The sequence below is a fragment of the Alistipes sp. D31t1_170403_E11 genome, assembly GCF_015553985.1.
GTDB classification, from domain to species: domain Bacteria; phylum Bacteroidota; class Bacteroidia; order Bacteroidales; family Rikenellaceae; genus Alistipes; species Alistipes montrealensis.
Genome location: NZ_JADNHQ010000001.1, coordinates 230,685 through 288,355 on the forward strand (window position 1 = coordinate 230,685; position 57,671 = coordinate 288,355).

Annotated in this window: 48 protein-coding genes and 1 tRNA gene (2 of these 49 cut by a window edge); 33 read left to right on the plus strand and 16 right to left on the minus strand. The window is 49.9% G+C overall.

Annotated elements, in window-relative coordinates:
* On the minus strand, positions 1 to 433 hold the 5' portion of the coding sequence (locus I2E69_RS00905) for a porin family protein (RefSeq protein WP_195458270.1). Its footprint begins 161 nt before the window's first position; only the first 433 of its 594 coding nucleotides appear in the window; its start codon is at positions 431 to 433; its stop codon lies off the left edge, out of view.
* Between the two features lie 11 nt (positions 434 to 444).
* Positions 445 to 1,596: an MFS transporter gene (locus tag I2E69_RS00910; RefSeq protein WP_195458271.1), complete on the minus strand. Its 1,152-nt coding sequence runs from the start codon at positions 1,594 to 1,596 to the stop codon at positions 445 to 447.
* 285 nt (positions 1,597 to 1,881) lie between these two features.
* On the opposite strand from I2E69_RS00910, the gene I2E69_RS00915 reads away from it, so the two are divergent.
* Positions 1,882 to 3,975, plus strand: a complete 2,094-nt coding sequence (locus I2E69_RS00915; protein WP_195458272.1) for a cation:proton antiporter — start codon at positions 1,882 to 1,884, stop codon at positions 3,973 to 3,975.
* 222 nt (positions 3,976 to 4,197) lie between these two features.
* Entirely contained in the window at positions 4,198 to 5,502 is a 1,305-nt protein-coding gene (der, locus tag I2E69_RS00920; RefSeq protein ID WP_195458273.1) for a ribosome biogenesis GTPase Der, read from the plus strand.
* Positions 5,503 to 5,840: 338 nt separating this feature from the next.
* Here the strand turns inward: der and I2E69_RS00925 are convergent, their stop codons facing one another.
* Entirely contained in the window at positions 5,841 to 6,434 is a 594-nt protein-coding gene (locus I2E69_RS00925; protein ID WP_410489079.1) for a DUF417 family protein, read from the minus strand.
* An 88-nt stretch (positions 6,435 to 6,522) separates the two neighbouring features.
* Complete coding sequence (locus I2E69_RS00930) at positions 6,523 to 7,356, minus strand: AraC family transcriptional regulator (RefSeq protein WP_195458274.1); 834 nt, start codon at positions 7,354 to 7,356, stop codon at positions 6,523 to 6,525.
* 199 nt (positions 7,357 to 7,555) lie between these two features.
* Here I2E69_RS00930 and I2E69_RS00935 point away from each other — a divergent pair, with 199 nt between their 5' ends.
* Positions 7,556 to 9,055 carry a catalase gene (locus I2E69_RS00935; protein ID WP_195458275.1) on the plus strand — a complete coding sequence of 500 codons (1,500 nt, stop codon included), beginning with the start codon at positions 7,556 to 7,558 and terminating at the stop codon, positions 9,053 to 9,055.
* Between the two features lie 99 nt (positions 9,056 to 9,154).
* On the opposite strand, the gene I2E69_RS00940 is transcribed toward I2E69_RS00935, so the two are convergent.
* From I2E69_RS00940 to I2E69_RS00955, 4 genes are all read right to left on the minus strand, one after another.
* Positions 9,155 to 9,808 carry a DedA family protein gene (locus I2E69_RS00940; protein ID WP_195458276.1) on the minus strand — a complete coding sequence of 218 codons (654 nt, stop codon included), beginning with the start codon at positions 9,806 to 9,808 and terminating at the stop codon, positions 9,155 to 9,157.
* Positions 9,809 to 9,892: 84 nt separating this feature from the next.
* Positions 9,893 to 11,359 carry a DEAD/DEAH box helicase gene (locus tag I2E69_RS00945; RefSeq protein WP_195458277.1) on the minus strand — a complete coding sequence of 489 codons (1,467 nt, stop codon included), beginning with the start codon at positions 11,357 to 11,359 and terminating at the stop codon, positions 9,893 to 9,895.
* 21 nt (positions 11,360 to 11,380) lie between these two features.
* Positions 11,381 to 12,733, minus strand: a complete 1,353-nt coding sequence (gene miaB / locus I2E69_RS00950; RefSeq protein ID WP_195458278.1) for a tRNA (N6-isopentenyl adenosine(37)-C2)-methylthiotransferase MiaB — start codon at positions 12,731 to 12,733, stop codon at positions 11,381 to 11,383.
* Complete coding sequence (locus I2E69_RS00955; protein ID WP_195458279.1) at positions 12,734 to 13,723, minus strand: YitT family protein; 990 nt, start codon at positions 13,721 to 13,723, stop codon at positions 12,734 to 12,736.
* Positions 13,724 to 13,939: 216 nt separating this feature from the next.
* Here I2E69_RS00955 and plsY point away from each other — a divergent pair, with 216 nt between their 5' ends.
* The 4 genes from plsY (at position 13,940) to I2E69_RS00975 (ending at position 18,549) form a co-directional block, all read left to right on the plus strand.
* Positions 13,940 to 14,641: a glycerol-3-phosphate 1-O-acyltransferase PlsY gene (plsY, locus tag I2E69_RS00960; protein ID WP_195458280.1), complete on the plus strand. Its 702-nt coding sequence runs from the start codon at positions 13,940 to 13,942 to the stop codon at positions 14,639 to 14,641.
* A gap of 120 nt (positions 14,642 to 14,761) precedes the next feature.
* Positions 14,762 to 16,462: an AMP-binding protein gene (locus I2E69_RS00965; RefSeq protein ID WP_195458281.1), complete on the plus strand. Its 1,701-nt coding sequence runs from the start codon at positions 14,762 to 14,764 to the stop codon at positions 16,460 to 16,462.
* Positions 16,463 to 16,745: 283 nt separating this feature from the next.
* Positions 16,746 to 17,816, plus strand: coding sequence for a sensor histidine kinase (locus I2E69_RS00970; RefSeq protein WP_195458282.1), 1,071 nt, complete (start codon positions 16,746 to 16,748; stop codon positions 17,814 to 17,816).
* On the plus strand, positions 17,809 to 18,549 hold the full coding sequence (locus I2E69_RS00975) for a LytR/AlgR family response regulator transcription factor (RefSeq protein WP_195458283.1): 741 nt from the start codon (positions 17,809 to 17,811) through the stop codon (positions 18,547 to 18,549). Before I2E69_RS00970 ends, I2E69_RS00975 begins: the two co-directional genes overlap by 8 nt.
* 26 nt (positions 18,550 to 18,575) lie before the next feature.
* On the opposite strand, the gene I2E69_RS00980 is transcribed toward I2E69_RS00975, so the two are convergent.
* Positions 18,576 to 19,028, minus strand: a complete 453-nt coding sequence (locus I2E69_RS00980) for a type I restriction enzyme HsdR N-terminal domain-containing protein (protein ID WP_195458284.1) — start codon at positions 19,026 to 19,028, stop codon at positions 18,576 to 18,578.
* Between the two features lie 51 nt (positions 19,029 to 19,079).
* Between I2E69_RS00980 and I2E69_RS00985 the strand changes: the two genes are divergently transcribed.
* The 12 genes from I2E69_RS00985 to I2E69_RS15420 all read left to right on the plus strand — a co-directional run bounded on the left by I2E69_RS00985 (position 19,080) and on the right by I2E69_RS15420 (position 36,139).
* A complete protein-coding gene (locus tag I2E69_RS00985; RefSeq protein ID WP_195458285.1) occupies positions 19,080 to 20,378 on the plus strand; it encodes a glycoside hydrolase family 2 TIM barrel-domain containing protein in 1,299 nt (432 codons plus the stop codon).
* A gap of 103 nt (positions 20,379 to 20,481) precedes the next feature.
* A tRNA-Lys gene (locus I2E69_RS00990) sits at positions 20,482 to 20,554 on the plus strand.
* A 193-nt stretch (positions 20,555 to 20,747) separates the two neighbouring features.
* On the plus strand, positions 20,748 to 21,401 hold the full coding sequence (locus I2E69_RS00995) for an IS1 family transposase (RefSeq protein WP_195458286.1): 654 nt from the start codon (positions 20,748 to 20,750) through the stop codon (positions 21,399 to 21,401).
* 104 nt (positions 21,402 to 21,505) lie between these two features.
* Positions 21,506 to 24,187 (plus strand): ATP-dependent RecD-like DNA helicase, encoded by a 2,682-nt coding sequence (locus I2E69_RS01000; RefSeq protein ID WP_229095313.1) that lies wholly within the window; start codon positions 21,506 to 21,508, stop codon positions 24,185 to 24,187.
* A gap of 298 nt (positions 24,188 to 24,485) precedes the next feature.
* A complete protein-coding gene (locus I2E69_RS01005) occupies positions 24,486 to 29,816 on the plus strand; it encodes an AAA domain-containing protein (RefSeq protein WP_195458288.1) in 5,331 nt (1,776 codons plus the stop codon).
* Complete coding sequence (locus I2E69_RS01010; RefSeq protein WP_195458289.1) at positions 29,813 to 31,036, plus strand: hypothetical protein; 1,224 nt, start codon at positions 29,813 to 29,815, stop codon at positions 31,034 to 31,036. The genes I2E69_RS01005 and I2E69_RS01010 overlap by 4 nt, the downstream gene beginning before the upstream one ends.
* 10 nt (positions 31,037 to 31,046) lie before the next feature.
* Positions 31,047 to 32,093, plus strand: coding sequence for a phospholipase D-like domain-containing protein (locus I2E69_RS01015; RefSeq protein ID WP_195458290.1), 1,047 nt, complete (start codon positions 31,047 to 31,049; stop codon positions 32,091 to 32,093).
* Positions 32,083 to 32,673, plus strand: a complete 591-nt coding sequence (locus I2E69_RS01020; RefSeq protein WP_195458291.1) for a hypothetical protein — start codon at positions 32,083 to 32,085, stop codon at positions 32,671 to 32,673. Before I2E69_RS01015 ends, I2E69_RS01020 begins: the two co-directional genes overlap by 11 nt.
* Before the next feature lie 589 nt (positions 32,674 to 33,262).
* Complete coding sequence (locus tag I2E69_RS01025) at positions 33,263 to 34,477, plus strand: site-specific integrase (RefSeq protein WP_195458292.1); 1,215 nt, start codon at positions 33,263 to 33,265, stop codon at positions 34,475 to 34,477.
* Between the two features lie 11 nt (positions 34,478 to 34,488).
* Positions 34,489 to 35,028: an ORF6N domain-containing protein gene (locus I2E69_RS01030; RefSeq protein WP_195458293.1), complete on the plus strand. Its 540-nt coding sequence runs from the start codon at positions 34,489 to 34,491 to the stop codon at positions 35,026 to 35,028.
* Positions 35,029 to 35,129: 101 nt separating this feature from the next.
* The gene (locus I2E69_RS01035; RefSeq protein ID WP_009598571.1) at positions 35,130 to 35,570 is read left to right on the plus strand and encodes a LexA family protein; all 441 of its coding nucleotides are present in this window, start codon (positions 35,130 to 35,132) and stop codon (positions 35,568 to 35,570) included.
* Positions 35,570 to 36,139, plus strand: coding sequence for a hypothetical protein (locus tag I2E69_RS15420; protein WP_410489080.1), 570 nt, complete (start codon positions 35,570 to 35,572; stop codon positions 36,137 to 36,139). The genes I2E69_RS01035 and I2E69_RS15420 overlap by 1 nt, the downstream gene beginning before the upstream one ends.
* Before the next feature lie 86 nt (positions 36,140 to 36,225).
* Here I2E69_RS15420 and I2E69_RS01045 read toward each other — a convergent pair whose 3' ends face one another.
* The gene (locus I2E69_RS01045) at positions 36,226 to 36,765 is read right to left on the minus strand and encodes an RNA polymerase sigma-70 factor (RefSeq protein ID WP_195458294.1); all 540 of its coding nucleotides are present in this window, start codon (positions 36,763 to 36,765) and stop codon (positions 36,226 to 36,228) included.
* 1,086 nt (positions 36,766 to 37,851) lie between these two features.
* On the opposite strand from I2E69_RS01045, the gene I2E69_RS01050 reads away from it, so the two are divergent.
* The 5 genes from I2E69_RS01050 to I2E69_RS01070 all read left to right on the plus strand — a co-directional run bounded on the left by I2E69_RS01050 (position 37,852) and on the right by I2E69_RS01070 (position 42,246).
* A complete protein-coding gene (locus tag I2E69_RS01050) occupies positions 37,852 to 38,712 on the plus strand; it encodes a hypothetical protein (RefSeq protein ID WP_195458295.1) in 861 nt (286 codons plus the stop codon).
* A gap of 250 nt (positions 38,713 to 38,962) precedes the next feature.
* Positions 38,963 to 39,733, plus strand: a complete 771-nt coding sequence (locus tag I2E69_RS01055; protein WP_195458296.1) for a hypothetical protein — start codon at positions 38,963 to 38,965, stop codon at positions 39,731 to 39,733.
* Positions 39,720 to 40,157 (plus strand): hypothetical protein, encoded by a 438-nt coding sequence (locus I2E69_RS01060; protein WP_195458297.1) that lies wholly within the window; start codon positions 39,720 to 39,722, stop codon positions 40,155 to 40,157. The genes I2E69_RS01055 and I2E69_RS01060 overlap by 14 nt, the downstream gene beginning before the upstream one ends.
* Positions 40,158 to 41,408: 1,251 nt before the next feature.
* Positions 41,409 to 41,930 (plus strand): hypothetical protein, encoded by a 522-nt coding sequence (locus I2E69_RS01065; protein WP_195458298.1) that lies wholly within the window; start codon positions 41,409 to 41,411, stop codon positions 41,928 to 41,930.
* A gap of 136 nt (positions 41,931 to 42,066) precedes the next feature.
* Positions 42,067 to 42,246: a hypothetical protein gene (locus I2E69_RS01070; protein WP_195458299.1), complete on the plus strand. Its 180-nt coding sequence runs from the start codon at positions 42,067 to 42,069 to the stop codon at positions 42,244 to 42,246.
* Positions 42,247 to 42,670: 424 nt separating this feature from the next.
* Here I2E69_RS01070 and I2E69_RS01075 read toward each other — a convergent pair whose 3' ends face one another.
* The 5 genes from I2E69_RS01075 to I2E69_RS01085 are packed head-to-tail and all read right to left on the minus strand — an operon-like array spanning position 42,671 to position 45,720.
* Positions 42,671 to 43,498 carry an SOS response-associated peptidase gene (locus I2E69_RS01075; RefSeq protein WP_195458300.1) on the minus strand — a complete coding sequence of 276 codons (828 nt, stop codon included), beginning with the start codon at positions 43,496 to 43,498 and terminating at the stop codon, positions 42,671 to 42,673.
* A 21-nt stretch (positions 43,499 to 43,519) separates the two neighbouring features.
* Positions 43,520 to 44,167: a DUF4113 domain-containing protein gene (locus tag I2E69_RS15165; protein ID WP_229095314.1), complete on the minus strand. Its 648-nt coding sequence runs from the start codon at positions 44,165 to 44,167 to the stop codon at positions 43,520 to 43,522.
* 12 nt (positions 44,168 to 44,179) lie between these two features.
* Positions 44,180 to 44,485 carry a hypothetical protein gene (locus I2E69_RS15170; RefSeq protein WP_229095315.1) on the minus strand — a complete coding sequence of 102 codons (306 nt, stop codon included), beginning with the start codon at positions 44,483 to 44,485 and terminating at the stop codon, positions 44,180 to 44,182.
* Between the two features lie 40 nt (positions 44,486 to 44,525).
* On the minus strand, positions 44,526 to 44,849 hold the full coding sequence (locus tag I2E69_RS15175) for a hypothetical protein (protein ID WP_317191081.1): 324 nt from the start codon (positions 44,847 to 44,849) through the stop codon (positions 44,526 to 44,528).
* Between the two features lie 10 nt (positions 44,850 to 44,859).
* The gene (locus I2E69_RS01085) at positions 44,860 to 45,720 is read right to left on the minus strand and encodes a S24 family peptidase (RefSeq protein WP_195458301.1); all 861 of its coding nucleotides are present in this window, start codon (positions 45,718 to 45,720) and stop codon (positions 44,860 to 44,862) included.
* 290 nt (positions 45,721 to 46,010) lie between these two features.
* Here I2E69_RS01085 and I2E69_RS01090 point away from each other — a divergent pair, with 290 nt between their 5' ends.
* The 9 genes from I2E69_RS01090 to I2E69_RS01130 all read left to right on the plus strand — a co-directional run bounded on the left by I2E69_RS01090 (position 46,011) and on the right by I2E69_RS01130 (position 56,491).
* Positions 46,011 to 47,747, plus strand: a complete 1,737-nt coding sequence (locus tag I2E69_RS01090; RefSeq protein WP_195458302.1) for a tetratricopeptide repeat protein — start codon at positions 46,011 to 46,013, stop codon at positions 47,745 to 47,747.
* 258 nt (positions 47,748 to 48,005) lie between these two features.
* The gene (locus I2E69_RS01095; RefSeq protein WP_195458303.1) at positions 48,006 to 48,404 is read left to right on the plus strand and encodes a DUF3244 domain-containing protein; all 399 of its coding nucleotides are present in this window, start codon (positions 48,006 to 48,008) and stop codon (positions 48,402 to 48,404) included.
* A 520-nt stretch (positions 48,405 to 48,924) separates the two neighbouring features.
* A complete protein-coding gene (locus I2E69_RS01100; RefSeq protein ID WP_195458304.1) occupies positions 48,925 to 49,974 on the plus strand; it encodes a hypothetical protein in 1,050 nt (349 codons plus the stop codon).
* A 49-nt stretch (positions 49,975 to 50,023) separates the two neighbouring features.
* Complete coding sequence (locus I2E69_RS01105) at positions 50,024 to 50,479, plus strand: hypothetical protein (RefSeq protein WP_195458305.1); 456 nt, start codon at positions 50,024 to 50,026, stop codon at positions 50,477 to 50,479.
* 32 nt (positions 50,480 to 50,511) lie between these two features.
* A complete protein-coding gene (locus I2E69_RS01110) occupies positions 50,512 to 51,354 on the plus strand; it encodes a DUF4249 domain-containing protein (RefSeq protein WP_317191082.1) in 843 nt (280 codons plus the stop codon).
* Positions 51,351 to 53,348 carry a TonB-dependent receptor plug domain-containing protein gene (locus I2E69_RS01115; RefSeq protein WP_195458307.1) on the plus strand — a complete coding sequence of 666 codons (1,998 nt, stop codon included), beginning with the start codon at positions 51,351 to 51,353 and terminating at the stop codon, positions 53,346 to 53,348. Before I2E69_RS01110 ends, I2E69_RS01115 begins: the two co-directional genes overlap by 4 nt.
* Positions 53,349 to 53,423: 75 nt before the next feature.
* Positions 53,424 to 54,095 carry a tail fiber domain-containing protein gene (locus tag I2E69_RS01120; RefSeq protein ID WP_229095317.1) on the plus strand — a complete coding sequence of 224 codons (672 nt, stop codon included), beginning with the start codon at positions 53,424 to 53,426 and terminating at the stop codon, positions 54,093 to 54,095.
* A gap of 40 nt (positions 54,096 to 54,135) precedes the next feature.
* Positions 54,136 to 55,953, plus strand: a complete 1,818-nt coding sequence (locus tag I2E69_RS01125; RefSeq protein WP_195458308.1) for a hypothetical protein — start codon at positions 54,136 to 54,138, stop codon at positions 55,951 to 55,953.
* A gap of 73 nt (positions 55,954 to 56,026) precedes the next feature.
* Complete coding sequence (locus tag I2E69_RS01130) at positions 56,027 to 56,491, plus strand: hypothetical protein (RefSeq protein ID WP_195458309.1); 465 nt, start codon at positions 56,027 to 56,029, stop codon at positions 56,489 to 56,491.
* 65 nt (positions 56,492 to 56,556) lie between these two features.
* Here the strand turns inward: I2E69_RS01130 and I2E69_RS01135 are convergent, their stop codons facing one another.
* Positions 56,557 to 57,671, minus strand: the 3' portion of a protein-coding gene (locus I2E69_RS01135; protein ID WP_229095318.1) for a relaxase/mobilization nuclease domain-containing protein. Its footprint extends 196 nt past the window's final position; only the last 1,115 of its 1,311 coding nucleotides appear in the window; its start codon lies beyond the right edge, outside the window; the stop codon is at positions 56,557 to 56,559.

A 57,671-nucleotide genomic window follows, 5' to 3' on the forward strand; every position in this document is an offset into this window, starting at 1 on the left:
AGGAAACCGACGGACGCACGCGCCCGAAATCCAGCAGGTCGCCGCCCGACTTCTGCTTGGAGTCGTTCATCACCGTGAAGACCGGACCGGCGTAGATGCGCACAGGATGAAGCAGACGGAATGACGCCAGGACGGGCACGTCGATCGAGTTCGATTTGAGGTTGATCTCCTTCTCGCCTTCGGGACGAATGCGGAGACCCTGGCGGACGTAGAGGATCTGCGGTTCGACGGCGAAGGCCCCGAAGTTGACGGCTGTGACGATACCGGCCTGCCAGCCCAGTTTGTTCTTTACGTCGGTGGCGTCCATGTTGGTCGAGTAATCGGGGATGTTGATACCGCCGATCACGCCCCACTCCACCCGGGTGCGGGGACGCTGTGCGGCGGCACTCGCCGCCACGGCAACCAAAAGCAGGGTTAATAATACTTTGCGCATTACAGCAATTTTTAATTTTTAATTCTCAATCGGAAGGAGGCCCAGAGCATGTAGCCGATGCACGCGGCGACGAACAGCATGCCCAGATGCGGGTTGCCCGAAGCGCGGATGACCGCACCGCAGACAGGCCCCGAGACGGCTCCGGCGGAGATGGCCATGATCATCAGCCCGGCCACTCCGTTGGCATTCTCCGGAACGGCTTTGGTGGCGACGGCATAGAACGTAGCGAAGACGCACGCCATGGCGAACCCCAGCAGGCCCACGGCGGCATAGATGGCCGCTTCGTTGCGCACGAACAGCAGCGCGACGCACAACGCCAGCGCCCCGGCCATGTTCCAGCTCAGGTACTTCACGTCGGAGACCTTCACCAGTACCCAGGCCCCGATAAGCGTACCGACGATGCGGCAGGCGTAGAACCCCGTGGTCGTGAGGATCGACGAAGGGTTGTCGATCAGCCGCACCGAGAGGAAACCAATACCCACATCGGCAGCGATGAACGCGGCCACGCCCAGCGTCGAGAGCAGCACGGCCCGGTTTTTCAGCAGGCGGAAGCAGTCGGCCAGCCCGGCGGCACGCTCCGGCTGCGCAGGCTCGGGAACCGTCGTCAACTGCAACCAGACGCCCCCGACGACCGTAAGGCCCGCATAGATCGGCAACAGAAGCCGCCACGACCCTGTCAAGGCCACCAGTCCCGTGACGATGGGCGCCAGCAGGAGCAGCGAAGTGTTGCGGAAAATCTGCCCCACGGTGAGGTAGCTGGTCATCCGCTCGCCGGGAACGATGGTCGCCAGCAGCGGGTTGACGGCCACCTGGATCGCCGTATTGCCGATACCCAGCAGCCCGAAGCCGGCGAAATACCAGCCCAGGGCGCAGTCCGCGCCTGCGGCATAGGGAACCATGAGGCCCGCGATCGTGAAGCCGTAGCCCAAGAGCGCCGTAGTCTTGCGCCCCCAACGGTTCATCAGCGCAGCGACCGGAGTCGAAAGCACCAGAAACCAGAGGAAAACCATCGTCGGCAGGAAGCTCACGGCAGCCTGCTGTCCGGGCGGGAACTCGGCGGCGATGCGGCCCGTGATCGGGGCCACCATGTCGCAGAATCCCATGATGAAAAAGCCCGCAAGCACGGGCCCGAGCAATCGTTTATCTACTTTGTCTACGCTCATCCGAGGCGAAATTTCCTGTTCCAAATTTTTCAAAGTTACATTTTTTTCCGCAAAAACCGAGTTTCGGGCGGCTATTATTTCACATCTCCTGCTCCGCCGAACACAACAAATGCGACTCAATGAACAAAAAGCGTGCGAGATACGCAGGCCGCCGAAATATGGCGCAGCCCTGAAAAAGCGACCTTCGCACCGGCAGGCAGGCCGCGACGGCAACAAAACCCGGCGCACCGTTTGGATATAAACGCAGATTTCATTATATTTGTCTAAATACAACCGAATAATTCGATGCTTCTATTCTCGCACATAAACCTGACGCTGCCGCTCGAGGACCCGATCCTGAAGTTCCTGCTGATTCTGGTCATCATCCTCGCGGCTCCGCTCCTGCTGAACAAACTCAAAATCCCCTATTTGCTGGGGCTCATCATCGCCGGAGCGGTGATCGGTCCCCACGGCCTCAACCTCGTGCTGCGCGACAGCAGCATCATCCTATCGGGTACGGCCGGCCTCCTGTACATCATGTTCCTCTCGGGACTGGACATGGACATGTCCGATTTCCGCCACAACAGTTGGCGAAGCCTCATCTTCGGACTCTACACCTTCGGCGTACCGCTCACCTTCGGCATCCTGGCCGGCTACTACATCCTCGGGTTCTCGATCTATTCGTCGATCCTGCTCGCAGGACTGTTCGCTTCACAGACACTCATCGCCTACCCCATCGTCAGCAAACTGGGCATCGCCCGCGACAAGGCCGTCACGATCGCCGTCGGCGGCACGGTCATCACCGACACGCTGGCCCTGCTGCTGCTCACCGTGATCGTCGGCATGGCCACGGGCAACGTCGACGACATGTTCTGGTGGCGGCTCGCGGGTTCCGTGACGCTCTGCATCGCCATCATCATCTTCCTGTTTCCGCTGCTGGCCCACTGGTTCTTCAAGCAGGTCAGCGACAACGTATCGCAGTACATTTTCGTGCTGGTGATGGTCTTCCTGGGCGCTTACCTCGCCCACCTCGCAGGGCTGGAGCCGATCATCGGCGCATTCCTCTCGGGACTGGCCCTCAACCGGCTGATCCCCCGCACATCGCCGCTGATGAACCGCATCGAGTTCGTCGGCAACGCCATCTTCATTCCCTTTTTCCTGATCGGCGTGGGCATGCTGATCGACTACCGGGCGTTCTTCCGCGACTGGGAGAGCCTCGAAGTGGCGGCGATCATGATCGTGCTGATCACAGCAGCGAAATTCATCGCCGCATGGCTCACGCAGAAGACCTTCCGCCTCTCGCCCGACCAGCGGACCGTCATCTTCGGCCTGAGTTCGGCCCACGTAGCCGCGACGCTCGCCGCCGTGATGGTCGGCTACAACATCATCCTGGGCCATACGCCCGACGGGGAGCCGATCCGCCTGCTGAACGAAAGCGTGCTCAACGGCACGATCCTGATGATCCTGGCGACCTGCACCGTGTCGACCTTCGCCACGCAGCGCGGCGCCCACAACATCGCCATCCGTAACACGCAGGACCACGAGGATAAAGCCCCCAGGCAGGAGGACCATATCCTGATCCCCGTGGCCGACGAACGTACGGCCAACGAACTGGTGTGGCTGAGTTCGATGCTCAAGCGCGCCAAGGAGCCCAACGGGCTTTACGCCCTGCACGCCATCGACAACAAGGCCGAAGACCCGAACCTCGAAAAACGCGCCCAGAAAGTCCTCGACGTAGCAGCTACGGCGGCGGCCTCGGGCGACATCTACCTGCAGGAGCTGATGCGCTACGACGTGAACATCTCCAACGCCATCGTCAGCGTCGTCCGCGAACGCAACATTACCGACATCGTGATGGGTATGCACCATGCATCACAGGCCGGGCCGACCCTAACGGGCATCCCCGGGACATCGGGCCCCGGCATCGGCAAGATGGCCGCCGACGTACTGGCGCAGAGCAACGTCACGACCTTCATGTACAACCCCATGCAGCCGCTGAACACCATCAAACGCCACCTGATCGTCGTGCCCGAGAAGGCCGAGCAAGAGGCGGGATTCCAGATGTGGCAGCGCCGCATCCGCCTCCTGGCCGAAAACTCGGGGGCCAAAATCGTCGTCTTCGCCCCGGAAGCGACGCTGGAATACCTGCGTCCCAAAGGGCGCAAACGCCCGGCGAACATCGACTTCGTACCCTTCGCGCAGTGGGACGACCTGCCGTCGCTCGAACACGACATGCGTGCCGACGACTGCCTGTGGTTCGTGATGAGCCGCCGCGACCGGGTTTCGTACAACCCCGTGATGAGCCGCATCCCAGCCTATCTCGAACACTTTTTCGCCGGGTACAGTTCCGTGCTGCTCTACCCCGTGCAGGCGGGCGACACCGAGAGCCGATATATCTGACGGACGGATGTAAAAAACGCGAAAAAATTTTTCTGCTCGCGGATTTGCGCTATCTTTGCAAATAATTCGCCCGGTCGGCATTGAGGCCGAAAACCCGGCTGCGATACGACAAGCCCCGTCCCCAGAGGAGGGCCAGGCAGGCAAATGCCCCAGAAACCGCAACTGCGGCGGGCGAAGCGGCCAAACAGAGCGAACAACAGAAAAATAAGAAAAAGATAAGATATGAGCCTTGTAGCAATCGTAGGCCGTCCGAACGTCGGCAAAAGCACCCTTTTCAACCGCCTCGTGGGCGAGCGGAAGGCCATCGTCGATGCGACGGCCGGAACCACCCGCGACCGCCATTACGGCAAGACCGACTGGAACGGCAAGGAGTTTTCGATCATCGACACGGGCGGTTACACTGTTAACTCGGAGGATATTTTCGAAGACGAAATCCGCCGCCAGGTGCTGCTGGCCATCGACGAAGCGGACGTAATCCTCTTCCTCGTGGAGGTAAGGACCGGTATCACCGACCTCGACATGCTGATGGCCGACATCCTGCGCCGCACCTCGAAGAAGGTAATTCTCGTCTGCAACAAGGTCGACAACAACGACCAGATTTACTCCTCGCACGAGTTCTACGCGCTGGGACTGGGCGATCCTTACTGCATCAGTTCGATGTCGGGAAGCGGCACGGGCGACCTGATGGACGCCATCCTGGCCGCGCTTCCCGTGGAGACGCTTGCCGAAGAGGACGAAGACCTGCCCCACATCACCATCGTAGGCCGCCCGAACGTCGGCAAGTCGTCGCTCACGAACGCCCTGCTGGGCGAAGAGCGCAACATCGTGACCTCGATCGCCGGGACCACCCGCGACTCGATCCACACGCGCTACAACAAATTCGGCATGGATTTCTACCTCGTGGACACCGCCGGCATGCGCAAGAAGGGCAAAACGATGGAAGACCTCGAATTCTACTCGGTGATGCGCTCAATCCGCGCCATCGAAAATTCGGACGTATGCATCCTGATGATCGACGCGCAGCAAGGCCTCGAATCGCAGGACCTGAACATCCACAACCTGATCGTCCGCAACCGCAAAGGATGCGTGATCGTGGTCAACAAATGGGACCTGATCGAAAAGGAGACCAATACGATGAAGGAGTGGACCGAGTTCCTCAAAAGAAAGCTCGCGCCGTTCAACGACATTCCGATCATCTTCACCTCGGTGATGAACAAACAGCGCATCTTCGACGTACTGCAAACCGCCATCCGCGTCTACCAGTCGCGCAAGCGCCGCATTTCGACCTCGGAACTCAACGACTACATGCTGCCGCTGATCGAGAATTACCCGCCCCCCGCAACCAAGGGCAAATATATCAAGATCAAGTATGTGACCCAGTTACCGACGCCGACGCCGCAGTTTGCGTTCTTCGTCAACCTGCCGCAATACATCAAGGAGCCTTACCGTCGTTTCCTCGAAAACAACATGCGCGACCACTGGGATTTTTCGGGCGTTCCGATGCAAATCTATTTCCGGCAGAAGTAAGGTTTCGGACGGACGCACAACTCCCAACGGCTTGCAGACCCGAAAAATCCGGCACTGACAACCACCCCAAACCCCTCCTTGACAGGAGGGGCTTTTGTTACGGGCGTTCCGATGCAAATCTATTTCCGACAGAAGTAAGGTTTCGGACGGACGCACAACTCCCAACGGCTTGCAGACCCGAAAAATCCGGTACTGACAACCACCCCAAACCCCTCCTTGACAGGAGGGGCTTTTGTTACGGGTGTTCCGATGCAAATCTATTTCCGGCAAAAGTAAGGTTTCGGACGATAGTCAAAGCATAGCCCATAGAAAAAGCCCCTCGGATTGAGGGGCTTTTTCTATGCCGTCTTGCGTCGTTCGAGCAGCCGCCGGGCCGTATCGGAGAGCAGGACCACGACGCCTGCCAGGATGGCCGTATCCTTGATTACGAGCCTGCCCGCGCCCGAAAGGAGCGGAAACCCGAACTCGCCGCTGCCCAGGTCGGGAACCCAGACTTCGGGGGTGGTCGCCAGGAACGAGAGGGTTCCGAGCGTCATCACGATAGCCAGCAGTTCGCCGACCAGTCCCACGCGCGCCGAAAAGAAGCCGAAAAAGGTCAAGATGCCGATCGACATGATCAGGATGCCCAGCCCGTGCGAGAATCCGTAGGTGTTGTTCCGCTCGTGCCATTCGTGTTTGGCAGGATCGAAACTGCCTTCGGGCAGCTTGTACTGCTTGTACTCGGGAGCTTTACTGTTGTAGAAGAAACTCATGAAGGGGCTGTTGGCCACAAAGGGCACGATGCCTTCGGCTTCGTAGTTCCAGAATTTGAGTCCGCCGATCCAGACGAAGATTACCAGGATAGCAACCCGGATCATACCGAGTCCCAGCCGCTGCGAGCCGGCAGCGATTTTCAGAAAGCCGTAAAACAGGCCGGAGAGTTTTTGCATCATCGTTATTGGGTTTTTAGTGTTTCGATGGTGCAAAGTTCGGCATTTCAGGCCTGCGGCACGATAGCAGGACCGCCGGAAATATTGGCGATTATTCCCGTTGCGCCCGACGGCGGAAATCGGTGATGCTTTCGCCGTTCATCTTGGCGAAAAAACGGCTGAACGCCGCCGTATCCTCGTAACCGAGCAGGTAGGCGACCTCCTTGGCGCTTTTGTCGGTATAAAGCAACAGGCGCCGCGCCTCAGCATTCACACGGTCGTGGATGACGCTCAGCGGCGACGGGCGGCCGCAGGCGGCGAAGAGGTTGGAAAGGGTCTTGGGCGAGCGGTGCAGGAGTTCGGCGTAATCCTGTACGCGGCGGCGGGTGCGGAAATGTTCGTCGACAAGCACATAGAAACGACGCACGATGTCGAACAACTGCTCCTGCGGACCGTCGACCCCGAGATGCTCGCGCGCGGCGCGCGTACATACGATAATAAAACGTTTCAACTGCATGCGAAGCATCTCTTCGCGCAGTCCGTCGTCCACTTCGTACTCGGTGCACAATTCGTCGACGATGCGTCCGAGGGCCTCCTGCCGTTCGGCGGAAAGCACCAGCCGCAGCGGTTCGGAAGAGCCGTTGAACAGCAGGCCGTTGCACGAAACTTCACCGTCGTGGCCGAAGATGCAGTAGAAATTGCTGTCGAAAAGCAGCGAAAGGCATTCGCCGTCGGAACGAACGTTGCCCAGGCGGTGGAGGGGCGTCAGCGATATGATCTCCCCCGCAGCAAGCCGCATCGGGACATGGTCGACCTCCAACGACAGGCTGCCCTGCCGCACCCAGAGGAATTTGTAGAGGTCGGAGCGGTGGATCGGTTCCGCATCGCGAAGGTCCCGGCACAAAACGAGATTGCCCTTCAAAGGAGTGCTGAATGCTATATTCATATTCCAAAGATAACACCTGAAAGCGAAAACCCTGCACAAAAGCCGAAAAAACCGGGTTCCGAATTTCGATCTGCCCGGGCATGATTTTGGCTATTATCAGTTTTTGTTATGCTGCCATCAATATTATTAATTTGTTTATCAGTAAATTATATTATACATTTACAAGAAGAAATTCTGCTCTAACCAAATAAAAAAAATTATGGACAAAAAGAAACTGACAGCCGAAAACGGCCGGCCGATCGCCGACAACCAGAACATTCAGACAGCAGGCGTCCGCGGCCCCGTGACGCTGCAGGATCCGTGGTTCCTCGAAAAACTCGCCCATTTCGACCGCGAGGTCATTCCCGAACGCCGCATGCACGCCAAAGGCTCCGGCGCATTCGGGACCTTCACGGTCACACAGGACATCACCCGATACACCCGTGCATCGATCTTCGCCCAAGTAGGCAAGAAGACCGAGTGCTTCGTGCGGTTCTCGACCGTGGCCGGAGAGCGCGGCGCGGCAGACGCCGAGCGTGACATCCGCGGCTTCGCGATGAAGTTCTACACCGACGCGGGCAACTGGGACCTCGTGGGCAACAACACCCCCGTGTTCTTCCTGCGCGACCCGCTGAAATTCCCCGACCTGAACCATGCCGTGAAACGCGATCCGCGCACCAACCTGCGCTCGGCCAACAACAACTGGGACTTCTGGACACTGCTACCCGAAGCACTCCACCAGGTGACGATCACCATGTCGCCGCGCGGCATTCCGGCCTCTTACCGCCACATGCACGGATTCGGAAGCCACACGTACAGCTTCTACGACAAGGACAACCGGCGCACGTGGGTGAAGTTCCACCTCACGACCCAGCAGGGCATCAAAAACCTGACGGACGCGGAGGCCGAAGCCCTCGTGGGCAAGGACCGCGAATCGCACCAGCGCGACCTCTACGACGCCATCGAGCGCGGCGATTTCCCGCGCTGGACGATGTACGTGCAACTGATGACCGAGGAGGAGGCCCGCAACTACAAGCTCAATCCGTTCGACCTGACGAAGGTGTGGTATCACAAGGATTTCCCGCTGCACGAGGTCGGCGTCCTGGAGCTCAACCGCAATCCGGAGAACTACTATGCGGATGTCGAACAGTCGGCATTCAACCCGATGAACATCGTCGAGGGCATCGGCTTCTCGCCCGACAAGATGTTGCAGGGGCGTCTGTTCTCCTACGGCGACGCACAGCGTTACCGGCTGGGCGTAAACCACACGGAAATTCCCGTGAACAAACCCCGCTGTCCGTTCCACGCCTTCCACCGCGACGGGCAGATGCGCACCGACGGCAACTACGGTTCGGCCAAGGGTTACGAGCCCAACAGTTACGGCGAATGGCAGGACAATCCCGCCCTCAAGGAGCCGCCCCTGGCCGTGAACGGCGACGTGTACAACTACGACGAGCGCGAACTCGACAGCGACTACTTCACCCAGCCCGGCCTGCTGTGGCGCGTAATGTCGCCCGAAGACCAGAAGGCGACCTGCGAAAATACGGGCCGCGCCATGGGCGACGCCGAGTTGTTCATCAAGCAGCGCCACGTGCGCCACTGCTACTACGCCGATCCGGCCTACGGCAAAGGCGTGGCCGAAGCCCTCGGGATTTCGCTCGAAGAGGCCCTCGAGGCCGAGGACCCTGCGCATCCCTCGTGGGACCCGCGCCGGCATTAAAAAGACCCACCCTGCCGGGAGGCCAGCCCTTCGGGCCGGGGCCGGCAAACAAAAATCCCCGAAACTGCACAGTTTCGGGGATTTTTTATCGGGCCAGAATTATCGTTTCGCCGTTTTCCGAAAGATCCAACGCGCCCGGATCACCTCGAAAACAGCCGGCAGGACCGAGACGAAAACAATCGCCACGATGAGCAGTTCGAGATTGCGCTGTACGAACGGCAGATCGCCGAAGAAATAACCCGCACAACAGAAAAGCAGCACCCATGCCGCTCCGCCGGCGACATTGTAGGCCATGAAATAGGTGTAGTGCATTTTTCCCATTCCGGCCACGAACGGCGCAAACGTGCGGACGATGGGCACGAAGCGGGCGAGAATAATAGTTTTGCCGCCGTACTTCTTATAAAACTCATGCGTTTTGTCGAGGTAGCCCTGCTTGAATATCCGGGAATCGGGATTGCTGAAAAGCCGCGTTCCGAAGAAATGGCCGATCATATAGTTGCACGAATCCCCCAACACGGCGGCGACGAAAACGACGAGAATCAGCATCGGCAGGGTGATCGGTATGCCGGGCAGCGCCGCAATGGCCCCCGCGACGAACAACAACGAATCGCCCGGCAGGAAAGGCGTGACCACCAGTCCCGTTTCACAGAAAATGATCAGGAACAGGATGGCATACGTCCACATATGATATTCCTGTACGATACCGATCATATACTGGTCGATATGCAGGATAAAATCAATTACAAAATCCATCGCTGCCCAGTTTACAAACACCTCGCCCGATTCCGGCGTCCGGCACTACTTTTACCCCGCGAAATACGACCTCAGACATCCCGGCTACGCCTGCGGAGCCCCTCCGCCGTTCTGCGGCTCTCCGCCCTGCGGCTTATTGCCGCGGCCCCGGTTACGGCCCCCGCGGTGGCGGCGGCGGTCACGCGTACCGCGGTTGCCTTCGCCGCGGCCCGAAGCATGGTCGCTGTCCGGCGAAGCGGGTTGTGCGGCGGCAGGTTGTGCACCAGCCGGACGCTCGCTGCGACGGTCGCGGTCATTGCGCCCCGAACGGTCGTTCCGTCCGCCGCGGCCCCGGCCGGAACCGCCTCCCGAACCGGGACGGCCCCCGCGGCCACGTCCGAAGCGAGCACGATTCTCGTCGGGAGCATATTTCGGCCCTGCGCCCACGCTTTCGGGCAGGTCGGCCTTGCGGATATCCCGTTCGATGAATTTTTCGATCTGGTGGAACTTGCCCTGTTCCTCTTCGTTGACGAAGGTCACAGCGCTGCCCGTAGCCGCCGCGCGGGCCGTACGGCCGATGCGGTGGATATAGTCTTCGGGATCGTGCGGCACGTCGTAGTTGAGCACCAGGCCGATGTCCTCGATATCGATGCCTCGGGCGACGATGTCCGTAGCCACGAGAATCTTGACCTTGTTATTCTTGAAATTGAGCATCACCTCCTCGCGCTGGGCCTGCTCCAGGTCGGAGTGCATGGCCGCAACGTCGAGCTGCATGCGCTTGAGCGTATGGGCCAGCTCCTTGACCTTGAGTTTCGACGACGAGAAAATGATCGTCTTCGAATCGGTCGGTTCGGCGAACAGCTCGCGGATAATACCCAGTTTCTGGCTCTCATAGCAGATGTAAGCCGACTGGTCAATGGCCTCGTTCGGCTTCGAGATGGCGATGTTGACCTCCGCAGGGTTGCGCAGGATGGTTTTAGCCAGTTCGCGGATTTTCGGGGGCAGCGTCGCCGAGAACATGATCGTCTGCCGATCGGAGGGCATGTACGAAATGATCTTCATGATGTCGTCGCTGAAACCCATGTCGAGCATACGGTCGGCCTCGTCGAGAATCAGGTACTCGACGTGCGAAAGGTCGACGCCGCTGTTCTGCAGGTGGGCGATCATGCGGCCCGGGGTGGCGATCACCACGTCGGAACCCTGCAACATGCCGTTTTTCTGGACATCCCATCCTTTGCCGTCGCCGCCGCCGTAAACCACGGTCGTCGAAAGGGGCGCATAATAGGAAAAACCCTGGAACTGCTGGTCGATCTGCTGCGCCAGCTCGCGCGTCGGCACGATGATCAGCGACTTGACGACATTGTCGGGGTTGCCGTCGAGTAAAAGTTTATTGAGCAGCGGCAGCGTATAAGCCGCCGTCTTTCCCGTGCCGGTCTGGGCGCAGCCGATAATGTCGCGGCCCTCCAGGATCACCGGAATCGTGTGCTCCTGCACGGGAGTCATCTCGTGGAAATTCATATCCTCAAGGCCGTCGAGGATTTCATCCTCCAGGTCGAGTTCGTCAAAACGCATAACTTTATACTTTAAGTATTATCAATAAATCTCTTCTCCGAAAAGCGTTGCAGGCGTACAGCCCGTAATGCGGACCTTCACGTAGTCGCCGACGCGGTGTTCGCCGCGGTCGAACACGACGACCTTGTTCTGCGAAGTGCGGCCCGACAACTGGTTCTTGTCGCGCTTCGATTCGCCCTCGACCAGCACCTCGAACTCCCGGCCCACGTCGCGCAGGTTGCTCGCATGTCCCAGTTCGTTTTGCAGGGCGATGATCTCCGACAGGCGGCGCGACTTCACTTCCTCGGGAACATCGTCCCCCAGGTGTTTCTCGGCAAACGTCCCGGGACGCTCGGAGTACTTGAACATGTATGCAAATTCGTACCCGACCTCGCGCATCAGCGAAAGGGTCTGCTCGTGCTCTTCCTCCGTTTCACCCGAGAATCCGGCGATCAGGTCGGTAGTAATCGTACAGTCGGGCAGGTAGCGGCGGATGGCAGCGATGCGGTCGAGATACCACTCACGCGAATACTTGCGGTTCATACGGTCGAGCATCGACGTGGCGCCCGACTGGGCCGGCAGGTGGATCGAACGGCAGATATTGGGCATCGAAGCCATGACCTCCAGCAGGCGGTCGCTCATGTCCTTGGGATGCGAAGTGGCGAAACGCACGCGCAACAGCGGCGAAATCGACGCCACGCGGCGCATCAGTTCCGGGAAATCGACATCGCCCGTACGGTAGGAATTGACGTTCTGACCCAACAGCGTCACCTCGCGGTAACCGTTCTCGAACAGATTCCGGGCTTCGGCAACGATAGTCGCAGCGTCGCGGCTCCGCTCACGGCCCCGGGTATAAGGAACCACGCAGTAGGAGCAGAAATTGTTGCATCCGCGCATGATCGCCACGAAAGCGCTCACGCCGTTGCGGTCGAGGCGCACAGGGGCGATTTCGGCATAGGTCTCCTCGGTCGAAAGCAGGACGTTGATCCCCTTGCCGCCCGCTTCGGCGTCACGCACCAGGCGCGGCAGGTCGCGGTAGGCATCCGGCCCGGCCACGACATCGACGCCGTGGGGTCCCTCGACCAGTTTTTCGCGCAGACGCTCGGCCATGCAGCCGATGATGCCCACGACGAGGCCCGGATTTGCACGCCGGTAGCGCTTCATGTCGGCCAGGCGTCCCCAGATACGCTGCTCGGCATTGTCGCGGATCGAGCAGGTGTTGATCAGGATGACATCGGCCTCGCCGATCTGCTCCGTATAGACGTAGCCCTCCCGCTGCATGATGGAGACGACCGTCTCGGTGTCGCTGACGTTCATCTGGCAGCCGTAGGTCTCGATAAAAAGTTTGCGCCCCGCACCTTGGAGCGGCCTTAATGTATTGCTGTTAAAACCCATTTATTCCGCGTGTATCTCGTTTTTCTCGGGGAACTGCTTGAACCCTTCCCCGAATGTTTCGTAGGCGTCGGTCACCACGACGAAGGCCTTGGGGTCGATCTCCTTGATCTTGTGCTGCACGAGGCGCACCTCCTTGCGGCTTACCACCAAAAAAATCATGTCGCGCAGCGAATCGGTGTACATGCCCTTCGATTTGATATAAGTGGCGCTGCGGTCCAGGTCGTCGATGATGAACCGCTTGAGCTCCTCGTGGTGGTCGCTGATGATGAACAGCAGCTTGTCATACGACGCACCGTCGAGCAGGTAAGCGATCACCCGCGAGGAGATGTAGATCGTGATGAGCGAATAAAGCGTCAGCATCCAGCCGTTGGCGGCCGCTTCGCCCGTGCCAATTCCGAAGCCTATCACCGCGAGCCCCGACATCACGACGAAACCGTCGGCCAACAGGATGCCCGTCGAAAATTTGATCCCGGCGAATTTCTGCAACAGCATGCCCACGATGTCGGTCCCTCCCGTGGTCGCCTGCTGCCGCACGACGATGCCCTGCCCGACGCCGATCACCACGGCGCCGATGACACACGTCAGCAGCAGGTCGTTCGAAAGGTCCAGCCGCCCGCCCAGCAACAGCGAAGGGTCCAGCGACTGAACCGCCTCGGCATCGGGGTAAACCAGCCGCGTGAGTATGTTCATGAAACCCGGCGTAAAGAGCGCCGCCAGCACCGTGCGCGTGCCGAATCCGCCGCCGAAGACCAGCATGGCAGTCAGCATCAGCGGGATGTCGAACATGTAGCCGAACGTTCCGACCTGTATCGAAGGAAAGATGTTGTGCAGCACGATACCCATGCCATAAACCCCGCCCGGCACGAACTTGTAAGGATTGACGAAAAGCACGAATCCCGCGCCCATGATCGAGCAGCCGAGGAAAATCAGGAACCACGAGCGCCACCACGCCCACGAGCCCATCGGTTCGAGCAAAGCCTTTGTGTTCATACGTTAAAATCTATTAGGGTGCAGGGATAACGCAGGCCATGCACAGCGGCATTTCAGGGCCGTGCCGAGGCGTCGCTTATCCGAGCCGGGGTTAATTCCTCGCAAAGATACTAAATTCTCCGGAAATGCAGGACACGCGGGCTGTTTTTTCGGGAGCGGTTTTCACATCCGGATTTTTTGATTATATTTGCATTAACAAGTTAACGTGCAAAAGTGATGATTCTGACGATTTATACGGCTACCACCATGATTATCATCGCCTATCTGCTGGGCTCGATTCCGAGCGCCGTGTGGATCGGCAAGAAATATTACGGCATCGACATCCGCGAACACGGCTCGAAAAACGCCGGCACGACCAACATGCTCCGCGTGCTGGGCCGCCGGGCCGCCCTGCCGGTCTTCGCGCTCGATTTCCTGAAGGGTTTCGTGGCGGTAACGATCATCGAACTGATGCAGTACGACGACCTGATCGGCATGAACGACCTCATAAACCTCAAGATCGGCGCCGTATTCGCCGCCGTGCTGGGACATATCTTCCCGATCTTTGCCGGATTCCGCGGCGGCAAGGGCGTCGCAACGCTCGTCGGCGCAGTGACGGGGATCTATCCACCCGTGGCGTTGCTGTGCTTCGGCGTATGGCTGGTGATGCTGATGGTTTCACACTACGTATCGCTTGCCTCGATAATCGCCGGCTGCTGTTTCCCGGTCTTTACGCTTATCTCCCCGAAAGTCAACGGGTCGGTTCCCTTCGTCGTCTTCTCGTTCGTGATCGCCATCCTGCTGATTTACACCCATCGCAAGAATATCGAACGCCTGCGAACGGGGACCGAATCCAAAACCTTCATCTGGAAGCCGCGGCGCATAAAGATAGACGACGAAAAGCCGAAAAAAACAGAAAACGAGAACCGTCCCAAGTAGTATTCCACCACCCTTTTGGTAGAAATAATCCGCAAAAAAGGATAAATTTCGCGGCCGACATACGGCAAACTAAATTTTTGCGTTATCTTTGCGCCGCAATAAGGACCTAAAGCAAGTCTTATGTTACAGGAAAACCTGCTGAAAATATACGAAAAAAGTTTTCGCGAAAACCGTGAAATGTCGGCGTTGACCGACTATTTCAAGGACGAGACGTTTTCGTATTATGAAATGGCCAAGGAGATTGCAAAACTCCACCTGCTCTACAAGAAAGCCGGTATCAAGCAAGGCGACAAGATCGCGCTGATCGGTCGCAACAATCCCCGCTGGTGCATTACCTATATAGGAACCATCACGTACGGCGCAGTGATCGTACCGATCCTCCAGGATTTCACCCCGACGGACATCATCCACATCGTCAACCATTCGGAGAGCCGCCTGCTGTTTCTGGGCGACAACTTCTGGGACGTGATCGAGGAGGACCAGATCAAGCAGATCGAGGCGGTCTTCTCGCTGACGGATTTCCACGTGATATACGAGCGCGACGGCAAGTCGCTCACCAAGTTTCAGCGCGACATCGTCAAGAACTACCGTGCAAAATATCCGCGCGGCTTCAGCATAAACGACATCAAGTACCCCGAAATCCCCAACGACAAAGTCATCCTGCTGAACTACACTTCGGGGACGACCGGCTATTCGAAGGGCGTGATGCTCACGGTAAACAACCTCACGGGCAACGTGGTGTTCGCAATGACGATGGTCAACACCCAGACCGGGCAGCACTATTTCCAGAAAGGCGGACGCACGCTGTCGTTCCTGCCGCTGGCGCATGCCTACGGCTGCGCTTTCGACTTCCTGGCGCCGCTGGCCGTCGGAGGGCACATCACCCTGCTGGGTAAGATTCCGGCAGCGAAGATCCTGCTCGAAGCGATGGCTGTCGTGAAGCCCACGATCATCTGCTGCGTACCGATGATTCTCGAAAAGGTCTACCGCAAGCAGGTGCTCCCGATGCTGGAGAAGGGCCCGATGTCGATCGCCATGAAGATTCCGCTGCTCAACTCGGCCATCTACTCGGTGATCCGCAAAAAACTGATGGACGCCTTCGGCGGCAACGTCGGCATTTTCATCGTCGGCGGCGCACCGATGAACCAGGAGACCGAATCGTTCCTGATGAAGATTCGCTTCCCGATCACGATCGGCTACGGCATGACCGAATGCGCTCCGCTGATCAGTTTTACGCCCGACAACGAGTTCAAAGCCGGCTCGTGCGGCCGTTACCTGAAGGGGCTGCTCGAAGTGAAGATCGATTCGTCCGACCCGCAACAGGTGGCCGGCGAAATTTTCGTCCGCGGCGAGCATGTCATGCGGGGCTATTACAAGAACGACAAAGACACCAAAAGGGTTCTCGACGAGGACGGATGGCTCCACACGGGCGACATGGCCACGATGGACCCCGACGGTACGCTCTACATCCGCGGACGTTCGAAGACCATGATCCTTTCGGGCAACGGACAGAATATCTATCCGGAAGAGATCGAGGACAAACTCAACAACATGTACATGGTACTCGAATCGCTGGTGCTTGACGCCGGGAACGGCAAGATCAAGGCGCTGGTGGTTCCCGACTACGAACAGGCCGAGGCAGAAGGCCTCGACAAAGCCGAACTGCCGCAGATCATGCAGAACAACCTGCAGGAACTGAATGCGCAGTTGGCCTCCTACGAACGGGTCTCGGACATCACGATCTACCCCACCGAATTCGAAAAGACCCCGAAACGAAGCATCAAGCGTTATTTATACGAACCGTCGCTCTTAAACAAATAAGGCACAGGCAGGTAACCAATTGGATTCTCTATCCCAAAATTCTTCATAGTCACTGAATCCATTCTAACACAATGAGGCGTCACTAATTAGTACGGTTACCTGCTTTCTTCACACCCCGGCTCTTGGAGAGCCGGGGTGTTGCGTTCGATAGAATGCGTCACGGCAAAGCCCGAACAAGTTTGGCTTTGCCCGTAACTTTCACTATATTTACAGAACATAGGAGGCGTCACGGCAAAGCCCAAACAAGTTTGGCTTTGCCCGCAACTTTCACTATATTTGGGGCATGAAAATCCAGAAAAAACAAGCCATAGGCGAAAACCTGCTCTACCTGATGGTCTGGGCGGCCATCATCCTGGTCCCCGTCCTCAACTCGCAGATGATGTCCGAGATGCATGTCAACCTGGAGAACGTGCTGATCGCCTGGCGGCAAATAGCCCCCTATCTGATCATTTTCATCATCCACAATGCGATCATCGCCCCGCGCTACATGCTCAGGCGTAAATACGGGAAATACCTGCTGAGCAACCTGGCGCTGATCATCAGCGTATTCTGGCTGGTGCAGATCTACGAAGACCACCTTTCGGACCATCTGCTCACGCAGGCCGACCCTGAAGCCCTCGACGCTTACCGCAAGGCGTCGTTCTCCAACCTGGAGATGTACTGGAGTGTGGTGCTGGGGTTCTTCATGACCGGAGCCAATACGGGAATCAAACTGATATACCAGTCGATGCGCGACGAGCAGCAGATGGAGACGCTCAAGCGGCAGAACCTGCAGGCCGAAATGGATTACCTGAAATACCAGATCAACCCGCACTTCTTCATGAACACGCTCAACAACATCCACGCACTGATCGACATCGACTCCGAGTCGGCCAAAAGCGCCGTGATCGAGCTTTCGAAGATGATGCGCTACGTACTCTACGAATCGGGCCGCGAAATCATCTCGTTGAACCGCGACATACAGTTTGTGAAAAACTACATCGAACTGATGCGCATCCGCTACACCGAGGACATGGACATTCGCGTGGAGTATCCCCACGACCTGCCCGAGCAATTGTCGATCCCGCCGCTGCTGCTGATCGTCTTCGTCGAAAACGCTTTCAAACACGGCGTCAGCTACAACCATCCGTCGTTCATCCGCCTCACGATCGAATACGCCGACGGGCGGGTAACCAGCACGCTCACCAACAGCCGCCACGCTGCACAGAGCGTCAAACACCCCGCAGGTATCGGGCTGGAAAACGTCCGCAAACGCCTCGAACTGATCTACGGCGAGAAAAACTATTCGCTCGAAATCCGTGAGGAAGAAAAAACCTATACCGTAAAACTCGTAATCCCGACGCTCCATGCTTAAATGTATCGCTATCGATGATGAGCCGCTGGCTCTGCGTCAACTTGCAAACTACATCTCGAAGATTCCCTACCTGGAACTCGTCGCGAAATACAACAACGCCCTGGAAGCGCAGCAGATGCTTGCAACAGAGAAGGTGGACCTGATTTTCGTAGACATCAACATGCCCGACCTGAACGGCGTGGATTTCGTCCGCACGCTGATCGACCGGCCGATGATCATTTTCACCACGGCCTACTCGGAATACGCCGTCGAAGGGTTCAAGCTCGATGCGGTGGACTACCTGCTCAAGCCGTTCAGTTTCGCCGACTTCAATCGTTCGGCAGCCAAGGCCAACTCGCTCTACGAACTCCGCCACAACCAGCGTCCGCCGCAGGAAGGAGAATCCGAAGCGCTGCCCAAGGACAAGGAATATATCTCGGTAAAAGCCGATTACAAGGTCTCGCTGGTGAAAATCAGCGACATCGTCTATCTCGAAAGCGAAGGCGAATACGTACGCATGCACCTCGCCGACGGAACGACCATCACGACGCTGTTTCGGCTCAAGAACATGGAAACGGCGCTTCCGTCGGAGTTGTTCATGCGCGTACACCGTTCGTACATCGTCAACCTGCGCATGATCAGGGCCTACGTCAAAGGGCGCATCTTCCTGAACGACATGGAGTACGTGCCGATCGGAGAGAATTACAAAGAGACCTTTCAGGGATATATCGACAAGAACTTCAAAAACCTGTAAAGGACTGCCCGGGCCGCATCCGGAAGCTATTCGCCGGAGAAGTCGGGAAAACCGGTCAACTGGGCATATTCCCCGTCACGGTATTCGCAGCAATAATGCCTCAGACCGTTGGTCAGGATGATGTAACGCGCCCCGAGCACCGAGTTGTAACGCACAGCCTGCGCAAGTGTCTGGCTGTTGATCGGGATGCCCGGAGCCTTGCACTCGGCCAGGAGCACCGGTTCGGCCCGGTCGCCCACCACCACGACATCGGCCCGCTGGGGCTGGCCGTTGAGCGCCACGGCATACTCCTGGACAATACGTTTGGGCAGCACGCCGCAATGCTCCGCCAGGTAAGCGATCAAGTGCTGCCGGACCCACTCCTCAGGAGTCAGCACGAGGTAAATTCCCCGCAGCGAATCCCAGACTTCCACGCTGTCGCCTCGGCGGCGAGCACGCAGCCGGATGGCAGGAAAATTGAGTTTGGGAAGCCCGGACATCGTAGTATCGAAAAATTTCTGTATCTTTACGGAGGACAAATATACGAACTTATGCGGACTATCCTTTCGACCATAGCGCTTTTTTCCCTTTGCGGGCTTTGCGCACAGGAGTACACGCCGTCCTACGGGCGCGAACTGCCGCGCGGCGAAATCCTCGTTTATCCCTCGGCCGAAGCGGCCACGGCAGCCGACGGAGGCGACACCCGCTACTTCACGCGGCTGACGGAGTGGAACCTGAAGGACAACATTTTCTCGACGCAGTTCACCGTACCGTTCGCATGGGCCAACCGGCAGGTATTGTTCCACCTGGGCTGGGCATCGGGCGACTACGAGGTGCGTATAAACGGACGCCCGGTAGCTTACAATGCCGACGGGAACGATCCGTCGGAGTTCAACATCACCAAACAGGCTAAAGAGGGCCGCAATACGCTCGAAGTCATTCTCACACAACCGTCGGCCGTAGCGCCGCTCGAAAGTTGGAAAGAAGCTCCTTCGCCCGCCATCGGCGGAGCCTGGCTGATGAGCCAGCCGACCCTGCGCATACGAGACGTACTGACCAAGACCAAGATCGCCGAAGACGGCAACGCCACGGCCGAGATTGCGGTCGTCGTGAAAAGCGACGCCCTCAATGCGCGCAGTTCCCGCATTCATTACCAGTTGCTCACCCCCACGGGCGAAAACGCCGCAGCCGGTCATAAAGACGTTACCCTCGATATGCGCCGCGAGGACACGCTGCGGTTCCTGGCCCGCATCCCATCGAACCTGTTATGGAATGCCGAACTGCCGACCCAGTACACGCTGCGGCTCAGAACCCAGCATGAAGGCCGCTACGCCGAATACCTGGAACTCCGGCTCGGGTTCCGTTCGGTGGAGATGCAGGAGAGCCAAATGTTCCTGAATGCGCGTCCCGTAACGCTGCGCGCACGCGAAGTTCCGCCCTCGATCACCGAGAATGAAATTGCAGCATTGCGCGAACAGGGCTTCAACGCGCTCAAGTTACTGCCGGGTCCCGTGCCCGAATCGTTGCTGAATTTCTGCGACATACAGGGGCTCTACGTAATCGCGCAAGCGCCTGTCGACACCCGCCGCAGCGGGGAGTCGCGCCGCAAGGGCGGCAACCCGTCCAACGATCCCATCTGGAAGCCGGCTTACCTCGAACGCGCGGAGAACAGCTACCATACGACCAAACGCCATCCGTCGGTAGTCGCCTTCTCGCTGGCTACACAGTCGGCGAACGGCATTAACCTCTATGAAAGTTATTTGAATATGAAGCGTTTCGGCGACTCCCGGCCCTTCATATATCCGGATTCCGGCGGCGAGTGGAACAGCGACAAACTGGCGCTGGAATAACCCCCAAGGCCGAAAAGAGATAATTTTTTCAAAAATTTTGCAGCATTTTTTTGGAGATATAAAAATTATAGCTACCTTTGCAACCGCAATCACAAAGATTGATGCCTCTTTAGCTCAGTTGGTAGAGCACGACACTCTTAATGTTGGGGTCCAGGGTTCGAGCCCCTGAGGGGGTACAAAGCAAAAGACGGTAATGTAACAGTTTAGGGGACAATCCTATAATAAACTGGAAATCATTACCAATGATTCAAAAATCTCTCTTAATAAAGACGACTTTAGAGTCGTCTTTATTATTTTTGCACCCCGAAAACTGAGTTAAATGATTTTTTGTCCGGACTTACCGGGCTTCATGTTACAGATTAGGAGCTAATGACTTGCAAATTTTGCGGACACGAGTGTAAAAAAGACGGGCATCAAGCCAACGGCACTCAAAGGTACGAATGTAAACACTGTCATAGGAAACAACAGGAAGAATATACGTACAATGCTTATTCACCCGAATTGGACGAGAAAATAGTTCTTTACACCAAAGAAGGTACAGGCATCCGAAGTACAGCACGGATTTTACAGATTTCTGCCACCACCCTTCTCAAACGCATAATACACATTGGAAAGCGAATTTCACATCCCCCTATTGTGAAGCACCGCATCTATGAAGTAGACGAGATAAAGAGTTTTATCAAGCGGAAACAAAATCACATATGGATCGCCTATGCATTGGACCGTAAATCCAAAGAGGTTGTGAGTTTCAATATCGGAGCAAGAACCAACTCCACTTTAAGCGTTGTAACCGAAACCCTCCATATAGCCGAAGCGAAACGCATATACACGGATCGGTTACGCAACTACAAATCTTTAATTGACCACTCCATTCATCGCACATCGCTCTACGGAACTAATCACATCGAGCGGCATAATCTGACATTGCGCACGCATCTCAAGCGCCTTTCACGCAAAACAATCTGCTTTAGTCGAAGTATGGCAGTATTGACAGCAATACTTAAAATTTACTTTTGGGGATAATATTTAATATAACAACGGCTATTTTCCTATATTTTTTGTATATTTAGTAACTTTTAAGTTTAATTCCAAAGATCACTGTTATGGAAAAAGTTGACGCGTACATTATGAATATCAATAATGTAATTTGTGCTAATATAAAAACATTCCATAATAGTGATCGGGGATTTTTGTCCCAGAATATATTATCTCAGCTTCGAAACTTTGTTGAACACATAGCTTTAAAAGCGTTTAGTAATGGGCATGACATTGATATAACCTATGATAATATAAAACGAGCAAATCAATTTGTACATACGAGAGGAGATTTAAATTTTCTCTCTAAATTTCATAAACTTTTACAAATTACGGCGTCGCATTACACGCTCGCTCCAGAGAATTCCGAACGGTTAATGCTCAAATATTATGAGTATTTATTAAAAATAAAATCCTATTTGGGATCAATCCACAGCTTGAAGGTTCTCGAGAATATCGAGGAATTTCCGCTTAATACAGATACAGTTCTGAAAGAGTATTATGAAAAAATAGCCGCTCAACTGCAACAACCTCCCTACCTAAGAACCACAGATCCTTATAAGGATAGATATTATATACAGAAAACCAGACCATTCTTTGTCAATGGGCAAATATACTATGAAGTTACCTTTACGCTAGCTAGTGACAGGACAAGTAAGTTTGACCGGCTCATTGCATTTACTAAATGTGATATATTGACTAATTATGCTGTAAAACTTCAAATAAGCAATAGCAATATACGGATTCTTGGTAAAAAGATGCCTATCCAGATTATTGATGAATGGGAAGTCTCAATCAGACCTTGTGAATTAAATAATTTTGCTGATATTTTCGGACCTCATCCCAAATTGGGCGGAACTAATGAAATATCAGAAATAATGAAATTTCTAAGACAAACAGGATTAAACCTGATTGAATTCATAGATTCCTCCATTGATTATTATCAATCAGTAAAAGTTCAAATCGCTCATACTGCTAAAAGTCTACATTTCCTGCAAATACTGGATCGATGTCGTGAATTATCGGAATCTAAACAATCAGGATATAACATTATAAGATATCTACTTTACAAATTGAACAACAAAATTATAAAACAACAATATAATGCCGAATGCTGCAACTTATTGTCTGGATTACATCTTCAATACGGCTGCACCCCTTTTGATACGATTCCGTTTAACACATCTCTGATCAACCATAATCCAAAACTCTCCGACCTATTTCAATGTATTGACAACACCGATCGGGAGCATGAATTATTTGCTCGATTCATACGGAATAATATCGAAATAAAAGGACAGTTATATACGACAGAAAAAGATGTAGTTTATTTTGAACATATAGATGAACTAATACAAAAATATAACGATAGCTTATATCTTCCTAAACATGAACATCGACTAGTTCAGAAATACCTCGGAAATATTTATATAAGAGGATATGAAGAAGATACGATCAACATAATTCGGCACATCAAAGAACTTTCCACTAAAGGAATTGATAACTATACAAATTCAGTTGATGCATGGTTACGTTCATCAACTTATTTGATCGATTGTGATGAGAAAAAAAAGGCTTTAAAAATAATGTTCACGAGTTCCAAAGTTGCCCTAATATACGGATCGGCCGGAACGGGAAAATCTACCATGATTAATCATATATCAAATTTTTTCAACGATAAGAAGAAAATCTATTTAGCGAATACAAACCCGGCAGTCGACAATCTAAAAAGAAAAGTCAATGCCGCAAATTGTACTTATAAAACCATCACCAAATTTCTTAGCTACGGAAATCGCGATACAACGTGTGACTTATTATTTATTGATGAATGTAGCACGGTCAGCAATAAAGACATGCTTGATGTATTAAATGCTGCAACATTCAAATTATTGATTTTAGTTGGCGATATTTTCCAGATCGAATCGATTCTCTTTGGAAATTGGTTTGGTGTCGCAAAGGCAGTTGTACCCCAATCGGCAATTTCAGTTTTAGAGCAACCATATCGAAGTAAGAATCAAAATTTATTGGCTCTTTGGAGTAAAATCAGGAATATCGAAGCGGATATTTTAGAGCATATTACTAGAAATGACTATTCTACTACATTGAATGAATCCATTTTCGAACAATCGGAGGAGGATGAAATTATCCTATGCTTAAACTATGATGGTTTATATGGAATAAACAATATCAATCGTTTTTTGCAGAGTTGTAATAATCATACCCCCATACAATGGGGTGTACAAATCTATAAAGTCGGAGATCCTATTCTATTCAATGAGAGTAATCGATTTGCACCAATAATTTACAATAACCTGAAAGGCCGAATAGTACGGATTGAAAAATCCGAAGACGTGATACAATTTGACATCGAAATAATTGATGTCTCCATAAACGAATTGGATGCTGATGATTTCGACTTCGAACTAGTCGGAATAAGCGATACTGGAAATTCCATTATCAGATTCAATGTGAATCGGCTTAAAAGTACAGATGATGACGATGAATCTTCAGATACCGTCGTCCCATTCCAAATAGCTTACGCAGTTTCAATCCATAAAGCACAAGGATTGGAGTATAATTCAGTTAAGGTTGTAATTACGAATGAAATCGAAGAATTGATTACACATAACATATTATATACAGCCATAACCCGAGCCAAAGAAAAATTAAAAATATATTGGACACCTGAAACAGAAAAGAAGGTATTAGAAGAACTTACATGCAAATCAAATAGTAAAGATATATCATTATTAAAATCAAAATATAATCTATAACTATTTTTTTTTAAATTTTACTAAGGATACGAATACTTACACAAAACAACAAATGTCCGAGAATATATGTACTCCACCAGGATGCAAAGACACATACTCAATAGGTTTCATGCGGTTTTATCTACAAAGGAATCCACAATCCTCATCAGATAGAAAAGAGATGTAGAAACATCCGTAAAATAACAATTTTTATTCTTTTTTATTTGGTCAAATGGGATAGGATGCGTATTTTTATACGAATTTATGAAATTCATGAGCATAATCAATCGGCTCTCTGTCACTCCATACCGATAGTACAATGACATTACTCGAGTTGGCAAAATATAAGGAATGTTCTCTTCAAGCGATTCAGGCACAGATAGAGCAGGCCACAGGGGAACATATTCCGCTTAAAAAAGACCATGAGGTATCCGAAAATATACTTCGAACTCTTGTTCCCGAGATTCTCCGAAATCCGAAACGCCATATTACCACACCCCAGTATGATCGACAAGTAACAACTCCGGCCCCGGAAGCTTTATGTTTAGGAAAAGAATACGACGGAATTGTCGACAGAGTTGAAAGTTACGGGATTTTTGTCCGAATCGGTAAAGCATCTGGACTAGTACACCAAACAGAATTGGCCTGGGGACCGGTATACGATCTCGGAAGAATGTTCAAACGGGGTGATTCTGTCCGTGTAAAGGTGCTCGCTTTGCAACAGGATGGGAACAAGCGTAAAATCACCTTGAGTCGCAAACAATGCATCCCGAATCCATGGGAGACGATAGCAGAAAGTCTGGAACGCGGGAGCATCATAGAAGGCACCGTCAAGAAAGTAGTCGAATTCGGAGTTTTTATCGAGTTAGTGCCTGGAATGGAGGGATTGCTCCATATCTCGGAGATGACTCGCCGTCAATATGAAACGTTGAAAGCCTCGGCCTCGAAATCCAGCCCGATCCAAGTCGTAGTGTTGGATGTGAATATGGACAAAAAACAAATCGAGCTGAGTACGTTGCCGTTGATCAAACGCCTGTCCGTAATCTGGGATGGAACAGACGAGCGCTACGTGCCTGGAAAGTCGCATCCGGCAACCGTGGTCGGATTCGACGGAATGCGAGGCGTCTGGGCGGAGTTTGAGGAAGGGGTCGAAACCCTGATTCCTCCCGATGAATTGCAATGGCCCCGAACGAAATCAGCCGTCGACTGGTTGACGGTCGGAAACACGCTCAGAATCACCATTACGGATATCGACAAGTTCAATCACCGTTTGCTAGGAAGCATTCGGGCATGCACTCCCGATCCGTGGATTTTGGCAGATGGTCCCATCGCCAAAGGCGCATTGCTTCCCGTTATCGTGCTCGAACGGAACGTCAGATCCGTCAAAATCGTCACGGACGATGAGTTTAGACTTTTGGGCGAAATTCCCCTCTCCGAACTGTCATGGCAGAAATCTGCAGAAGAGTTAGAGTCCACCGAGATACCTCACCCGGGAGAACGGTTGAAAGCCCGGATCGTGGTCTGGAATCCGGAAAAGCGAATTCTGAAAGCAAGCATCCGCCGAATCGGCAAGAATCCGTGGAACGACATCCGAATCGGCTCCGAAATCACGGGAAACGTAACGGAACCCAATGAAAAAGGCGAGACCCGGATCCTTCTAGAAAATGGTCTTTACGGACTGAGCAGCGAGCCAGGACTGAGTTCCCGCCAGGGTGAAACGATCGACTTCAAAATCATTGGGTACAATCCGTATACCCGGGAAATCCGATTGAGCCACGGGTGCATCTCGTCCGACAATCGAAAAGATGCGATGATAAGGTCATTCTTCGCTCCTGATAAGACAGCGGAGAGCCATAAATCTCGGAATAATCCCGACCTTATAATCTTCGAAGGTGATTCCAATTTTCAGAAGGGCATTCTCATGTCCCGCAATATTACCTTCCAGGGAAGTCCAATCGCACTTCCATTCGCCCGGTCCGTAATGGAGCGCATCCGGGAAGGGAAGGCGCCGTCGAACAAAATCCGCATCCTATCCCGTTTCGGGCATACGCAGGAGTTCGCAGTTTTGGGATACGACGCAACGGAACTTCTCAAAAGCGACGACCTCTGCGAGTGTCTCAACGAAAACGTTCTCTACAAGGCCACCGTACTGGCCCGAACGCCGCTCGCCGTTATCATCGGCGTAAACGGCCGGTACGGTTACATCTCCGCCCGCAATCTTACGGACAACACTGCATCCGAACTAAATGTCTGCCTTATTGAGAATTCGGAAAATCCGTTCGCATTTTCGGAATTTGCCCAAGAACTCCCGAAGGATGGAGTAGAGAGCATTCCCGACGTGGATTCAGAAAGCATCGAATCATTTTTGACACACGAAGAACTGTCCGTTATCGACGATGCCGACCGGACTGTAGTGGAATGGACTCTGTTCCACTGTCCCCACATCACGCGCAGAAACATCAATGTCATCAAACACGAACTGCACCTCACCTACAACACGGACTCCACCCCTGATTTGGCTCTGTTTCTACGTCACCAACCAAACTATTTCAGGGAAAACAATTTTTGGCTCAGTTCATACATAGACAAAGAGGGACGAACTAGAATCATCTTATACGACCGATACGACCTTGTTATCGAAATTCTGGTTTTGCAAAACAGCCTCCGGATCAACGAATTTTCCCACGACAGGAACAAATCGAATGCACAATGGTTGCTGAACCACAATAGAAAGGCCATTTCAATATGCGGACGGAATATCTTCCTTCACGAGCAATTTTACATCGGTGACAATTTTGAAGCCATCGGGCTCAAAATATTCCGGCAGTTCGATGTTGCGACTCGGATTCTTCCCGGACTTAAGCAAGTAATCCGGACACTCAAAGAGAAAGCGGGAGTGGAATACATCACACTCAAAAAGTATCTCTGCTATCAGGAAGATCGGGAAAACGCTTTATACGAGGACCATGTTGTGAACGTAAATGCCGGAGTAGCCCGCATCGACACCTCCCTATTAGCCAACCATCCGACGGCACTTTTCATTCCCGGTGGATCGGCGGACTGCTCTGTGCTGTTTTCCGAGAACGATTCGGATATCTGTCATGTCCTGATCCAGGTTGCAAACAAAACCGTAAAGGGTTTGCTGCAGGAAACCCCACAAAAGCAGGGGTATCTGTTGAGTTTTTTCCACTGCCATCTCGACTTGGATTCGCTCCGGCGATCCGGATTCGAGCTAAGACGCCGCCCCGGTACCCGGCACCTCAAGATGCAGCAGGGGTCAATCGACAATTTCGTGCACGGGTACAACAATTTCGACATCTTCGAAAAACTGAACAACGGCACCCTTACGGCTCCAGAACCAGCGATGGACCTGACCTTCTTCGATGAAAAATTCAACTCCGTAGAAGCTGGCAACAACCAACCGCTGGCAATCAGGAAAGCGGTCAACAACCACGATATTTTCCTGATCCAAGGACCTCCGGGGACCGGTAAAACCTCGATCATTATAGAGATTATCAAGCAACTGTCTATTATCAGGAACGAAAGAGTTTTGGTATGCAGCCAGGCGCACTCCGCCGTCAGGAACATCTACGAGCGGCTCAGCGGCGACGATCGGCTCAAAATCGGGAATATCGATATCGAGGAGACGATGGTTCCCGATGATCTGCAGGAGCATATCAGGTATCTTGAACAAAATCAAAAACTCCTCAGCATGCTGGCTAAAGCTCCGCAGAACGCTCCCGCGATCAAAGAGACCTTTTTAAGAAACTGCGATTATACCTCGTCATCCAAGGAACTATTCCTGAAGCAACACGCAGATCTGTGCGACGACTTCGAACGGCACAACCAGGGGAATACTCCGAAAATCCTGCAGATCATCAGCCAACTCCACCGGAGCCTGTCAGAATTGGGTGACGGCGCAAAGGTATTCAACGATGCCCGCCATTACCGGGGCTTGAATGTAGTAATGGGCACCTGCATCGGTATCGGCATGGATGCCGGACTCCTCAAAAGCGGCATCGTTTTCGACACGGTAATTATCGACGAGGCCGGAAAAGCGAATCTGGCGGAAACGACTGTTCCAATGCAGCTCGGTAAGAAATACATACTGGTCGGTGACGAAAAACAACTTCCGCCCTATATAGATTCTGAGGAGATCTCTGATTTTTTGGGGGCCAATTCCCACCTATCCAAGAAGGAGGTGGAAAATGCAATAAGCTCCTCGCTCTTCGAAGATTTCCTGCGTGAAACCCAACACTTCCCCGAAGAGAGCAAGGTGCTGCTGAATTTCCAGTATCGAATGAATCCCGAAATAGGAGACTATATTTCCACTCTCTTTTACGACGGACAGTTGCGCAACGGCCGGGGGACGGAATTGCAGATGTGCGATCTCGAATCATTCGGCCAAGCCGTAACATTCATCGACACGACCACCGCCGAAAAAGCCGATGGCCGCAATATTGCGTTCGAGGCGGGCAATCCGGGCAACGGCTGGTACAACCCCGGGGAAATCTTGATTTTCAAAGAGCGGGTATTACCGAAACTATTGCATGCCGTCTCCCGGAATCCGGAACTACGGATAGGCATCATCACACCGTACCGCCGTCAACGGAGCAAACTGCAACAGGAACTCGCAAACACACCTTTTTACGACTGCGTTTATACCGTCGATTCGATACAAGGCAGCGAGTTCGATATCGTTGTCTTGTCATTCGTACGTGCATTCGCCGTGAGAAAGGACGGTAGAACGGTAGGTTTTCTCGATGACATGCGCCGGTTGAATGTCGCGCTTAGCCGCGCCAAAAAGAAACTCATTCTCATAGGCAATCTCCGCACGCTCTGTTCGGAATACGCCCATTCCGAGGCGATTATTGGCACGAACCAGGGTCCAAGTCCTGTAAGCGTATTCAGAATGCTCAAGACGTTGCAGGATAAGACCGCCGCGAAGACGTCGCTGGACCTTTTGCGTCAGCATGTTCAGGAAGGAAGTATCCGACCGGGACATGTATTCAAAAACTGCGAGTGGCAGTACGATACCGATTTCGCTGTTTTTCCCATAATAATCGGCGGCGATCGCAGATGGTTCAAACTGAGAAAGACACCCGCCCTGGCGAAATACTCCAAACCGTCGGAACTCATAGATGTGAAATTCATCGGATTCGGAGAAAACGACGGCCGGGCGCAGTTCGAATACCTCCCGGATGTTCCAATCGCACGGCAGATCACCGACGGTCTGATCAGAAATATCACGGGACAGCTATCGGAATGGCTCGACGAAAATGAAACCCAGATGATCATGGAATTCGAAGACGGGTCCTCTCTTGCACTCGAAATCGTTTCGCGGGACGATTTTCTACGCTCGATTCTCAACGGAACCACCTCTCTCCCGCTGTTCATAACCGAGGGCAAAAAATGCTCACTCGACAAACGGTCCTATGCGAATTTTCAACGTTCCCACCATGAGGGGCAAAGGGTAATGATGAAAATAATCGACGACAAGCATCCCAAATACCTTGTCGTCGAATGCGAGGGCGTATTCGGCAAAGTGATCCGGAATTTTCCCCTGCGCGCCGTTGTCGGAAGGTCATATCCCGGCACCATATATCGAATGTGCGATAAATATGTTGTTTTCAATCTCGACAAAAGATGAAGGAGGAGGATTTTTCAAGATATGTCGAAACGAGAAACGGAACGCTGATCGGTTATCATACCATTCCGTTCCCGGTATATGTGGTCCATGTCGGATACGACAGTTTCGATTCGGATCCGTTTTTTCCCATCTATCGAGCGATACTCCAATACGTTGAAGTCGATCCTCGGTTAGAGACATTGCCCTATTTTGCGCGCATTATCGGTTTCGATCTCGAATTACTGAAACGTTGCATAAGATTCCTGCGGGATCAAGAAATGCTCCGATTACACGAAGATGTCTACGTTCTATCTGAAGACGCCCAAAGAAAATACATCAATCCCAACAGCCGTCCGACCGTAAGAGTAACCGGTAGTTTTCTCGTAGACGGTAAAAATCTGGAGTTGCTCCCAGAGGTTGTTTATCGAACTGAGCGGAAACTTCACAACTGGGATGACAACATCTCGGCCCACCTCCCAATCGATCCAGAACTCGATGGCGCACCTTTTGGTAAACTACTGAAAAAATTAAGACGTACCAAAACATTACAACTGTTGCGCCTCGAACCCGACGGAAATAATTTCGAAGTACTCTCCACCGACAAAAAGTTCCTTATAGGCGCTTTTGCCCTCTATTATGTGAACGCAGAAGGAAATATCGTCAAGGAACTGGTGTATGGAAACGAATCCATTTCTTGCGAAGCACTCGGATCTCCTGCGCGCTATATCATCCATATGATATGTAACAAAAAAAAGGAATGGCGATTCGTGGCCAACCTCGGGTTCAGCGTCGAAGACAGCGAAGAGATTTCACAAACAGCCGTCTCATCCCAAAATGATGGATGGGACAATATTTTGGCTGAACGTTATTCGTTTCCGAGAGATACTGTAGTCAAGATGCTATATGCCAAAACAACCGGACTTCCCATAGTAGAGCTGACGGAATCCCTCTTTCGAGTGTGCGCGAATCCCCAATTTATGGTAGATGACTGTAGACGGGGATACATCGAGTTTCCCGTATTCCCCCAAGGCCGGGTGCGATTCTCCATCCGTCATGATCTGAGTCCCATCGTTGATTTCTGCTCACTACTCGACCATTGGAAAGACTGGACTGACAAACCCATCGGAGAATTCGCCGAAATTGTAAACACCGAATATCCCGACTGGCGGGCACTGATGGTACGGCTCAATCGCCTCGACGAACTGGAGCACATAGATTGTGCACGTTTTATACTTAATTAGCGACGCAATAATGGACCAAAACTTCTATTTCAACAACTTGGAATCGACGGAACTGACCGATCGGATCTTTCAACTTATCGACCAAGCTGAAAATTATATAAAGACCGGTAATTTTTTCTTTCAGGATCCGAAATTCCACACAGTGCTTCTCGCAGCGGCAAAACGCGGCGTGGCGATCTTCATCCTGTCCAATCTGTCCGGCAATGAAAATAGGTCGGACACTTCGGCTCGCTACGCCAAAGTCGAAACGGATCCTCATATTCCCAACCTGCATGAGTTGCATCGAAATGGCATTCATGTCCGTTGCAACGACAATCTTCATGCAAAATTTCTCCTGTGCGACGGCGCTGCCGGATTGTTAATGAGTGCGAATTACACTCCCAACAGCCTCTACGGAAATCCCGAAAGCGGAATCGATCTGTCTGGTCAGGAGCTCGCCGACATGGAGTTCGTTTTCGACAAGCTGTTTACGGGCGCCGACATAAAACTGTCGGAAGACGGGAAACAATACCGTTATCTCCGGTCGGAGAACCCACTGCCTGCCAACACATTCGACAAGGTGGGCACGACAAGCCGGCTGCGATTGACGGCAGCCTCGAGAACGCAGACCAACCTGGCAGCCTGCCGTGTTCGGACACTTTACAATTCGATCATCGACATTATTCGGACAGCAGAGCACGAACTTATGATTGTCTCATGGTCATTCAACCAGGTAAAACAATTGCCGGAGTTCCAATCCGCATTGCAGGCGGCAATTCAGAGAGGAGTTGACGTGCATTTATATTACAACAATGAAGCCGAGCCGCAGAAGGTCAAAAGGACGGAGACACAACTTAAAGAACTGCTCGGCACCGCCCTATTTCAACGAATCTGCCACCCTTTTCCATATAACCACTCCAAATGCGTCCTCTCGGAAAAAGACGGTATCCTCTTCACGGCAAACATTGACGGCCGCTCCGGGCTTACGTCAGGATTCGAACTCGGATGTCTCCTGAACAATGATCAACGGAACAAAGCTTTATCACGCATCAAACAACTCACAAAAAATGGAAAATAGTTTTGACAATCACGTGCTCGAATGGAAAGAGATGAATAAACAAGGCCGATTCATTGAAGCCCGTCATTTTTATTTCGAGAAACTTTTTCAGGAAGTGATAGACCAGTTCGTCCAAAGGACAAAATGGCAGCGAAAGCCCGTAGACGTACTTTTTTCGCTGTTAGGTTATACGCCTGAGCCAATCATCCTTGCAGAAAAAGTTTTGAACCCAAGAAAGCACGTAATTCTTCATGATCGAGAAGTGACGTACAATGAAGACAACCTGCGCTATCTACCCCGATTCCTCGACGAAGGTTTTACGAGGATCGAATTGCCCGACGAGTCATTCGCATCGATATACGAGACTTTGAAACAACAAATGGCCTTCAATCCTGGTTCCGATTATGCAATCAACATAACCGGAGGAAAAAAATCAATGGTGGCATCGGCAGCCATTTTCGGGAGAGATTTCAATGCATCCATAATCTACGTAGACTACAATAGCTATGAACCGGATATACGACGACCAATTCCCGGAACAGAAAAAATGGATATCGTATATTCACCGACTCGAGATATTCCGGAATTATTTCATTCGTAAAGGGAATGTTATGATAAATAGGCATAATAAAAGAAGGGTATTTAAATAATCAATTTCTCCGTATTTATTTCCAATCTACTCGATTGCAGTATTATTAGATTAATATTCATGATACAAACATAAATTTGGAAATATAAAAATAATTACATACTTTTACACATAGACATAGGAAGAATAATTGGGAAAAAGAGCGATACATATTCGTGACCCAAAAGACTCAAGACTTGACATAATATACTGATACACAATACACACCCTCTAATATTTACAATTCCCTGAGGGGGTACAGATGGGGTCAAAAGTTGATACAGAAGGGCGTCAGCCAAGTGTCAAACAAAGACCAACTTTTTGTAAAACTCTTGTAGTAAGCGTACTACAAGGGTTTTTTCTTTGTTTGGTTACGGCAGCAGGTAGTCAAAGTGCGACAAAACTGCATACCTAAATCGTAACCAGTTTTCCCAAAACCATTTTGGTTGCGATTTTTCCCTGTTTTTGGTTACAATTTGTCTTAAATGTCCGTTAGTTGTCATTTGATTGTCAGTCGTTTATACCATTTATCAAACTACATTCGTAACCAAAAAACAGAACTATGAAAAACACATTCAGCATCCTTTTTTACCTCAAAATGCAGCAAAAAAAGAACGGGTTACTCCCGATTATGGGGCGGATAACGGTAAACAAGCAGGCTACGCAGTTCTACACGCAGTTAGCCATTGACCCGCTCACGATGGAATGGGATCGTAAATCGCAGAAAGTCAAAGAAAAAGGCGTATCAAACATCAACAACCAACTGCACAACCTCGAAGCGAAGATCAGAATGACCTATTACGAGTTACTGCAAAACAGGACTTTCGTAACCGCCGAGCAAGTAAAAAACAGCTTTCTGGGATTAACCGATTCCACCAATACCATTTTGGGCGTTTTTGCGGAATACAAGCAGCGCCAAAAGGATATGGTCGGCGTCTGTCGTTCGCTCTCCACGTACAAAAGAATCACCCTCGTCTATGACCGGGTAGAAGCGTTCATCAAGGCCGAGTACCGCCGTTCGGATATGTGTGCCGTGGAAGTCGATGCGCTGTTCGTCGATAGGTTTTCCGATTTCCTGTTTACGACATACAAAATATCGAACAATCAGGTGCAGAAAATCATGCAGGTTTTCAAGCACGTCACAAAAATCTGCATCAAAACGGGGCTGCTTTCAGCAGCCCCGTTTGCCGACCATAAAATCAAATTCGACCCTGTTAACCCGAATTTCCTTACGGTGGATGAACTTAAACTTATCCTTCAAAAGTCCTTTACCGAGAACCGGCTGATTACGACCAAAGACCTTTTCGTATTCAGTTGCTTCACCGGATTGGCGTTCGTCGATGCCATGAACCTCAAACGGAGTAATATCACCACGGGCGACGACGGGAAGATGTGGATTAAAATTATGCGTCAGAAAACGAACATTCTTTCGATTATTCCGGTCATGGACCTTGCTATGTCCATCATCAGGAAATACGAAACCCTGCCTGGTGAGTGGGTACTACCCCGCTCCACACAACAGCATATTAATACCTATTTAAAAGAGTTGGCCGAGCGCTGCGGGATCAACAAGCGGTTGACATTCCACATGAGAAGGCATACCTATGCCACTACTGCCATGTCGTTCGGCGTTCCGCTGCCCACCATCGCCAAAACGATGGGACACGCAAATATGCGTATGACCCAGCATTACGCCCGTGTTCTTCCCGAAAAAATCATCAACGACATCAGTGCGCTCAATAACGCGACGCAGCAGATACAAACTCTTTACCAATAAACTACTATATTATGGATGCAGTTCAGACAGCAATCAAAGACAAAATCATCGTTGTTCAGGAGTGTCAGGTGATTCTCGACAGCGATGTAGCAGCCCTTTACGGCGTCGAAACGAAGCGCGTAAACGAAGCGATCAAGAACAACCCCGACAAATTCCCGGACGGGTACATTCTCCAGCTTACCCCGGCAGAATGGGACGATTTGCGGTCGAAAATTTCGACCACAAAATCCGCAAAGGTCCGCTATGCCCCCAAAGCCTTTACCGAAAAGGGACTTTATATGCTGGCGACGATCCTGAAATCGCCTGTTGCCACGCAGACGACAATCGGGATTATCGAAACCTTTGCAAAGGTGAAAGAACTGTCCCGCACGATGTCGGCGTTGCAAGAACCTGCCGACCCGCATCTGCAAGAAGGACTTGCCGAGAAAAGCAGTCGCATCATCAGCGATTTGCTGGACGATGCTTTTGAAACCACGCAGTCCGAAACGACAATCGAGTGCAACCTTGTCGTGCTGAAAGTAAAGCATACGATCACCCGCAAACCGAAATAGCAAGCACTCAAACGAATAGCCGTCCTGCAATTTTAGGGCGGCTTTTTTCGTTATATTCTGACTTGTTTAGAATACAAAATCTATATACATTTGCTTCGACTATGAATGAAAACATAAGATTGGAATGGTTTAAACCGGACCTTACTGCACCTTTGGAGGTTCCTCTGATGGATAGCGGCGTACACGCCGGGTTCCCCTCCCCTGCGGACGACAGCATCGAACAACCGCTTGATCTGAATAAACTGGTAGCCCCGAATCCGAACGCTACATTTTTCGCGCGTGTCGTTGGCGACAGCATGAAAGACGCGCATATCGAGGAAGGCGATCTGCTGGCGGTCGATAAGTCCGCCGATCCACTCGATGGGGATGTCGTGGTGTCTTTTATCGACGGGGAATTTACGCTGAAAACGATCCGGTTTAAAGGGGCGCAGGTTTGGCTTGTCCCTGCAAATGAAAAGTACAAGCCTATCGAGGTTACGACGGACTGCGACTTCCGTGTGTGGGGCGTTGTCAGGTATGTAATCAAGAAAGTCAAAAAATAATGTACGCCCTGGCGGACTGTAATAATTTCTTCGCTTCCTGCGAACGGTTGTTCGCCCCCGATCTGAACGGGCGGCCCGTCGTCGTATTGTCGAATAACGACGGGTGTATCATCGCCCGCAGCAATGAAGCAAAGGCACTCGGGTTGAAGATGGGCGATGCCTACTACCAGCAGGAAACGTTCCTCCAGCGCAACAACGTCGCTGTCTTTTCGTCCAATCTGGAACTCTATGGGTCATGTAAAACTTTACATAACCCATATTATGGAAAGAAAATCGTTATGTTGAATATTTACAGTAATTTATTCGACAATCAAATTGAAGTGACCGAAAGCCGAAATAATATTAATTCATTCGTCGTAGCCTATAAAAATCCGCATCAGGCATTAAATGTTGATTCAGCCACACTTTATACTTTTAGGATGAAATGCATTGACCAACCTATCAATAACAACAAAGATATAATGTCGTTAATTGACTTCTATTTTAGTGAGAATGAGTTAATTCACAGCGTCAATTTTATCCAAGATGAATTTATAGAAAAAATAAATTTGATGAATACAATAAAATAATCCCCTTTTCATCAGATTCCATCCCATATAGGCCAATGATAGACTACAATTATCCGGCTTCGACCGAATGAGTATATAACATTTATTCAAGCATATATCTTATCTAACTCATGCTTAATCTCGCAGAGAGCAAGATGCAGATGATTGGCAACCGTTTTATGCGATATATCCAATCTATGAGCTATCTCGTGGTAATTGAGCCCATCGCGCCTGCTCATCAGAAAAACAGTATACCTCTGCCGGGGCATTTTACGAACCAGCATGCGAACATGACTTTCAATTTCGGAAGCAAAGTAATATGCCTCGATCTGTGAGATTCGTGGTTCAGGCATGAGATGCGATCGGTATTTGCGCTGTACGGCATGCCCCCTGAGATAATCGAATGCCGCATTTTTCCCGATATGATATATATATGCCCGGAGTGAATTTATTGCAGCCATCTGTTCCCGAAAAATCCAAATCTTAATGAAAATATCTTGTACGATGTCTTCTGCAGCAACATCCGATTTAATAATAAATGCAATATATTTTTTGAGTCCCGGCTGGTATCTCGTAAACAAAATTCGGAACGCTTCGTGATCTCCCAGCGATAACCGGATTAATCTTTCTTTGTCATCATACTCCATGTAAGCCCACAAATTAGTAATAATCAGATGAAAAGGCTTACATCCTCTGATAATCAAAGGATGGAAGTCTTTTGCCTTTTGAATGATAAATTACATCACCTCGTCATAAGATGTCCTAACGTAGACTTAGACGAATATTTGGGGATTATTTCAGTTTGAAGTATTTTTTACCCACCGACACAAATCCTAATTTTTCGTGTATCTATCTTTTCCAGAATACTGTAATTGACTACCAATAGAACAAAAATACACTTATTTTCCGGTTTATTGTACCCGATTTCGATTGCATAGCGTTTTTACTTTAATTCATTTTTTATTTGCGTTGACTTGCTTTTCAAACGAGTCAGCCAATCCGGAAAATGTATGCTGTGTCAACGTCTATCGAAATGTTTGTAAACCCCGCACAGGTCCCATACTGCCCGAACCTCATTGTAATGGACCTCAATCTTTGCTGAATCCGAATTAATATCATTTAGACATAGACAATCAGATGCAGCCCCTTTATCTATAATACATAACAACCGTATCCGGGAAGAAATAACATAGTAGATCCTGCCATAAAAAAAGTGAGCGGGGCCCTTGCAATCAGCGAGGTACTTGGAGGAAACCCGAAGCAATGCAAGTGAAAATGCCCACACCCACATATCGTAGCGTAGTAATATACCACAACCGGGCGTGGGACACACGACCCGTCGGGCTGCTTTTCACTTCGTCACTTCTAAAAAAACCTCCAAGTTTTCTCTGAACGAAGGCGTCGCCTATTGGCGGGACGCACTTCAAAGGTAATACTAAAAACTTATTCAGCCAATATTGAAGGATTTTTTGTTCCGTAGTATAGTTTTCGCTATTCACTATTCAACCCAATCAACTTAGGTAGTCACGAAAAAAATGAATATCTCCCCTCCTGAAATCCATCCCGCTACAGGCCGGTTTTTCGACTTTTTCTGCTTGTAATCTCAATGTAAGCAAATTTATTTTTCAACACCTTGAATTTCAGCACAGTTAAGCAGTCGATGTAAGGTTGTTGCAGCTTGGTGTTTCGGGTTTTATCTGCTAACTTTGAAATACACGTCGGCTGATAAACCTATGGAAAAGATGTCGCTCAAAAAAGGAATAATCTGCATCCTCATTTTGTTTTGCGGATTCCCGCTGCAGCAGACGACCGGCCAACAGATGGGCCGGACTCCGAACCATGTGGCGAGCGAATCCCGCAACCGGCATTACCGGCAGGCGTATCTCGAAATGGCGGACATGCTCGACGGGAAAATCCCCTTGAGCATAAAACGTGCGGTCTTCCTCGCGGAGTGGGCTTACCTCGACGGCGACCTCGATTACGACGCTTATTGCCTCGGTATAGATACGGCCGTCGCGTTTCTGCAAATGTTCATTGCGGCAAACGGACTCGGAAGTTACAAGACCGGGAAAAACCTGGCGCTCTCGGAATACTTTTTCCGGCCCTATTCCGGAAACGGGCATAAACCTTTCACCTACGATTTTGCCGATACCGGAGGTAAGGATGATTTTACAAAGCAGTTCGTAACCAAAGTCATGCGGACGCACACCGGGCAGTGCCGTTCCCTGCCGATGTACTACAAAGTGCTGGCCGAGGCTCTCGGCGCCGAAGCATATACCGCGTATGCCCCTGCCCATGTGTTTATCCGCTATCGGAACGAGGATAAGATGTATCCCGAAGAGTGGGTGAACGTGGAGCTTACCACGCACCAGATTACCCCGGAATTCTTTTACAAGGAGCATTTCGAAATCAGCGACAAGGCCATCGAGAACAAGATCTATCTTACTCCTCTGACGGATCGTGAAACCGTTGCGGCGCAGCTTGCCGACCTCGCGTTCGGATACCGGAACAAATTCAAATATTACGACGCATTACCCGCCTCTGCGCGGAGAAATCGCTGGAATACTATCCGCAGCACCCCAAAGCGTGCATAATTCTGGGCAAGTCGCTCGATGCGGCCCTTGTAAAACATCTGAAGGAAAACGGGTGTAAGGAGGACGCTTATACCCGGCAGATCGAAGCGCAATCGGCCGCTCTTTACGAAAAACTGCAAGCATTGGGTTGGGAAGCTATGAGTGAGGAGTTGTATGATAAGCTCGAAAAAGGCAACGAAGAGGGGATGAAAATGCAGGAAGTACTCGCAAAATAAACTGCCGATACAATAACCCTTAAAATTATACGATTATGAAACCTAAACTTTTGACCGCTGCGATTTGCATTATCGCGTTATTTTCAGTAGATTTGACCTACGGGTATCATCCGATTTCACCGTATGCGTATTGTGCCGGGAATCCGATTAAGTATGTTGATCCGGATGGGCAGGAATACCGCGTATCCTTTCATGGAGATGGAGCGCGAGAGTTGTTTGAACAGATTTACAATAGCGGATTTAACGGACAGTTTAAAGTAACATTGACAGATACCGATACGAAAGGAGTATATAAAGTCGGATTGGAAGCCACAAAAGGCGGTGGCGATTTGAGTAAACTGTCCGAGGGCGCACAAAGTTTTTACAGGGGCACAAAGGAAGTTGTAGACCATGAAACGCGAGTTGTGAATATGGCTGTATATAATGGTAAGGAAGGTGTTGATATCGGGAGATACTCCGATGGAGCGATAGATGTCGCCGATATGTCTCAATTTGCACCGATGGACCCGAATGCCGCAGTTCAGCCGGCTGCGACCCAACAGGGAAAGATGATGCACGAATTGCGAGAACAATATGGCAAAGTTATATCAGGAGTTCCGTCGGGGAGTAGTAATATGTATCGGCATAATCACGAACGGGCGGTAGGTTGGGAAAACTCTGTGAATAGGAATACCCGCCTGATAGATGGAGTACAGTCAAGGAATGTATTTATTCAATCGTACCAGTTGCCAAATGGAACTGTAAATAGATTGCTTGTTAGAACTGGAATACCAATAATAAAAGTCACACCTTATGGGAGCCGTTAAAAATATATTTCTGACAGTGCTTTGCCTAAACTGCTTGTCGTGTTCAAAATGCAAGGAAGATAAGGCTTTCAAAGCCGAGTTTCAGAATTGCCTTGAAATCGCATATTTAGTTTCCGGCAATGGCTATTATTGCGATGATGGAACCCGAATGAACGCCTTTGGATGTCTTATCGCCATTACCGGTTACGAAGGCCGTGTGGATCTTTTCGCTAATACCCCAGCTACCTATACTTATTATTCGAACGATTGCGATGTGGATTTAGAAGGTGAAGATCTGAACATATGGAAGCAATGGTATGAAGCTAACAAATGCTCATTTACCCTTGAGAAGGCCGATTCCCTGATTGCGCGATATAGAGAAGTCATCGGCGATCCGGAATTGACATGGCCTGTGCGGGACAGTGTCAAAGTTTTTGAGCTTTAGTCCCGACTGCTCTTTGCAGGCATATTTATTCTGGCTTGTTACCCGGAAACGATATCGGATTTTATAAAACTACTTACAATTTTATCAAAAAGAATATCTCGATGTTCCGGTTTATAGACATGCCCGACGAGCATTGGAACATGCAACATTTCTTTAGGGTTTCAATGCCGCTGATTCATACGGATACAATATTGCTACTGACGATATGATGAACAGGTTTCCTTAAGGGCTATATCCTCGTATCAGAAAAAACTAAGCCGGATTTAGCTATGTCAGCACCTCTGGAGATACATCTGCAACACATTACATAGAAGTTTATATCGACAAAGATCAAAATATAAATTATAGATTTTGCGACAATGAAAAAGACTACCGAAATACTGTGTCCAATTGGTAAGAGGACGCATATTTTTATTTGGGCCGTAATTATTCTGTCATGCTTGTATATATTGCTTGATCCGATTAACCGATATTTCCAGGAGGGTATATTGGGTTTGGTCGGTTATAAATCATATCTTTGCTCTGCACAGGATATGTTTTTTGCTCTGTGTGCTGTAATCGGGCTGCTGAATCTTACAAAGTATCCTCCTCTGGGGTGGACATTGGCAAATATAGCTATTGCGGGGTTTATTGTTTTCCCAATCTATTGTCTTTGTGCAGGGGTGTTATTCCGAACCAATATCATGGATTTATTGTGCATTATGCCCATTCTTTCAGTCATCTTATTATTTGTCATAAATAAAAAAGGTTGCAGACCTGAATACTGGTATTTTTATTTGCCGTTAATCTTCATTTTGACACTTGGTGAAATTATATTTATCGTGTACGCCAGCCGAAATTATCTCTTGAAGGGTTGAAAATGGGCACAACGGGAATAATCATTGATGAAGTATTGGTAAGAAATTTTCTATAGTAATTCGAAAGACTGGAATGAAAACATTCCGGTCTTTATTTATATCCACCCAGACTATTTATAGTGATCTTACCAAGCCTAAACTTTTGACCTCAGCGATTTGCATTATCGCATTATTTTCAGTAGATTTGACCTACATCCGATTTCACCGTATGCGTTCTGTACCAACAATCCGATTAATTTTGTCGATCCGGACGGAAAGGATTCGTATCATTACAATGTGGCAACAGGCGAAAAAATTTGGGTGAGCGATGTCGGCGGGAAAGATACTCAATATGTAGATTTAGTATCTGTCGGTGATGACGGTTCTGTACAGATTATTGGTTCTGCGGCTGTAAATGGAGCTGACATATATTGGAGAAGTCAGAGTCGGAAAAGAGCAGGGCTGGGGTGTCGCTCCTGTCGATCTTTGGGAAGATTTACCCGGCGGGCTTTCCGGACAAGGTGGATATACCTATGACATGAACGATTTTAAAATGCGGTATGAAGTTCGTAATGGAGATTCACATGCCATGAAACAGGCGTTAGCAAATTTTGAAAATCAAGGTATTGCTGAACCATTGACAGGTACAAATTATTGGAATACTTATGGTCAAACTTTGGGAACGTTGAATTTATTCGGACAGTATTTCAATATGATGAACGATGTGTCTGGGTATATGGGAGGAGGTATAAAAGGCAATAGAAGATATAATATGCAGGCTGGTGGGCAATCGAGAGTGTCGAATTCCGGCCCGTCCATGCAGAAGTTCAATATGTTCAGGGCACAACATGCAGGTCAGTTCAGCGGATATAAAGGACGCGGTTCAAATACAAAAGCAGCATGGAACGCTTATCTCAAGGCTTATGGATATAAATAAAAACACCAAGATCACCACTTTACTTTTTTTCGTATCGTTATTGTCGGTATTTGGTTGCCGGCCAAAAGAATACGAATATGTAAGGGCGTATGTGTATGAAACGAAGACCTATCCGTTAAGGGATAACTATTTCAAGATGAATATCAGCTATGAGTTCGAGTATAAAGGTGATACGATAAGAGGAGTTTACTCCACACATAAATTGCCTGTTGCGCAGAAAGGTGATAGCCTGGTGCTGAAATATCCCATTGGTAAGCCCGAAAAAAATGAGGTCGTAAGTGTTGTGAAAGTTGTAAAAGGTAGAATTCAGCTTTAAGTCTTTTGTTTTGCGTAAGGTCAATCCTATATCACGAAAAAAGATTTCACCTAATTGTTATTGAAATTAATACTAATTCATCTTTGTAAATACCGATCCGATGATAAATACTGAACGTTAACCCTTGACGATTCAGTAATTCGATACCTTTCAGGTGGAGATTACGATAATGCAGATTGATTAATAAACAGCGGTATAGGCTTTAGATTCACATTTTGCAAAAGAAGAAAGATATACATTCGTTGGCCCCACAGAGGATATGCCTGAAATGGGTGATGAATATGTCTATCTGGCCAACCGAAACAAATCGTTCGGGGAATATGAGATTTCGACCGGCAAAATTATCGTTGATTAATGCGGTACTCCTTTTTATGGCTGACAAATTATTGTCAGCCATTTTTTGATTTTATTTTACACAATCAGCTCAAGGCTTTGTGCCAACAGGGCGCTGTTCCATGACCGGTTCAATAATTCCTTCGTCAAAAGGGTCTCCATAGTTGAACTTCTGCCGAACCGCCCATGCCGTCATTTCTTCTTCGGGATATACCGTGAGCAGAGCAGTGACGGCTTCCGTCGAAACGATCGCCGGATCGAGCCATAAACGTTCCTGCTCCGAAGTGAGTATCTTCGGCATCCGAAAGGGATTGCTTCCGCCATTGTGTATTTTTTGCATCATGTCGTTGGTTTCGGTCGTTATCAAGACGAACGACAGCACCTTCTCTCCGGTCTGGGGATTCGTCCATTCGTCCCAAAGCCCGGCGATCGAGAATATTTCCTTGTCTTTCAATTTCGTGAAGTAATACTGAGCTTTCCCGTCCGGCAATCGGTGAGGTTCGAAAAACCCTGTAACGGGGATAATACACCGGTTATGCTGCCACAGCATCCGCCACGGCCACTTCTCGAAAAGCGTCTCGGCCCTTGCATTTTTGAACAGATTCTCCCGGTCAAAACGTTCTACATCATCGGGCTTTGCAGTTCTTGGAATCAGCCCCCATTGCATTACTTGTAGTTTATCGCTCCCAGAAACAATGACACATTGCGGCTCGGCGCAAGCGGGGATGACGTATATATCCTCGGCCAATCGAATGTCGTAGACACTGACCTTGTGTCCGGGGTCGGCTTCCTGCCTGGCCCTTTCTTCCTGTTCCTGCTCGGCGAGTACCTGCCGGGCAGCTTCGATAATATCCAACTGCTTACCGTACCTTTTGGCTACGGCCGCTGCATTTGCTGACAGAGAGGTGAAAAAACACATAAACAAAAATTCTTTACAAAGTTAGATGGCAATATCTATTCGGTCGCTCCATTTGGTCGTAGGACATTTCGAAAGCATCTCGCGCCGCAGCCGAGTATTATTCTGCCCGGTCAACTCCGCGCCCAGCACCACAAGCCGGCTGTCAAGGTTCAGCGGACCGTTCACCTCGTCCACGGCAGCCTGCAAGCGTCGTAATTGCTCGATGTTGGGCTCCTGATGGAACATGTTAAATTGCACCGCTTCGGCCGGAATAAGGTCCGAAAGAGTTACCGTCGCCCGTTTGAACAGGAACGGTCTCTCACCGGGAGTATAGGTCGGCCAGATCGCCTTGAGCAGCGTCATGGCATACGGAATCATCTCGAACGTATTATCCGTAGGTATGGGAAACTCGATCTGCAGCCCCCGGTAGGTCTGCCGCTGGTACTCGTTGAAGGGATTGGTTTCAATGCCGACATAGATGCGCCGGGCATAGGAACTTTGGTCGCGGAGTTTGCGGGCGGAGGAACTGAGGTCACGGACCACGGCGGCCTTTACCTCGTTGAAATCGGAAGTCATTTTCCCGAATGCCCGCGACGTGCATATCTCCTGCTTGTCGGGCGGCGCCAGCTCCAGGCTGATGCAGGGCGTCCCGTTCATCTCGCGCCAGAGGCGGTCGCCGACGACGGTCATGTTCTTGCGCACCTACTCGAGCGGCAGAACGGAGAAATCGTAGGCCGTGCGGACGCCCATCGCCGTCAGGCGCTTCTCATGCCGCCGACCGATGCCCCACACATCGCCTATAGGCAGCTTTTTCAGCGCCTCTACACGCTTTTCTTCCGTGTCGATAATGTAGAGCCCCCGCCGGGCGTCATCCGTCTTGGCCAGCTTGTTGGCGGCTTTGGCCAATACCTTCGTCAGGGCTATATCCAAGCAGATCGGGATGCCGATCCCCCGCCGGGTAGTGCGGATGATGTCGCGTCCCAGCTTTTCGAAATCGAATCCTTCCATCCCTGTGAAATCGAGGAACCCTTCGTCGATGCTGTACCGCTCATAATTGGGGGGGGGTGAAAGATGAAAATATACTGTGCATACGGTTACTCAAATCGCCATAAAGCTCATAGTTAGATGAGAATGTAACAATCCCATGCTGCTTTATAGTGTCTGTTATTTGAAACATCGCGTCGCCCATCTTGACGTATTTCTTTGCTAATCTGTTCATTGCTATCGCACAGCCGTCATTATTCGAGGCCACGATAATGGGCTTTCCATAGAGCCACGGCTGCACGGATTCCTCACAGGAACAGTAGAAAGAATTTCCGTCCGCAAGACCTACCATCTGCCGGGGATTCAAGGGCAATAGTTTCTGACTCATTTCTTATTTCTTACCTCCCTTCTTTACCCTTAACTGCCCCCCCCCAAAGCAGGCGTTCATTATCTTCGGAGATGTGGATTGGGGCGTAATCCTTGTTGCCGGGCATCAGCCAGACCTCCCCGTTGTCGCGCACCTCAACGTATTTCATAGTGAAGCCGTCGGGTGTGACGCATACGGCCAAGTCGCCCCACTGGGGTTCGAGCATCCGATCTACGATCACCGAATCGCTGTCCTCGATGTCGTCGTCAATCAGGGAAATGCCCCGCACCTTCCCGAAGAAGGTGCTGACCGGGTTGGAAATCAGCTCTTCGTTCAGGTCGACGAGCCCCTCGACGGGAACGTCGCTCTCCGGAAAATACGAGGCTTGGATCGCCCGTCGCTCGAACAGTGCGGGTTGTTCCTTCTGAGGCAGATGCTTGATGAGCCGGGTGCGCCGTTTCTTAAACCTCCGGACTTTGATGACGACCGTAACGACGCCCAACACCCGCACTTCGGTTTCGCCGTCGACAGGAAGCGTGTCATCCGTGCCGCCGCCGAGAAGCCATAGCTCACGTCCCTTTTTGCGGATGTATTTCAGCACGCGCTCGCCGCAGACCTCGCAGAATGCGAGGTCCCCGGTACGCGGGGCAAGGCTCGTGTCGAAGAGGATGCCGTCGCCCTGCTCCAGCTCCTCTTCGACCATATAGTAGTCCCGAACGCGGGCATAGTAGGTCGCACCCGGGTTGAGTATTAGGACTTCGTTCAGGTCGATGCGGTCGCCGATATAGTCCATGGCCGGCGAGGGGAATCCCGCCGGAATTCCCTCGCTGACGTATGGCAGTGCGTTGACCTTTGTCGTAACAAGTCCGTATATATCGAAATGAATATTCATAGGTACAGTTATGGCGCAGGGAATACAATGGCAGCACGCAACGTCATTAGACATTGTGTTGTCATTTCATCAATTATTTAAGCCGGCCGTATACCGGCAATGTACCAGATTGGAAGTTGCGTCCTTTTCGTAGTACTCTCCTGCGGAGTTTATGTGCAAAAATAACGGAAAATTTCGTGCCTATGTTGTATGAGCATAAAATGATAGTGCGAGACACACATACTTTTCATCGCTTTTTTATGTTTTAAGGTCCATTTATATTATCTTTGATCGTCACCTTGCATTCTCCTATGATAAACGGAACAAACAGAATACTGATATTCATTATCCTAAGCCTCGGGATATGCGCTGGATGTCAGGGGAATAAAGTTGTCGATGCCAAATTGACCCAGGCAAAACAATATATGCACTCCCGACCGGATAGTGCGCTACAAATCATTGCCAGCCTCAAACCCGAAGATATTTCCCGCCGCAGCACCCGGGCAAAATACGCTCTTTTATACTCACAGGCACTCGACAAAAATGAAATCGATCTGACTTCAGACTCGTTGATACGTCCGGCTGTAGACTATTACCGAAATCATGGAAGGAATATCGACAAGGCAAAAGCATGGTACTACCTGGCGCGAATTTACGATAACCAAGGTGATTTGGATAATGCAATAAAATCCTATATCGAAGCCGAGCGTTTCATGGTGGGGACCCGAGCGCGTAGATTACTGGCAATGCTTTATGCCAATATCGGGAATCTCTATACCATGCAATACAGTTTTGAAGAGGCGCTGTTCATGTATGACAAAGCCCTTGAGGTATATCGGCCTTTGCAAACGGTAAATGAAGCGTATGTATTACAAGCCAAGGCAAGTACGCAAAGTATCCTTGAACAATACGACGAAGCATTGGAAACTCTCGCCCAAGCGGAAAAAGTCGCATTGGAGCATAGTGACACCACCTGTCTTTTGAACATAGCACAGTCAACTGCTGCGACCATCATGGAGATGGACGATAACCTATCCTCAGCAAAAGAAGCCAAGTCCGTTATTTTTAGCGTATCTCGGGAATACAACAGGGGTAATATACCAGACGATATGCTTCCTCTGCTTAGTGATTGCTACTATGAATTGAACCAGATCGATTCTGCAAAATATTATGCTTTAAAAGCATTGGACCATGCAGAGGACGATCAGGATTATCGGTCTTTGGGCATATATGCTATGCTGGCAAAAATATACGAGACCGAAACCGATTATAATGCGGCTAATGAATATTTGCATCGCCGGATCTTGCTGACCGATTCGCTGGACGAAAGAGATAAACTCAACCTCGTGCAGGATTTGGAGCAGAAATACCATACCAAACAAGTACAACAGTCCTATAAGAGGCTTCGGAACCAGCATATTGCGATTTCTATTTTCGCTTCGCTTGTTATAATCATTTTGGGAGGCGTTGCCTGGATCATTCATCGAAGACGGAAGGAACAGCGGGACGAATATCTGGGTTTTGCGGATTTGATAAAGAGCGATCATTTGTCGCTTCAAAAAAAATATGCTGAGTTGGAACTTCAATTCGAAAACCTGCATGGCCGGAAAGACGAGAAATCGCGCCGTCTTTTTGCCGCACTGGACAACCGGCTTCAGAGTTTGCAGAAGATACTGGAACTTGCTTCCACCTATGAAGGGAATGCCGACGTATTTTATGAGAAAGTCCGCAAGCACTTAAAGATAGAGGGTAATAAGTCCGGCAAGGCATTGGACGATTTATTCGACATCACGAATCTCTATTATAACGACATCATTATTTACTTGCAGGCACATTATCCGAAATTGAATCAGGATGATTTAGCCCTTTGTTGCATGATATGTCTCGGTTTTTCGCCTCAGCAAACCCGACTGATATTCAATCATACGAACAGCTACAGCATCTACACCAAGCGGTCAAAATTGCGGTCTAAACTGGGGCTTACCGACACGGATAATCTGGAGGATTTTTTTACAAAATGTATCAAAATACTCGAAAAACAACTGTAATGCATTAGTTTATAGCATTATATATTTTCCAATAAAGAGAAGTCAAACCGACTTCTCTTTATTGTTTGTGCTAACTGGTTGATAATGTGGTGCTTGAATAATGAATGATATGGGTATGATAAAATTTTAGACTTAATTCGCTGAATATGTGAATTTTGCACGCAAACCTATCATATCAGAAAATGGCATTTTGGGGCCTGAACGTACGATTTCTTCCGTAGCTTTGTCTCATCAAACAATCCCCAAAAATCATAAATTATGAAAAAGAGTTCTTGCTTTCTGCTGCTGTTTGCAGCCATCGTTTCAATGGCCACAACTTTTTCCGTCGATGCCCGTCCTAAGAGACCAAAGAAGGACATTCACATCACTGTCATTAAACATCCCAGGCCCCATATCCATCGTAGTCTCTACCAGAGTATCGAGGTGGCAGTCGATGCCGAGAGCAACTTCGTAGATGTTGCATTCAATGAAAACCTCGGTTCGGTGACAATCTATGTCCTAAACCCGATGGGACAGGCAATCACCAAATACGAGTGCAACACGGATATGGAGCCGCTTGCTTTCATTCCTTGTAATATGGAGGAGGATGGAGTATATACCATCAAAATATTCGGCAAAGATCTGGAAGCATTCGGCTATTTCGACATGCTGGAGTAATGAGAACCGAGGTTTTCAAAGCGCATCATTGGTTATTCGGGATAAGTGTATTATTGAGTATCCTGATTTGCGGATGCAATTCCAGGCCGGCATCGGAACTTCGGGTGGAATGGGTCTATGTGAATAACTCGTCGGAAAATATTGAAGTTACAAGGTTTTGGGGCTTTAGTTATAAGGAAAACGAGAAATTCACAGTCCCGGTCGGGAAGAGCTATACGATAAAATTCAATAGCATCGGGACTAAAATCATTGATCCCAAAGGTTTTGGAACGCCGTTCGACCTCACAAGTAAATGCGTTGTGAAAACCGGAAACAGAACTGTAACGGTCAAAGAATGTCAGGGCATACGAAGTGTGGATAGCTATAAAATCGAAAAAGTAAATGATAATCATTATCGTTTCTTATATGTTTTTACGGATAAGGCAGCCTGGTAAACTGGTGCCTTCGGTTCCTGATTCGGAATAAAGTGGAAGCCGAAAAACTTTACGAGTAGGCACATATTAACTAATCCATTATGATTATGAAATTTTCAAAAATCTGCATTTTGGCTATGGCTGCATTCGCGGCTTATGCTTGTGCGAAAAGTGATGAGGTCGATACTTCATCCGTCAACCCGGAAACACAGGTGTCCGTAGAGGATGCCGATATTCAGTGCATCGACGGTACGCTGCATTTTCCCTCTCCCGAATCGTGTTTTAAGACAATGGATGCGCTTGTTTCGGATGAGGATTTGAGTTCTTTTGAAAAAGAGCATAATTTTACATCTGTTCGCTCGTTCACAGACAGTATGCTGGACGAACTGATCGAGTGTGAAACTCCTGAAGAATATCAGGCTATTCTGGAAACCTGCTCGGACTATCTTGTGGAAGAGGACGGGCGACTTATGCCTAAAATCGTTTCATTCGCTTATGCGAGCATTGCAGATATTAATGGTGTTTTCTATGTCGATGGTATCAAGCACACCGTTTCCGGGGACAAAATTATGATTGAAACGACAGACCCGGCTACTCGCGCAAGTGTCGTTAAGGAAATCGACTACGTTGCTCCTATGAACGCTAATTCGGAAACGCGTGGCGAAACGAATCAGAAATATTATGACAACCGCTATCAAAAAGGTAAGTATAAGGTATTTGGCCGTACTCATATTTTGAGGATGGTTATTGCCAAAGATGGCGGACATGGAACAACAGTTTATGAATCTTCTTTCGCTATGGAATTACAGCTTTCAGGCCAGAAAAAGAAAACATTGATCGGCTGGAACACATACAGTGATAAATTTACGATTACACATTTATCTTTTGAGGTTTGGATTGGAGGTAAGCATTTTTATTTTAATCCTGATCGTAAACCATTCTCTCTAACATCCGGATCAACTAAAAGTTTTAAACATCGAATTGCCATTGGCGGCCTTTGGGTTAGTTCACCTGAAGTCCTTATGCCCATTCCCGAAAACTTTTATATGATACGTTGGAGGGCTTTGAGCGGTGCGCTTGGTAATTGTGGCGCTGTAACAGAGGAATGGAGAAAAGGTATGCCTTCTATAATGCTTCCGTTATCAAACTGCATGTAAATCATGGGGAAGGGGATATAATTGCCCCTTCCCTTTAATTATCAAACAAATGAAACGCTTATTCTTGTTTTTATCTTTGACATTGAGCCTTGCCGCGTGCAAAGACGAAGAACGCAGTACATCCTATGAGGATATGATTTATTTTACAGAAAACCCGTCCTCGGTCGGTGGTTATATTTCACCGATAACAAAGCTCGATGCAAAACCAAATTCGCAGGTAGAGTTACTTGTCTGGCGAAATGCTTTCGCAGCAAAAGATCATCCTAAACAGAATGTGCAGATAGTCGTGGATCAAAAACTCTCCACGGCCGAAGAAGGTCGCGATTTTTCCATTTCGGAATCGAGTTTAAATTTTAAAGGTAAAAATAATACCTCTATTCCGGTTTCTGTAAATATCCACTCTGCCGCAGGTAAAACGATTGTTCTGCAACTCGTTTATGAGTATTACAATGAATGTCCTGTCGAGGGTCGGATGGCTGACCGTCTGAAAATTAAAGTAAAATAAGGATGAACGCAGGGCGAATTATATTTGCCGTTGTGATCTCTGCGGTGTGCTGCGCCTGCGAAGTAGATTACACTTTCAGCGAAAAAGAGTTTAAGCCCCGCGTTGTGGTCAATGCGCTGATCACCCCGCAGGAAGAGTTTGCCGTGCGGCTGAATTGGAGCGGCACATATACCGACGGCACGAAATTCAAGGCTGTCGCGGACGCCGAAATCAGGCTGTATGAGGACAAAACAGAAGTCATAAATTGCCATGCTGATAGGGAAGGAATAACCGCGACCGAATTTGTACCTACGGCTGGTCGGCATTACCGGTTAGTCGTCACCGTTCCGAATTACGGGGAATTGTCCGCAGAAACGGATATTCCGCAGGCTCCGGTCGGTTCTCTTGTCTTCGCCCGCCAAAAAGGCTGGTACCGGCATTTCGATATGACGGAGTTGACGGTCCCGGACGACACCAAGTCGGTATGGATTCGGGGCAAGCGCAGATACAACGGCTGGAAGGATGTCTTTGAATACTATACGACCTCTGCATTTGTCGACCAGATCAATGGTTCCAACGACGCTTCCGAAGCCAACGACAAAGGAAGCACCGTGAATTTCGAGCAGTTTTTACGCATCCCCTATGAAAACTGCGAGGCGGTTGTTCCGCTGCGCTTCTCCGTCTTCGGAGCTGAAGACGAAAAACATATTTTCCAAGTAATCACCGCATCGGACACCTACGACCGTTATATGAAATCGCGCTACAAACAGGAACTCAATACCGAATGGGGCGGTGAGGAAAATCCGTTCGTCGAGCAAATTACGGTTTACACGAATATCAGCAACGGCCTGGGCATCTTCGCCGGGTACAACTACTACAAAACCCTTGAGATATGAAACGGTGGATTTTTTGCTGCCTGTCACTCTTGCTTGTGGGGACGGCCCTTGCTCAAACGCCCGCCGACAGCGTATCCCGCAGCGAAGCGATCGATTCGGTCGTTGTTACAGCCCGGAAACCTTTGATGATCTACAAGCAGACGGGCAATATCGCAGTCAACATCGAGCAGCTCAAGTATGCTCCGCTGTTCGCCGGCGAAAAGGATATTTTCAAATTCCTGCAACTCCTTCCGGGCGTCTCGGCCGGAAAGGACGGCATGTCGGGCTTGCTGGTGCGCGGGGGCAGCAACGACCAGACGTTGATCCTTTATGACGACGTGCCGATCTACAACCAGGCGCACGCCTACGGCATTCTCTCGATTTTCAGCGGCGAGACGGTCCAATCCGCCGAGGTGTCGAAAGGCTACATATCGCCCGCCTACGGCTCCCGGCTCTCGGCCCTGACGCAAATCCGCACCCGCGAGGGCGACCGGCAGGATCACCGCCAGTCGCTCACGATGGGAACGCTCTCGCTGGCCGGAACCGTCGATGGTCCCATCGTTCGAAATAAAGGCTCATACCTCGTTTCGGCCCGTTATTTCTTTCCCGAAGCAGTCTTGGCATTGGTCGGCAATGCCGTCCGTTTCGGGTTCTACGACCTAACCGGGAAACTCGCTTACGATATTCACCCCAGCCATACCTTGAGTCTGGGAGTCTATTCCGGAGACGACCACATGACCAACAAGGAGGATTATGCCCGAAACGAATACGGCTGGGGCAATACCACGGCATCGCTTCGTCTGGAGTCCCGATGGAACGACAACCTGCGGTCCTCGATAGTCGCTTATTATACCTATCTGCAGAACCGGCAGGAGTCGGAATACGAGGACGATGATTTTAAAAACTGGGGCAAAACGACATATAAAACGCATGAGTTCGGAGCCCGTCTGACATTCGATCAGCGTCTCACACGAGCATGGTCGCTCGATTACGGAGCGAATATATCTCACCAGCGCTTTATGCCGATGCACTCAAAAGGTTATGTCAACGGACAGCACAAGGAACGCGGCTATTCTTCCGAGCAGCTTGTTTCGGGAGCACTTTTCCTGAACAACCGGTTTCAATGGGGCGGCTGGCGGGCAGATGTCGGAATCCGCGCCGCTATGTATGACAATTCGGAGCAAACCAGATTCGCCGTAGAACCGCGGGCGCAACTCGCTTATGATTTCGGCAACGACAATGCCATGTGGCTTTCGGGCACGATAAATTCACAGGCATTGGTGCAATATAACCGCTACTACTATTCCATGCCGATCGACTTCTGGACGCCTTTTAGGGACGGAAAACTGCAACATGCCTGGCAGATGGCGCTCGGCGGCCGGGCCAGGCTGCGGGAGAATCTGACCCTTTCGCTGGAGGGTTATTATAAGCAGATGCGCAACCTGCCGCTGATCTACGACAGCGACGATTTTTTGCTGGGGCGCGGTGGTTTCGTCTACGGAACAGGCCGGGCATGGGGACTTGAGATCATGTTGCAGCGTCAGACGGAGCGGCTGAGCCTGACGGTATCGTATACCTATACGAATTCCCGACGCAGTTCGGAGGGCGTAACCTATCCCTTCGAGTACGACGTACCACATGATTTTAACACGTTCCTCAGCTACGATGTCCTGAAAAGGCCCGGAAGGAGACATACGTTCACTTTCAATATGTCCTGGCGGTCCGGCCTTCCGTACCGACTGACCAATGAGAGTTATCCCGATACCAATGGTAATCCGATCGTCGGCATTACGGCCTATCCTTCGATGCGCATGCGCAATTACTTCCGTTCGGACATAAGCTACAACATGGAGCGCCGAAAACGTAACGGTGTCCGTAACTGGCAGTTCTCGATCATCAACTGGACATGGCACAAGAACCCGGTCTGCATCTATCCATATCAGGGGACCTATAAGGCGACTGTTTTAGTGCCGATCATGCCGTCGGTTTCCTACACCCGGACGTTCGGGAAATAATTTATCTGTTCACAATACTCAGGTTATAATTTCCAATCAACAATAACACACTCTTAACCCTTAAATTTGAGTCTTATGAAAAAAACAATTTTCACCATTCTGTTCATTCTTTCAGTTACGATTAACTGCATGGCCCAAATGACCTACAAGGACGGCAAACTTACCGTGGGACGAGGTATGTATAAAACCTATACGACGAGTTGGGCCGGCTGGGCGCACTATTGGGGTTCCACGGACCAGAACGGTATCAAAATGCACATTCACGCGGCCGCCCCCCGTATGTCTACCACAACCAATAAACTGGTTTTTTTGGATAGCGACAGGTCATTGTATATCGACCTGTATTGCCGCACGATGTATCAAACTTCGGACGAGAAACTAAAAACCAACATCCGGCCATTAAGAACGGCAGCGCTCTCCCGATCTGCCTTTACCATTAACATCGCACCTGCACAATCGAATCCGTCAACGAATATGGTGTTGAAACTGAATCCTGTAAAATATCATTGGAGAGATGAAAGCGAGTATGAAAGATTCAATATCCGTCCCGTTCGAAGCGGAATTGAGGAATACGGTTTTTTGGCGCAGGAATTAGAGACGATTATCCCCGGTGCTGTCGCCATGACAGACGAAGGCGACCGTCTTGTCAATTATTCCGCCCTTATCCCTATTCTGACGGGCGCTATTCAGGAATTGACCGCACGGGTTGCTACTCTGGAAAGTCAATTAAAGGCCGCTGGGAAATAGGAAATCATTGAATTTTGACGGAATTACATAAAACTATTTTATGAAGAAAATATATTCGGTGATATTATTATTGGCTGTAATGCTATCCTCTTGTACCAAAGACGAAACGGACATTATAACTGATGATAATTCTAAAGCGCCGGCACTCGCACAAACCCGTTCGGGTAATAGTGCTGTTGAATATGAAAAAATGCCGAACCCGTATGCTTTAAGTGTCATGCAGGGAGTTTACGATTCGTATAAGGTTTCTAAAAAACTCGAACCGACGGATTTGTATGTCAGATTCTTGCCGCAGGACAGCTTGCAACTTAATACTCTGAAATACAACTACAATCTTGAACTTTTCGATTACCCGCTTGATATAGAAATCCCTGAAGACACGGTATATACGGACCCTACCATTCCGGAGGGCGGTTTCACCTGGTTATATACCACAGTAAAGCCGGACTTTGTATTTCCAAAAGAAATACGCCATGAGGTTATTGAAGAATGCTATATTCCGGCAGAAGATGAAGAAATCTCACCTACTCGCGGAGGTATTGTGAATGTGGAAGAAGCTGCATTTTTAAGTCTCGGATATAATATTGATGAAGAGGACAGTGAAGGGGGACCAGAAGCGCGGGGTCTATGGGTGCGCCCCAAAGGAACTATTAAAGTATATGACAATAGCTTATATACTTACGTCCCGGTAAAAGGGGTGAAAATACGTTGTCATGTGGTTGTTAAATGGTCAACTACATTTACCAATGATGATGGCTATTATCGGATGGATAGCCGCTTTTTATTGAGACCTCACTATGCCATAGTATTTGATAACAAACAAGATTTTGATATATGGGGGAATTGGGGGCCTATAGCAAGGGCCAATCTCAACATGGGCTGGCATAGTAAAAAGGGATATTCTCGTAATATAGAAGCAGGCAGTTTCGCCTGGCCTTGGGCAGCAACTAATAATGCGGGGTATGATTATTACAAAATGTGCGAGGCGACGGGTATTCCCAAACCGCCCCGAAATCTTAAGATTTATGTATTCAAAGGCTGGTCGTCATCGTCAGCTCCCATGCTACGACGAATTGTTCATCCAATTGATTTTACCGGGCCAATTTCTTGGGGAAATTTCTTCTTCGATATTAATCCCTCAGAAATTATCAATATGTTGAGAGTGTTTCTTCCGGACATAACCATAGGGACAAAAGGAAAATCGTATAGGAAGGTGTATGACCACGTAAATCACGAGCTTTCCCATGCCAGCCATTTCAGTGCTGTAGGTAGTGCTTATTGGGCAAGGTACATCGGTTATATTATGACTAATCAAGGTTATGGCAACGGAAGCGGCAAAAATGCTGAACTTTGTGGTGTAGGCGAAATGTGGGGTTACTCGATGGGACATATTCAAGAATTCGAAAAATACGAACCTTCTGGTTTATTAGAAAAGTATAAATTCTATAATAGCTGGATGAAGCCTCATGTTTTTTGGGACTTATACAGGGGAAACACATTGACTAAAAAACAAATTTACGATTGCTTGGCCGTTGGGGTCGATACCTATGACAAGCTGGTTGCAAAAATGTATGAAAGATATCCGGATAAAGCCGACGCGATTGAAAAGGCGTTTACGGGCAATGGTATTACCCCGAATGTTCCCAAACCCGATTCCGGGGATATAACACACGATGCTTTCTATACCGATAAGACCGTTTCCTCGTCTTTCGTATTCTCCGGGAATAACATTCTTACGCGGAATGTTACTGTAACGAACAATGCGAAACTAACTTTTCACGCCAATAAGTCCGTTACTATAAATTCTCCGTTTACAATCAATCAGGGAGCGCAACTTGCAATCACCTGCGGTAACTGACAATTATTTGAAATGTTCAGAGATTATTCTCTGAACATTTCTATCTTTGTCGAAACGCAAAAACTATCTGCTTATGAAAAGGATCGTCTTACTATGTATAATCATTCTGGTCGGTGTGTCATGCGATCCCCCTGAACATCTGGATACCCATTGTACCTATTGGTATTTGAAAAATGTTACCGATAAGTCAATAAGTGTGACTACCGTTCCCGGTCATTTAATGTCGTTCCTAACGATTAATCCAGGAGATTCCGTCTGTTTTCATTCATTTTGTCCTCCGCAACATTGGGGTATCCCGTCTTTCGACGGCTTATATGACATTTGGGAAAAAACAACAATGCAAAATCGGCATACAGATATTCTTTCAAATGATGGGAGTATACTGAAGATCTGGAATTTTGCGGATAGGAATGCCGAAGGAAGGCAATTATTCAGTGAATCTTTCTGGCGGCTTTATATCAAAAAGTCCGAGCAATACACCGAACAGACATATATATGGGTTTTTGATATTCTCCCGGAGGATATTGCCCCGTTATAGTTTCCGTTGTAGACGCACACTTCGCATTGGCAAACAGGCCGAAACCTTTGTTCCGGCCTGTTTTGTTAGCGTGAAATACCCTGCTTCTTGCGGCGTTTGCGCTTGCGCGAAAGGTTCTGCCGCAGGGCTTCGAACTCCTCCTGCGACATGGGGCCGTCCTCGGTGATCTGTCCCAGCAGGTCGCCCGCGGCCCGGAACAGGCTTTCGCCGATGCCGCGGGGTGCAGGCTGCGCCGGGTGCGGCTGCGGGGATAATCCGCGCGGTTCCGTGCGGATCTTCTCCGTCTGCCGCGGAGGTATCGGGACGGGCTTGGGCGTTTGTTCCGCTGCCGGAGCTGCGGGCGGCACGATATGCGGCCGTGCGGTCGCTTCGGGCCGTTGCGCTTCGGGCTTCTGCGGCGTCTGCTGGCGAAGCGTTGCCGGAGCCGGGGCCGTGAGCTTCGGCAGCAACGATGCCCGGTCCGCACGGGGATTGCTGAACAACTCCTGAAAGACATTTGCCGAATAACTCTTACCGAACCGGGAGCCGTTCAGCACGGTTTTCGTCCGGTGGTCTACGAACGTCGCGCCCGTGATACGGCCTGCGGCGTTTTGACGGAAAACGGCGTCGATGCCGTCGGCTTTCAGCAGGCGCACGAACTCGTCCTGCGTCCGGGCGCGGTGCATGGCGCGGGCCACGGTTCCACGAATGGGACCCTTGATTTGCTCGGATTTGATGTCGGCGTCGTTCTTGGCGATCTGCTTTTGCAGAAACTTATAGCCGCCTTTCGGGGTCAGGGCCGAGGATTTGATCGGTGTGCCGACCCACTTGCCCCGTTCGTCGGTCGCGGTGTAGACGATGCCGTTCCACCGTTTGCCGTCAGCTTCGCCTTTGCGTTCCTCCAGATCGACATTATAGAGGTTCAGCAGGGTTCGGAACTCGGTGATCGAGCCGAACCTATATTGCTCGGCCAGAAGCCGTACGGCGGACTTCATCTGCTGTTTGAGGTTGTCGCGTCCGTATTCGACCCGGCGGGTCGTGTCGAACTCCCGCTGCTCCTCGCCTTTGACGGCGGGCCGCAGACCGTACTTGCGTTCGATGGATTGCAAAATCGCTTTCGACCGGGGCCTGTCCTGACTGTCGGAAATTATCGCCCCGTCGTCGCGCAGGCGCACCGAAACGATGTGGATGTGCTCGCGGT

What these genes read in the sequence shown, in the direction of transcription:
- I2E69_RS01065 (WP_195458298.1), top strand. Translation starts at nt 41,409, where the DNA reads ATGGAGCTGACATATATTGGAGAAGTCAGAGTCGGAAAAGAGCAGGGC.
- miaB (WP_195458278.1), bottom strand. Translation starts at nt 12,733, where the DNA reads ATGGGTTTTAACAGCAATACATTAAGGCCGCTCCAAGGTGCGGGGCGC.
- I2E69_RS01050 (WP_195458295.1), top strand. Translation starts at nt 37,852, where the DNA reads ATGGAAAAGATGTCGCTCAAAAAAGGAATAATCTGCATCCTCATTTTG.
- I2E69_RS01085 (WP_195458301.1), bottom strand. Translation starts at nt 45,720, where the DNA reads ATGAATATTCATTTCGATATATACGGACTTGTTACGACAAAGGTCAAC.
- I2E69_RS00935 (WP_195458275.1), top strand. Translation starts at nt 7,556, where the DNA reads ATGGACAAAAAGAAACTGACAGCCGAAAACGGCCGGCCGATCGCCGAC.
- I2E69_RS00970 (WP_195458282.1), top strand. Translation starts at nt 16,746, where the DNA reads ATGAAAATCCAGAAAAAACAAGCCATAGGCGAAAACCTGCTCTACCTG.
- I2E69_RS15165 (WP_229095314.1), bottom strand. Translation starts at nt 44,167, where the DNA reads ATGACCGTCGTCGGCGACCGCCTCTGGCGCGAGATGAACGGGACGCCC.
- I2E69_RS00915 (WP_195458272.1), top strand. Translation starts at nt 1,882, where the DNA reads ATGCTTCTATTCTCGCACATAAACCTGACGCTGCCGCTCGAGGACCCG.
- I2E69_RS01075 (WP_195458300.1), bottom strand. Translation starts at nt 43,498, where the DNA reads ATGTGTTTTTTCACCTCTCTGTCAGCAAATGCAGCGGCCGTAGCCAAA.
- I2E69_RS00930 (WP_195458274.1), bottom strand. Translation starts at nt 7,356, where the DNA reads ATGAATATAGCATTCAGCACTCCTTTGAAGGGCAATCTCGTTTTGTGC.
- I2E69_RS15170 (WP_229095315.1), bottom strand. Translation starts at nt 44,485, where the DNA reads ATGGAAGGATTCGATTTCGAAAAGCTGGGACGCGACATCATCCGCACT.
- I2E69_RS01000 (WP_229095313.1), top strand. Translation starts at nt 21,506, where the DNA reads ATGAATATCAATAATGTAATTTGTGCTAATATAAAAACATTCCATAAT.
- I2E69_RS01105 (WP_195458305.1), top strand. Translation starts at nt 50,024, where the DNA reads ATGAAACGCTTATTCTTGTTTTTATCTTTGACATTGAGCCTTGCCGCG.
- I2E69_RS01035 (WP_009598571.1), top strand. Translation starts at nt 35,130, where the DNA reads ATGAATGAAAACATAAGATTGGAATGGTTTAAACCGGACCTTACTGCA.
- I2E69_RS00965 (WP_195458281.1), top strand. Translation starts at nt 14,762, where the DNA reads ATGTTACAGGAAAACCTGCTGAAAATATACGAAAAAAGTTTTCGCGAA.
- I2E69_RS01020 (WP_195458291.1), top strand. Translation starts at nt 32,083, where the DNA reads ATGGAAAATAGTTTTGACAATCACGTGCTCGAATGGAAAGAGATGAAT.
- I2E69_RS00985 (WP_195458285.1), top strand. Translation starts at nt 19,080, where the DNA reads ATGCGGACTATCCTTTCGACCATAGCGCTTTTTTCCCTTTGCGGGCTT.
- I2E69_RS00975 (WP_195458283.1), top strand. Translation starts at nt 17,809, where the DNA reads ATGCTTAAATGTATCGCTATCGATGATGAGCCGCTGGCTCTGCGTCAA.
- I2E69_RS01010 (WP_195458289.1), top strand. Translation starts at nt 29,813, where the DNA reads ATGAAGGAGGAGGATTTTTCAAGATATGTCGAAACGAGAAACGGAACG.
- I2E69_RS00945 (WP_195458277.1), bottom strand. Translation starts at nt 11,359, where the DNA reads ATGCGTTTTGACGAACTCGACCTGGAGGATGAAATCCTCGACGGCCTT.
- I2E69_RS01030 (WP_195458293.1), top strand. Translation starts at nt 34,489, where the DNA reads ATGGATGCAGTTCAGACAGCAATCAAAGACAAAATCATCGTTGTTCAG.
- I2E69_RS01100 (WP_195458304.1), top strand. Translation starts at nt 48,925, where the DNA reads ATGAAATTTTCAAAAATCTGCATTTTGGCTATGGCTGCATTCGCGGCT.
- I2E69_RS01125 (WP_195458308.1), top strand. Translation starts at nt 54,136, where the DNA reads ATGAAGAAAATATATTCGGTGATATTATTATTGGCTGTAATGCTATCC.
- I2E69_RS01120 (WP_229095317.1), top strand. Translation starts at nt 53,424, where the DNA reads ATGAAAAAAACAATTTTCACCATTCTGTTCATTCTTTCAGTTACGATT.
- I2E69_RS00955 (WP_195458279.1), bottom strand. Translation starts at nt 13,723, where the DNA reads ATGAACACAAAGGCTTTGCTCGAACCGATGGGCTCGTGGGCGTGGTGG.
- I2E69_RS00910 (WP_195458271.1), bottom strand. Translation starts at nt 1,596, where the DNA reads ATGAGCGTAGACAAAGTAGATAAACGATTGCTCGGGCCCGTGCTTGCG.
- I2E69_RS01005 (WP_195458288.1), top strand. Translation starts at nt 24,486, where the DNA reads ATGACATTACTCGAGTTGGCAAAATATAAGGAATGTTCTCTTCAAGCG.
- I2E69_RS01015 (WP_195458290.1), top strand. Translation starts at nt 31,047, where the DNA reads ATGGACCAAAACTTCTATTTCAACAACTTGGAATCGACGGAACTGACC.
- plsY (WP_195458280.1), top strand. Translation starts at nt 13,940, where the DNA reads ATGATTCTGACGATTTATACGGCTACCACCATGATTATCATCGCCTAT.
- I2E69_RS00925 (WP_410489079.1), bottom strand. Translation starts at nt 6,434, where the DNA reads ATGATGCAAAAACTCTCCGGCCTGTTTTACGGCTTTCTGAAAATCGCT.
- I2E69_RS01055 (WP_195458296.1), top strand. Translation starts at nt 38,963, where the DNA reads ATGAAACCTAAACTTTTGACCGCTGCGATTTGCATTATCGCGTTATTT.
- I2E69_RS01070 (WP_195458299.1), top strand. Translation starts at nt 42,067, where the DNA reads ATGAATATCAGCTATGAGTTCGAGTATAAAGGTGATACGATAAGAGGA.
- I2E69_RS01025 (WP_195458292.1), top strand. Translation starts at nt 33,263, where the DNA reads ATGAAAAACACATTCAGCATCCTTTTTTACCTCAAAATGCAGCAAAAA.
- I2E69_RS01045 (WP_195458294.1), bottom strand. Translation starts at nt 36,765, where the DNA reads ATGGAGTATGATGACAAAGAAAGATTAATCCGGTTATCGCTGGGAGAT.
- I2E69_RS00980 (WP_195458284.1), bottom strand. Translation starts at nt 19,028, where the DNA reads ATGTCCGGGCTTCCCAAACTCAATTTTCCTGCCATCCGGCTGCGTGCT.
- I2E69_RS00995 (WP_195458286.1), top strand. Translation starts at nt 20,748, where the DNA reads ATGACTTGCAAATTTTGCGGACACGAGTGTAAAAAAGACGGGCATCAA.
- I2E69_RS01095 (WP_195458303.1), top strand. Translation starts at nt 48,006, where the DNA reads ATGAAAAAGAGTTCTTGCTTTCTGCTGCTGTTTGCAGCCATCGTTTCA.
- I2E69_RS01115 (WP_195458307.1), top strand. Translation starts at nt 51,351, where the DNA reads ATGAAACGGTGGATTTTTTGCTGCCTGTCACTCTTGCTTGTGGGGACG.
- der (WP_195458273.1), top strand. Translation starts at nt 4,198, where the DNA reads ATGAGCCTTGTAGCAATCGTAGGCCGTCCGAACGTCGGCAAAAGCACC.
- I2E69_RS15175 (WP_317191081.1), bottom strand. Translation starts at nt 44,849, where the DNA reads ATGAGTCAGAAACTATTGCCCTTGAATCCCCGGCAGATGGTAGGTCTT.
- I2E69_RS15420 (WP_410489080.1), top strand. Translation starts at nt 35,570, where the DNA reads ATGTACGCCCTGGCGGACTGTAATAATTTCTTCGCTTCCTGCGAACGG.
- I2E69_RS01090 (WP_195458302.1), top strand. Translation starts at nt 46,011, where the DNA reads ATGATAAACGGAACAAACAGAATACTGATATTCATTATCCTAAGCCTC.
- I2E69_RS00940 (WP_195458276.1), bottom strand. Translation starts at nt 9,808, where the DNA reads ATGGATTTTGTAATTGATTTTATCCTGCATATCGACCAGTATATGATC.
- I2E69_RS01060 (WP_195458297.1), top strand. Translation starts at nt 39,720, where the DNA reads ATGGGAGCCGTTAAAAATATATTTCTGACAGTGCTTTGCCTAAACTGC.
- I2E69_RS01130 (WP_195458309.1), top strand. Translation starts at nt 56,027, where the DNA reads ATGAAAAGGATCGTCTTACTATGTATAATCATTCTGGTCGGTGTGTCA.